Below are 52,602 nucleotides of genomic sequence, written 5' to 3'. Positions count from 1 at the left end.
TAGGTCGCCTGTGCTACTGGTTTTCTTAAATTAACAGTAAACTTGAAATTAACATTTTAAGGTCCCAAAAATAGTTTTTCAGCAACCTGCTAATGTTAAAACATCAGCCCGATTCTGTCGGAGCCTGACCCTGGATACATTTCCAGGGAAATCATTTCTTGTATTTACCAACAGCATGGTAAGATTTTAGAAAATGGAGGCAGTGATGCACATGAAACGTTTTTTATTTATTGGAATTCTGTTGGCGATTCTTGCGGTCACGGGTTGTGGAACCAGCGGCAAAGAGTTTAATGAAGTTCTTTACGACAGTATTGAGAATGGCCACACCACCAAGGAGGAAATGGAATCCATGTTTGGACAGCCTTTTAAAAAAGGCGTTCAAAATGGAAAAGAGATCTGGGTTTATGAGCACAATAAGTATCGTTTGATAGGTCAAGACACCTCCAAAGATCTGGTTGTCACCTTCGATAGATCCGGTGTGGTCGAAACCCATCAATTCATGAGCAGTCAAGCCACCTCGCAATGACCTTGCTCCGTTCCTGATAAACATTTTAATGCTTGGATTCAGTGATCAGCAGAAAAGCGCCCTGCATTTGACGTGGGTCGCTTTTTTTTTGACCTTCGTGGCCTGGTTCAACATGGCCCCGTTCAACACCACGATCATGAAGCAGGTGGGCCTGTCGTTGGATCAGATCGAAATCCTGATGATCTGCAATGTGGCTCTGACGATACCCGCAAGGATCATCATCGGCGTCCTGGTCGACCGTCACGGGCCGAGAAAGGTGTTCTGTGGTCTGCTGCTGTTTGCTGCCTCAGTTTGTTTTTATTTTGCCACGTCCACCCAGTTTTTTGAGTTTCTGATTGCCCGTCTGCTGATGGGCATCGTGGGCGCTGGCTTTGTGGTCGGAATCAAAATGATCGCCGAATGGTTTCCGCCGGAAAAAATGGGAATCGCCCAGGGGATTTATGCCGGATGGGGAAATTTTGGAGCCGCCGCCGCGGCATTTTCCCTGCCTGTCGTTGCGCTGTTGTTTCCCGAAGAAATGGGTTGGCGGGCGGCTACGGCATTTTCCGGCTTGTTGTGTCTGATCTGGGCCGGGGTCTACTGGAAATGGGCTGTAGAAATTCCCGACCGCGGGCGCGATTTCAAGGTCAGCCTGATTCACTCCATTGAGGTGACGTCCCGCAAGGATCTAATTTTACAGATCGTATTGATGCTTCCTGTTTACGGTTCCCTCCTGGCTCTGGTGTGGAAATTATCCGCGCTGTCGTCGCCGCTATTTTCACAGGACGTCACCCTGCTGCTTTATGCCGGTGTCAGCGGAATTTTCTTCTTGAATTTGGTAGAGTCCCTCCGCGTTAATTTGCCGAACCTTAAACGAGCCATCCCCAAAGAAGAACACTACGAATTCCGGCAGATATTTATTCTAAGTCTGGTTTACGCGCTGACTTTTGGAGCGGAGTTGGCCGTGGTTTCCATGTTTCCGCAATTTTTGGAAACCACCTTTGGTCTTTCAGTGGCCACTGCCGGTATTTTGGGTTCGAGCTTTGCGGTGATGAACCTGATCACCCGGCCCAGCGGCGGTTGGTTGTCCGACCTGCTTGGAAGAAGGCAGACCTTGGCGGTTTTAGTTCTTGGAGCCCTGGCAGGCTTTTGGGCTATGGGGGAAATAAACGCCAGCTGGCACCTGGGGTGGGTGATTCTGCTGGCGATTACCTGTTCGGTATTTCTGCAGGCGGGAAACGGAGCCTGCTTTGCCGCCGTGCCGCTCATCCGCAAAGACCTGACGGGAAAAATGGCGGGCATGGCCGGGGCTTATGGAAATGTCGGGGCGGTGTTCTTTTTAACCGCCTACAGTCTGGTGAGTGCCCAGGATTTTTTTAGAATCATCGGCGGCTACGCAATTGTGGTTTGTTTGTGCCTGTTGCTTTTGCAATCCTTCAAGAAATTGCACGTTTCCTACCAGTAATGGTCCAAATCCCAATTTAATTGACGGGATCTCGTCGTCCAGAAATTATTGCAATTACGTTAACTACGGACGAAGTTGCTTCGGCGCATAAAGCCGCATCACGGAATTGAGCGTCTCGTCGATGTTGAACATCATTGGCAAGTTGAAGTGATGCTTTCGCGTGCCTCCGCGTAGCTTCGTGACTTCCTCCTGAAAGTTCCTTCTCAATAAAGGCTTCCAGCATTCTTTTCGCATCGGTTTTACTTGGAACAGTTCCATCACTGGTGCTATGATTTTTAGGATCATATACTGCCTGTGCAAGAGAAATAAGAGTTTCCCTACAAAGGAGCCCCACAGATTGGAAATCTTCTTCAGTTGAAGATCGTTCCAACTGAATTCGGACTTTGTCCAAACATCGATCAACGCGAGCCCATCCAGTTGGTTCTCGAAGTGAGGTTTCATCAATCAAAGTTCCCTTGGAAAGCCTATCGAGAAGTGGGTTATAAAGCTCGTTAATATATAATCGACGAGATTGGTAGGTTGGTAAATCACCACTACTCCATTTACCATACCATTCCCAAAGGGTTCCATAGGGGTTAGGATCATCGATGTGCAGTTGAGAAAGGTTGGATTGAATCTGTCTTCGCCTATTATCATACTCATGATTAACTTCTTGTATCCTAGGACCCCCTGTAGATACAGCTATCATCAAATTTCGTTGAGCCTCAATCTCTTTAATTAATTGTTTCATAGCAGGTTCTGGTGCCGTAGGTGCTTCTTGGTTGACAACAAATTTCAGGTCACAAATTTCAATGTCATTTTCTCTTGGAGGATAGATTTCCAAGAAAGCTTTAATAATTAACTGTTGATCATTTGAGAGAAGAGCTCGCAGACGTTCACAATTTTGGATGGAAGAAAAAATTTCAACTGTGGTTAGCCGGGAAAATTTAGCCATCTTCCCATAAGAGTCTGAAATTTCGAAGTTGATCTCTGAATTATCAAGTATCCTTACTAGGTCCTCCCTTCCCCAGTATCTTAGAATGTCTAGAACTTTGCCGATAGATGGCATTTTCAATCTCTCTGGAATTTTTATCAGTATATTACTCCGACTATTTTCTTGGAAGGCTTTATTCCACCCGCACGGCTTCTTTCGGGTTGAGTTTGGCGGCGAGACGGGCAGGATACAGCCCGGCGGATGTGGAAACTACCCAAAAGAGGAGGGTGGTGAGAAGGATAAACAGATAAGGGAAATGCACCTGAATGGTCCAGCCGAAGGACTGCTTGTTGATGACAAAGATCAGGATGTAGGAAACGATCACCCCTGCGATCAAACCCATGCCCGACCCGATCAAACCTAATATCCCCGCCTCGATCAACACCACGCGCTTGACCTGATCTTTAAACGCGCCCAGAAAGCGCAAAATTCCAACCTCGCGCTTGCGCTCCAGAATGAGAGATATCAGGGTGTTGAAAAGACCCAATACCGCAACGCCAATGGCGATGATTTCCAGGGCGTAGGTGATGGCGAAGGTTCGGTCGAACACGTCAAGAACGTCTTTTTTCAGTTCCGCATTCGAGCGGATGACGAGTTGATAATCTTTGCCGATGGTGTTCAACACGTTTTTACGAACGTTTGTGAGCTGGTTTTTATCCGCAAGATAAATGATAAAGCTGTTGATGGCCGGGTCCTGGTAATATTTCAGAAACGTCGTCCGATCGAGGATGATGTAGCCGCGTTCGCGGGAGTAATCGAAATACACAGCGATAATCTCAACATCCAGCGGGCCGCCCGGTGTTGTCAGGTGTAAACGGTCTCCTGTCTTCACCTTGTGCTTGAGAGAAAACGCTTCGGAGACGATGGCCCGGTTGTGTCCGACCATCCAGCGGTCCAGTTCCTGCGCTGGGGGGCCGGTTTTGATCACCAGGTTTCCAAATTGCGAAAGCACCGAGAAATCCCCTGTCGCTAAAACCACGGGCTTGTCGTTGTATGAAATATCGATGGCCCGGAATTGGTCGATCGCGGCGACTCCCGCAATCTGTTTCAGTTGCTTCACGCGATCCGAGGGCAGGGTGTACTGGTAATCGATGTCACGGCCCCCGGCGATGCGGACAAACAGATCCGCCCGTAACGTCTGGCCGATCCAGACGATTACCGTTGTTCTGAAACTGTGAACCATGATCGACATGCTGATGACCATCATGAAGGCAATGGCCAGAGACGAAACCGCCAGCGAGTTGCGTCCGACATTTTGCGAGAGGTTCATGCTGGCGAGCAGACCTTCGCCGCCAAATAACTTTTTGCACGATCCATGCAGGAGGCGACGGGCCAGAAGAAGCGCCGAGGGCGACAGCAGGGACAACCCCAGAATGAGCAGGAAGACCGACAGAAACCCGAAATAGGGGAAATTATTGATGGCCGGCAATTGCGTACACCCGGCGGACAGAAGTATCGTCAGGAGCGCAGACAGATTCAGCTTGCGGTTGCCGCGAAACAGTTTGAGATCGTAACTGCCACGGCGCATCACCAGGGTGGGCGATGTTTTGGCCGCATCGTAAGCCGGAATGAGAGCCGAAACCAGAGAGAGCCCGATGCCTAAAACGACATAAGGCCACATTTTTTGCCAGTGGAAATCCACTTCTGTCACGTAGCTGGGCGCATACAGGTTGTTGATCGTGAGCGTGACCGCGTCCAGTGAAAACTGGGCGAAATAATACCCGAGCCCGATTCCCAGAAACGATCCCGCCGTACCGATGATCCCGGCTTCCAGAAAAAAGATGACGGCTATAAGCGTAGGTGTCGCTCCCAAGGCCCGAAGCGTGCCGATTTCCATGCGGCGGCGGACGACGGACAGGGCGATCATGTTGTAGATCAGATAAAGCGCGACGAGCAGGGCGACGAAGCTCAATGCCGTCAGGTTGTACTGGAACGCCCTGAGCATTTTTTCCACCTGTTTGTTTTTTCTGTCCGGGCGGTCGATGTTGAGAAAATCCGGCAGTACTGTGGCGATCTTTGCTTGCATGCGGTCAAAATCGGTGTCTTTAAGGAACTCCACGTCGATACGGTCGAGCTTGCCCAATTTGTTCAAAGCCAACTGAGCGGCGGCGATATCCATCATGGCGAAATTGCCGTTTAACGCTTTTGCGATGCCTTTATTTTCCAACACGGCTGTAACTTTCAAGTCTCGAGGTTGGCCGTTGACCAGGAACCGAATACTGTCGCCCGGCTGAAACCGGGTTACGGGGATGAATTTTTCCGGCAGGACGATGCCTTTGGGGTCCAGGATGATGGGGAGCAGGCCTTTCAAGTCCGGCTCTACCGTCTTGAGGGAAAAATCGCGAATGCCGCTGTCCTGCAATAGATCGGTTCCGAGGATCTCTACAACTTCGCCCGTGCTGGATTCCACGCCGTAACCTTCTATCACCGGGTAGACTTTGATCCATTCTCTTAGAGTGAGGAGTTTTTTGAAATGATTTTCGTCAAAACTCATGCCCTCGGCATGGATCACTGCGTTGGATTTTCCAAGAACGAGATCGACGCTTTCCTGAAACGAAAGCATGGTTTGCGCATTGGTGAGACGGATGCTTAAGAATACCGCGACGCCAATGGCCACGCCCAGAATAGTGACGCCGGTGCGAAACGGATCGCGCAGGAGAGGGCGCAGGATGAGGGCGGTGAACAGATCCTTGAAATAAAAAAGAAAGTTCATTCTTTTTGGGTCAATTCCCCATCGCGGATTTCAAAATGACAATTTCCGTAGGAAGCGATTTGCGGGTTGTGTGTGACCACTACAAGTGTGGTTTGAAATTCGACCGATACCTTTTTCATCAACTCCAGAATTTTGGTCCCGTTTTCCGAGTCGAGGTTGCCGGTGGGTTCGTCTGCCAGGATGATAGCCGGTTGATGCACCAGCGCCCTGGCGATGGCGACTCTCTGCATTTCTCCGCCGGACAATTCCGCCGGGAAGGATTGCGCCCGGTTCTGAAGCCCCACATATTCCAGCAACGTGTGAATCCTCTTGTCATCAGTTTTTGAGGAATGGCTTAACAGCAGGGGAAGCTCCACATTTTCCCAAAGGGTCAAAGTGGGCATGAGATTGAAAAACTGAAACACGAATCCGATTTCCTGGCGGCGTAACTGCGTCAATTCCCGGTCGCTCATTTTCGAGATCAAACGGTTGTTGAGGAATATTTCGCCTTCGTCTGGCGCGTCCAGCCCGCCGATGCAGTTGAGCAGGGTGGTCTTGCCGCCGCCGCTGGGTCCCATGACGGTGACAAAGTCTCCCGAGTGCAATTCCATATCGACGCTCTTGAGCGCGGTGACGCGAGTGCCGCCCGCCATATAATATTTGCTGACCTTATTAAATTTTATTACCGGATTGTCCGTCATCGGGTATGGGTATCGGGCTGAAAGAATAAAGAAAGAAGCATAATATCATTAAATCAAATTCACAAATCCGGGCGCTCATGCAACGGAAGGTGACAAGTTTGTGACTTTCCATTGACTCAGCCGCAATATCGGCTCAGTAAAATCTTTATTCTACCTAACGATGCTCTGGATATAAAAGTGAAACTAAAAGAAACGCAAAGACAATTAGCCGAAACCTTGTGGCTAGAGATTGAAAAAGCAATTTTGCAATCCCCCGGCGTGCGCCAATCTTTTAAAAAACTCCAGGCCTCTGATCCTAAAGGCGATCCTGCCAAATACAATCTGTCGCTGGATATTAAAAAACTCGGCGAGTTGATTCAAAACGATGAAAAAAGCCGATATGATTTTTCTGTGGAGACTTAATTTTTCAAATAACTTCATAAAATAAGCACTCCGCCCTTCCCGGGAATATTTACCCTCCTGCAAGCCAATGCCGCGCCCCTTCTAAAAATTTGAATTAATTTCCCGCTTCAGGTTCTCCCCATTGAACCCAATGCCGCTTTATGCTATTTAATGGTTTTTCCTATCTATTAAAAAGGCAGCGTATGGCGATCTCCCGAAAAATCATTGGATTCATGGAAAATTCTTCCTGGATTCGCAAAATGTTCGAAGAAGGCATTCGCCTCAAGCAGGAATTTGGAGCAGACAACGTCTTTGACCTGTCGCTCGGCAATCCTGTGGTTGAACCCCCTGAGGCATTGAAACAGGCTTTGGTCGCGGCGGCAAAGGATCCGACCCCCGGATTGCACCGTTACATGCCCAATGCCGGGCTTCCCGATGTTCGGGAAACTCTCGCACGGTCGCTGGCACCGGAGTGCAAGGTGGATCTTTCTCCCGATGATTTGGTCCTGGTCTGTGGGGCGGCGGGAGGATTGAACATCACTCTCAAGACCCTGCTGGACCCCGGTGATGAAGTCATCATCTTTTCGCCTTATTTCGTGGAATACTTGTTTTATGCCGACAATCATGGCGGCAAGGCGGTTCCGGTTGCTACGAACGAGGATTTCACCCTGAATCTGGAGGCGCTGGAAAAAGCGTTTACCGAGCGTACCCGGGCGGTCATGATCAACTCCCCTAATAACCCGACCGGCGTGGTCTATTCCCGGCAGTCGCTCACAGCCTTGGCGGCTTGTCTTGAAAGGCAATCGCGAAAGATGGGACGCGCGGTGTATCTGATTTCCGACGATCCCTACAAGAAAATCGCCTTCGACGGCGTAGAGACGCCCAATATCTGCGAATTTTACGATAACAGTATTTATATCACTTCGCATTCCAAGGATCTGGCGGTGCCGGGGGAGCGCATCGGCATGGTCGTCGTCCATCCGCGTGCGGAAAGCGCTAAAGAGCTGATGGCCGGGTTGATCTTCTGCAACCGGGTGCTGGGATTTGTCAACGCCCCGGCCTTGATCCAGCGGGCGGTGAAAAACGCCCAGGGAGCGATGGTGGATGTTAAGGAATACCAGCGCAAACGCGATTTTCTATACGGAGAACTGACCCGCATCGGCTATTCGGTAGTGAAACCTCAAGGCGCGTTTTATTTTTTCCCAAAATCACCGTTGGCCGATGAAGTCGAATTTGTGCGGATTCTGGCATCCAAACGGGTGCTTGTGGTTCCGGGCAGGGGATTCGGCCTGCCGGGTTATTTCCGTCTGTCCTACTGCCTGCCGGATTCGGTGCTCGAAGGCTCGATTCCAGGCTTTGAAGAAGCGTTTCGGGAGACGGCGGGGAAGGGATGAGCGGCATTAAATTTGTCCGCCGTGAACCTTTTTTGATAAAATGATATCTTAAATATAAGGCATAAAAATTAAATCCCCCCATCCCTCTTCGTAGAAGGGGGAGTAAGGTTCCCCCCTTTATAAAGGGGGCTGGGGGGATTTGAATGTCCCTTTTTCGTCAAAAAAGATAGACAGAAAACCGGGACCTATTAAATTACTGAAGGGTGCGATATGGCTTTATCTCAAGATCAGATCAACCGTTATAGCAGACACCTGCTGTTGCCGGAAGTGGGTGTCGAGGGGCAGGAGAAAATTTGTAATGCCAAGGTGCTGTGCATTGGAACCGGAGGGCTGGGAGCGCCTCTGGGCTTGTACCTGGCCGCCGCAGGCGTGGGCAAACTGGGGATGGTGGATTTTGATGTTGTGGATTTCAGCAATCTTCAGCGCCAGGTCATCCACGGCGAATCGACCCTTGGAAAACTGAAGGTGGATTCAGCCAAGGCGCGGATCAGCGACCTGAATTCCAGCATCGACGTGGTCACCTACAACACCCGGTTGACCTCTGAAAATGCTCTGGATATTTTTAAAGACTACGACATCATCGTCGATGGGACGGATAATTTCCCCACCCGATATCTCGCCAATGATGCGGCTGTTCTTTTGGGCAAACCCTATATTTACGGCTGTATTTTGCGTTTTGAGGGCCAGGCTTCCGTTTTCTATTCAAAAGAGGGTCCCTGCTACCGCTGTCTGTATCCCGAGCCACCGCCACCGGGTCTGGTGCCCAGTTGTGCGGAAGGCGGCGTACTGGGTATATTGCCCGGCATTATTGGTTTGATCCAGGCCAACGAAGTGATCAAACTGATTTTGGGAAAAGGCGAAACCCTGGTGGGGCGATTGCTTTTGTTTGACGCTCTGGCAATGAAATTCAAGGAATTGAAGCTTCGTAAAGACAAGAATTGCCCGATCTGTGGAGACAATCCAACCATCAAGGAACTCATCGATTATGAGCAGTTTTGCGGCATCGTCCCGCAGGAAGAATCTTCCGCTGTTGACCCCCTGGAGATTGACGTTTTGGAAGTCAAGAAAATGCTGGATAGCGGAAAAAACTTCAAGCTGATCGATGTTCGCGAACCTTCGGAATATCAGATTTGCAAAATCAACGGCACGACCTTGATCCCTCTGGGCGAATTTGAAGCGATGGATCCGGCCAGGCTCAACGGTCTGCGCCAACAGGATGAAATTGTTCTCCATTGCAAAGCCGGGGTCCGCAGTTTGAAAGCGGCAAACGCGCTGATTAAAATGGGCTACTCCAACGTCAAAAGCATGCGCGGCGGGATCACGGAATGGTCCGATAAAATCGATGCATCGGTTCCCAAGTATTGACAGCCATCCTTTAAAATGTACCCTAAAAAGTCATAAGAAATCTTCTCTTCATATGCAAGGGCTGGGAAAATTGAACGGACTTGACAATATACATTGGCAAGTTTATGTTAAAAACAGGTAGTAAAGTTTTATTGAGTAAGAAGGGAACATAAACAAAGGGGGTTTTGTGAGCGAAGCACATGATTCGGAAGGTTCTGAGCGTGATTTTGAAAGATTATCCAGAGCGATCACCGATGCGGTGATGAATTCTGAGAAGGTCAAAAATATCGTTGCCCAGATCCAAAAAAAGGAAAAAATCTGCCCTCAAAGTTTTATGGTGCTTGTATTGAAAATGCAGGTTTTGACGGAATCCCTTGAAATGGAGGTTGAGGAAGACTTTCTGGATACGCTCCCTGCAAAAAAGGCCAGCAAGAGAAAATCCAGTGAGCGGCCTCAATATATCGATGGTGATCGACTTTCTAAAAAAGAGATTGAGTTTCAGGAATTTAATAATAAGCAGTTTGACAGCCAAGCCTGGCTCAAAAAAAACGGGCTTATTCTCTAAGGGTTTTTTTCTCTCCCTGGCCGCCACTGCCTTACCCCTCCTGCTTTGGACCTGGCCCGAAGCCGTCGCCAGCGAAGACTTTAGCGAACAGCGAAAACGGATGGTTGAAATCGACATCCGGGGACAAGGGATCACAGATCCTGCCGTTCTAGACGCGATGTTGAGCGTTCCACGCCACGAATTTACGGACTTCAGTTACCGCGATCTTTCTTATAGTGACCGCGCCCTTCCTATCACGGAAAATCAGACCATTTCCCAGCCCTATATTGTTGCTCTGATGACCCAGAGCGCGCGCCTGAAACCGGGGGACCGGGTGCTGGAAGTTGGCACCGGTTCGGCTTATCAGGCGGCGGTGCTGGCGGAAATCGCCGCAGAAGTTTATACCATCGAGATTGTTGAAACTCTGGCAAAGTCAGCGGCCAAACGACTGACCCGGCTTGGCTACCGGAATGTAAATGTCCGGCATGGGGACGGTTATCAGGGTTGGCAGGAGGCCGGTCCTTTCGATGCCATACTCATCACTGCGGCGGCGCCGGAAATTCCTGAGCCGCTGGCGGACCAGTTGAAACTCGGAGGGCGCATGGTGATGCCGCTGGGAGATCACCGTTTGTCTCAGGATCTGGTGGTTTTGACCAAAAAGAAAGATGGACTGCACAAGGAGTTTATTACGGGGGTCGTATTTGTTCCCATGACCGGGGAGATCAGGCAATGACCGGCCTGGAGCGGAAGAGAGAGAAGGGGGGCGAAATGATGCATCGAGCTCCTGCGGTTGCCGGACAATTCTATCCGGCGGATTGTGATGGGTTGACTGAGGAAATTAACAAACATACCGTTGAAGGTTCCGAAAAAAGCCGCGTGATCGGTATTGTGTCTCCGCATGCCGGGTTCATGTATTCGGGCGATGCGGCGGGTGCGGTCTATTCCCGTATTGAAATTCCTGAGACAGTCGTCCTGATCGGTCCGAATCATACGGGAGAGGGCGCGACGATTGCGGTGATGACCGGGGGGACTTGGTCCATGCCTTTTGGCGATCTGGGCATCGACACCGAATTAGCGGCAGCGATTTGCGCAGCGTCTCCAAAAGTTCATACCGATTCCAGCGCCCATCGATACGAACATTCCCTGGAAACGCAACTGCCTTTTCTGTAATATTTTCGCAAGGAATTTAAAATCGTTCCTATCTGTCTGAAGCGTATTTCCTTCAAGGACTGTGAAGAGGTGAGCCGCGCCATTTTGGCGGGCATCAAGAAAGTGGACCGTCCCGTGCTGATTATTGCCAGCTCCGACATGACCCATTACGAGTCGCAGGCGAGCGCGTTACAAAAAGACAAACAAGCCATTGACCGGATTGTGGATCGGGATGCGGAGGGCTTATATAAAACCGTCGAAAAAAATCATATCAGCATGTGCGGGGTGAATCCCGTCACCGTGATGTTGCTGTGCGCCAATGCAATGGGAGCGAGCCATTCTGAGCTTATCAAGTACATGACGTCAGGCGATGTCACCGGAGATTTCGATCAGGTGGTGGGTTATGCGGGGATGATCGTTAGCTGAAGAAATGCAGGTTTCACTTCTTTTCTTGCGGATATTCCAGCAATTCAATTTCGTATTTATCGGGGTCTTCGGTAAAAATAAAACAGGTGCCATTGGAAGTTTTCACCGGGCCTTCGGTGATGGGAACACCGGCTTTTTTCAAACGGTTGATGCAACTCTCCATATCATCCACCTGAAAGGCCAGGTGCATCAGGTCTTCTGGAACGTCGATCTTGCCGCTTGCCGGGAAAACGCAAAGCTCGATTTCACTGTCGGTCCCGGGCGCCTGCAAAAAGGCCAGTTCGGAACCTCTGGGGGATGTTTTCCGTTCGATGAGTTTCAGCCCCAGGATTTTGGAGTAAAATCGAATGGATTGATCCATGTCCGATACCCTGAGGCGAGTGTGTAAATATTTTTTGATCACAGTTCCGGTCTGAATTGAACCACAGGCTCGTATTTTTTCAATTGTTCCTGAACCATCGCAATGATTTCATTGAGCCGGTCTTTTGTTTCAGCCTCAAATCTCAGGACCAGAACCGGCTGGGTATTGGAGGCGCGTATCAAGCCCCATCCGTCATCGAGGTTGATGCGGACCCCGTCGATGTCCACCACATCGTACTTTCCTCGAAAATACTCGGTGAGTTCCGCCACGATTTTAAATTTTTGATCATCGGGACAATCGATGCGGATTTCCGGTGTGTACGCAGTGACCGGAACGTCGGCGAGCATTTCGGACAATTTTTTGTCTGAGGACGCGATGATTTCGAGCAGACGGCAGGCGGCGAAAATAGCGTCGTCATAGCCGTAGTAATTATCTGAAAAGCAGATGTGACCGCTCATCTCACCGGCGAGCAGGGCGCCTGTTTCGCGCATTTTCTTTTTGATCAGGGAATGTCCGGCAGGGGCCATCACTGCCGTGCCGCCGTGCTTCTGAATGTCCTGGAACAGGTTTTGCGAGCATTTCACTTCACCGACGATGGTGGCGCCGGGATGTTTTTGCAAAAGATCGCGCGCCAGAAGAATCAATATCTGGTCTCCCCAGATGATATTGCCTTTCTCATCGACCAGGCCGATACGGTCGGCGTCTCCATCGAACCCGATGCCCAGTTCAGCTTTTTCCGATTTCACTTTAGCGATCAAATCGACCAGGTTCTCGGCCACGGTCGGGTCGGGATGGTGATTGGGAAAGTTCCCGTCCGGTTCGCAGTACAGTTCGACGATGTCCATTCCCAGCCGCTTCAGGAGTTCCGGTCCGGTGATGCCGAAACAGCCGTTGCCGCCGTCCACCACCACTTTGACCGGACGGGAAATTTTAATGATCTCGGAAACTTTTTCCATATACGTTTCCAGGACTTCCTCGTGTTGTTGTTTCCCTTGCCCGGTTTCAAAATCCGAACGTTCGATGAGATCCCGTAGATGCTGAATTTTTTCTCCGTAAAGACTGTGTAATCCCAGGCTGATTTTAAAGCCGTTAAAATTGGAAGGGTTGTGACTGCCGGTGATCATGACCCCGCCATCCGGTTTCAGGTGGTGGAGTGAAAAATAGGAAACCGGAGTCGGTACCATGCCGATGTCGATGACATCGCAACCGGTGGAAAGCAGTCCCCTTGTCAGGGCGTCTCTGAAATCGACCGAGCTTTGGCGCATATCGCGGCCAACGGTGAGGGTTTTGCCGCCGTTGCGTTTAATATAAGATCCGATCGCTTTACCGATCAGTTCTACGCTATCCGGAGTCAAGTCATCTCCGACCACACCGCGAATGTCATACTCTCGAAAAATATTTGGATTAATGGTATTTGGCATCGTCCACTGGATTTGAGGTTGTAAAATATTTTTATCAGATGCAAGGATAAGGCATCCATTTGAATATGGCAATCGGGGAATTTATGGCCAAGGGTTCGCAAACGGCAGGCTGTTGGCCGGAGCTGATTTTTCAAATGCTTTCACAATATTTTCCGGCAAAGGAAAAAATAATAAGGTCTTATAAGGAAAGGGAAATCGCTAGGGGCGACTTCTCTATTATGTTACGATTAGACGTTGTTTTTTGCCTAAGACAGGTGTTGATTTCCCCCAGATTCAGGTTTCCTGCATGAAAGTTTGTTTGATTGAGCCTTCCAAATTTGTATCCCTGACCAATTTTGTTTCGACGATCAGTATGCCTCCTCTTGGCTTGGCCTATATTGCCGCGTCCCTTAAGGAAGCGGGGCATGAAGTCAGTGTGGTGGATGGGCCGGGTTCCGCGCCGAGAAATTTTTTCCAATTCAACGATGTGCGCATCCGGGGATTGACGAATGAACAGATTGTGGAAAGAATTCCCCGCGACGTTCAAGTCATTGGTTTGGGGTGCATGTTCACATCCCACTGGGTGCTTGTCCGCGAATTGCTGAAGGACATTCGCCGCGTGTTTCCCGATGTCTTTCTGATTATGGGAGGGGAGCACGTGACCGGCTTTCCGGAGTTTTCCCTGGAAGGCGCTCCTCTCGATGCTGTGGTTATGGGAGAGGGCGAGGAAATCATCGTCGAATTGCTGGAACATGTGGAAAACGGCAAACCCCTGGACACAGTTGCTGGCGTGGCTTATCGCGCCGCAGATGATACGATTCGCGTGAATGAACGGCGACAAAGAATCCGCGATATCGACGCCATTCCCCGTCCGGCCTGGGAGTTGTTTGATATCCAGAAATATAACGAGGTCAATCAGCCGCACGGAGCGTCCCAGGGGAAATTCATGCCCATGCTGGCGACACGCGGATGCCCGTTCTCCTGCACCTTCTGCACCAGCCCTAAAATGTGGACCACGGAATGGACCCCCAGAAACTATAAGCTGGTGGTCGATGAAATGCAGGATTATTACAATCAATATGGCGTCACTGACTTTCAGTTCGAGGATCTGACCGCTATCGTCAAAAAGCAATGGATCAGCGATTTTTGCGATGAGATCATTGCCCGGAAAATGAACATCACCTTTCAACTGCCGTCGGGCACGCGAAGCGAAGGCATTGACTATGAAATCGCCTGTAAACTGAAAGCCGCAGGGTGTCATGAGTTTGCCTTTGCGCCGGAATCGGGAGACCCCAGGATTCTTCAGGCGATCAAGAAAAAGGTGCATCTGCCGACCATGTTCCAATCGGCTAAATCCGCCCTGCGCGCCGGAATCAATGTGGGCTGTTTTTTTATCATCGGCTTTCCGGAGGACGACTACAAAAGCGTATTGAGAACTTACGCCGCCATCGTCAAATGCGGGATGATCGGTTTGACCAACGTCAACCTGAACGCTTATTCTCCCCAGCCGAATACAGAGTCCTTCAATCAACTGCGGGAAGATGGCGTGATCACCGAGCTTTCCGATGACTACCTGATGAGTTTGTTCACGTTTCAGGATTTTGGCGCAAAAAAGACATCCTATAACAAACACTTCAGTGACTGGGAATTGTCTCTCATGGTGCTGTTTGGGGTGGGCTTGTTTTACTTCGTTTATTTTTTGCGCAAACCCACCCGCATCCTGCAATTGTTCACCGATCTCTTTTCCCAATCCTCCAGCAACAAAAGCACCAAGATGGCGAAATCCTTCCTCAAAGACGCCTTTACCCTGGTAAAAAATAAATTAATCCGGGTGTGACCCAGAGCCACCTTTCCCCAAGTTATCGTTGGTTCGGACTGTGATATACTCCGGCAAATTATTTTCGGTGCGATCAAATCTAATGGATGCCCTGCAAGGGTATTTGCTTGAATTTATAATATGACGATGGATACTATTTTACGAGAAATAGGCGCCCGGCGTGGCCGGGAGTTGGGAGCCAGCCTCAAAGATCAGGAGCAGTTTCGGGCTCACTATTGGAAAGAAAAAGATTATTTTCTTCCTCAGAGGCTGGAGTGGCGGGCACGCATGACCCGTCACCTGTTTCATCTGTTTCCGGATGAAAGCATTCTGGAAATAGGTTGTTCTGCGGGCCAATGGTCTCGGAAACTTTCTGCAGCCAATGGCGACACCAATAAAATCTGCGCCGCAACATTTGATAGCGCCAGTTATGAACAAATGTTGCGGGACCGGGTTCCGGAAAATATTGAACCGGTTTTACTGGACGCGTTTCCTGGTTCTCTGCAAGGTCGGCAATTTGACACCATTGTCGGCTGGAATCTGTTGACTGACGATAACTGCGGCCCGCTGTTGTTGGAGGTGAAAAAACTTCTCAAACCCGGTGGCAAGATTTTATTTTTCGATGCCAACCCCTGGAACCCGTATTATATTTCCCGGCGTTTTTTTTGCAGAGCGGTTTCATTTTTATTAAAAAGCAGGGAAGAGGGAAGTTCCCTTAACCGGATTGATCTGTTCACCATCCTGTCAGAGGTGGGTTATACCGGGATCAAAATCCTGCCCTATGATTTTGTGTATCCGCCGATACCTCGATTTCTTCTCTGGCCGGTGCAGAACTTGAGTTTAATATTGGAGAACTTTCCCTTTCTGAGAAACTGTGCGGGTTCACTTTATATCCTGGCGCAAAAACCACCTGTCGAGGGGGCGAAGAGAAAAACGTCCAATCTGGCGCGTCACCAAATGTTCAAGGGGAAAGTTTCCGTTGTGGTTCCCTGCCGCAATGAGGAGGACAACATCCCTTCGCTGGTTGAAAACCTGATCGCGTGTTACGGGGACTATCTGCATGAGGTGATTTTGGTGGATGACAACAGCCGCGATGAAACCGCCAGGGTGATTCTCGACTTGCAGGAAAAAGATTCGCGCATCCGGCTGATCCGCAGGGAAATGCCCAATGGGGTGGGCCGGGCGCTCCGAGATGGATTTGCCGCAGTCACAGGAGACTTCCTTTTAACGATGGATTGCGACTTTCAGCACATCATGCCGGAACTCACCGGGCTGTTCGATGCGGTTGACGCAGGCGCGGATGTGGCCATCGGCAGCCGGTTTTCGCGCAACAGCGTACTGCTGAACTATGCGTTCACAAAAATTCTCGCCAATAGGGGGTTTCACATTGTCGCCAATCTTCTGCTGGGCAAACACTTCCGCGACGCGACGAATAATCTCAAACTGATGAAACGAGAAGTGCTCGATCACATTCACCTGGAGTCCGACGATTTTGCCGCCAACGCGGAGACGGGACTGCAACCCATTTTGTTGGGGTATAATGTCCGGGAGGTGCCCATTTCCTGGATCAACCGGTCGGTGGATATGGGATTTTCCAGTTTCAATCTGTTCAAGACCGGCCCCAACTACATACGCGTTCTTTTCAGGTTGATAGGACGTAAATGGTCGGGCAAGGACATCGTGCTTTCTGCAAAATAAAACCCATTCAACAAAGAGAAATAACTTGGATACGGTAATTATTACAGGGTCGGCGGGGCTGATAGGGTCGGAGGCGGTCCGGTTTTTCGATCAAAAGGGCATGCAGGTCGTGGGCGTGGACAACGACATGCGCCGTGAATTTTTTGGAGAAGAAGCCTCCACCGCATGGAACCGCAAGGTTCTGGAAAATGAATGCGGGCATTATCGCCATCACTCTCTGGATATCCGTTCGGAGAAAGAGATGGGTGGGTTGTTTGCAGAATATGGCAAGGATGTCAAGCTCATCATCCATGCGGCGGCGCAGCCGTCTCACGATTGGGCGGCGAAGGACCCGATAAAAGATTTCACGGTGAACGCCAACGGCACGCTGGTGTTGCTGGAAATGACGCGGAAATATTGCCCCGAGGCGGTTTTTATTTATTTGTCCACCAACAAGGTTTATGGCGATACGCCTAATTCCCTGCCCCTGGTGGAATTGGAAACCCGCTGGGAGCTGGACGACTCGCATCCTTTTTACGAGCACGGGATTGACGAGTCGATGAGTATCGATCAAACCACCCACAGTCTGTTCGGGGCTTCAAAAGCCGCGGCGGATCTTCTGGTGCAGGAGTATGGCCGCTATTTCGGCATCCGAACCGCCTGTTTCCGGGGCGGCTGTCTGACGGGGTCGGGGCATTCCGGTGCGGAGCTGCACGGGTTTTTGTCTTATCTGATGCTATGCACGATACAGAAAAAGCCATATACGGTGTTTGGTTATCAGGGCAAACAGGTGCGCGATAATATCCACAGTTACGACCTGGTGAATGCGCTTTATCATTTTTATTGCAAGCCTGAGCAGGCGAAAGTTTATAATATGGGCGGTGGGCGGTTCAGCCATTGCTCCGTTCTGGAAGCGATCTCGCTTTGTGAGGAGATCACCGGAAATAAACTTCTCTGGACTTATGCGGAACAAAACCGAACGGGGGATCACATCTGGTGGGTGAGCGATGTCAGCCGTTTTCGCAAAGATTATCCCGAATGGGATTACACCTACGACATGAACCGCATCCTGCTGGATATCCACCAGGGGTTGTGCGCGCGTTTTTGAGGGCTCATTCCCCAGTTGTTAAAGGGCTGGCGGGTGCGTTCATTGCGCGTCGGACCAAGGTGCTGGTAATTTCTTTTTCCTCGCCGTTTCTCACAATCGTCAGATGGATCTTCTTTCCCGGCGCCAGTCCCAGCAGTTTTCTGCGGAATATGAGGAAACTTTCCATCGCTTGGCCGTTAAGTTTTACAATGACGTCATTGGCTTGCAGTCCGGATTTTTGCGCCGGACTGTCTTTTTCGACCTCCTCCACCCACATGGCGCTTCCCCCGCTGTAGTTCAACTCCACGGCTTGCTCCAGGCTGAGCGGGGAAGCCTTGGCCCCAAACCAGCCGCGTTCGGTTTGACCCAAAACCAGCAAGGGCATGACTTCTTTCACGGTGTTCACGGGAACGGCAAAGCCGATCAATTGGGCCTCTGAAACGATGGCGGTGTTGATGCCGACCACTTCGCCGTGAAGATTGATGAGAGGGCCGCCACTGCTTCCGGGATTGATTGCAGAGTCGGTCTGAATGAAAAACGCATATTTGTCATCGGGTTGTGAAGAAACTCTTTCTTTGGCGCTGATAAGGCAGGAAGTCACGGTGTGCCGCAGTCCCATGGGATTGCCGACTGCCAGAGCCATTTCGCCCATTCGCAAGCGGTCTGAGTCGCCGAGCGGCAGAGCTGTCAACGGCTGGTCTGCTTCAATTTTCAGGAGGGCGGTGTCTGTGAGACGGTCCATGCCGATGATTTTTGCAGGATAGCCTTTCGTCCCTTCGGATAACAACACCTGAATGTCCAGGGCGTTCTGCACGACGTGGGCGTTGGTGAGGATGTAACCCTGCTCGTTGATGATAAATCCAGACCCCAGACTCAACCCCTGGGTGTTGAAAGAAATGGGAACCTGGAACGGAATGATTTCGAATATTGTGGAAACCAGCGGGATTCTGAAAGGTAGAATATCATTCGGAGATATTCCGAAGTTGGCGTTTCGCTCTTCGATTCGCAGGGTATAAATATTAACCACCCCGTTTTTGACTTTGTCGGTCAGGTCCGCGAACGTGTTGTTGGTGATAGGGATCGATTCCATTTTCTTCTGATCTTCCCGTTCCACCCAGAAATTATCCAGATTGAGATCTTTGAAAGACACTTCCTGGAAGCGCTTGTCGAAGATAGGCGAATCGGCGCTGATAAGCGACTCGGTGGATTCCTTGGGCTTGGGTGAGACAGAACACCCGTTGAGGACCAGTGCAAAAAAAACTGACAGGCAGGAAGCGATAAAAATTATGCCCCTATGGGCAGTAGTAGGATTGCTGTGGTTTTTCATATTTTATTCCGGGTAGGGTTGGAAATGATTTCGTGCATAGGAAGAGTCTGCATGATCTTCAGTAGGGATCCAGGTTGATGCCTCCGTCGACGGTAAAATTGGAGCCGGTGATCCAGCTTGAGCGGTCGGATGCCAGGAACAAGATAATCCCGGTGACATCTTCCGGCATGCCCATGCGTTTTAGAAGGACGCTCTGGGCGGTTTGGGTTTTGATGTCGTCGATCACCTCGTGCAAATTTTTCCCTGATTTTTTACTGGCAAGCTGGGCTTCTTTTTCCCAGGAGCGGGTCCATACGGGGCCCGGAGATACGGAGTTGACCAGAATTTTTTCCGGCGCCAACGTTTGCGCCAGGGACACGGTAAAGTTTGAAAGCGCGGCCTTGATGGCGCTGTAATGCGGAAATATTTCTCCAGGTAGGGAGCCGGCGATGGAAGAAATGTTGATGATCCTTGGGGCGCCGGAATGCTTGAGGGTGGGAATGAAAAGCCGGGAAAGCCGGACCGCAGGCATCAAGTTAATGTTAAAAGAATCCTGCCAGTCAGCATCAGATACGTCAAAAAAACCACCCATTTTGATGATCGACCCGGCGTTGTTGATCAGAACATCCAACCCGCCAAATTCTTCCATCACTTGGTCATGAAAGGTCTGAATGTCCTCGGGACGGGTCAAATCGGCGGCATGGAAAAAATGGCCCGTTCCCTCTATTTCCCTGGAAAGGCTGGTCAGTCGGTCCTCACTCCGGGCGCAACCGGCCACACGAGCGCCCATTTCGGCGAAATCAAGGGCCAGGGTGCGGCCAATGCCGTCTCCCGCTCCGGTGATGAGAACTTTCCTGCCTTTAAGACTTAAATCCATGATAAAATCCCGTTTTCTTTCCTGATAATAGCCATCATAAACTCCAGACTGTGGACTCCCTCATTCTATCTAAAATCACTTCCTCTCCCGCTTTGCCCTGGGTCTTCGCGGCGATCGGGTTTCACATCCTCAATATTTTTCTTGGCGCTTACATGGCTTTTCTTAAGCGCACAAAGCCGCTGATAAAAGCTCACCTCTTGGGGTATCTCGCGGTCCTGATCTGTTTTATGGGTTTTCTGATCTGTCAGCGTATTAATTACAGGCTGACTATTTGGGAAATCCTGATCTTTCTTTACTTTATCACAGTCATTCCGCTCAGCAAACGATGGGATGTCCTACTGCATGCTTTTTTATCCATAGTTGGTTTGACCCTGCTTCCGGTGCTGGTGCTGTTGCAACTCTAAAATTAGCACGCTTCGACGGGATGCGGTTGCCAGGTTATTTCAAGTTGCGTGACGATAAGGCTGATGAGGGGAGGAAGAATAAAGGAAAAAATTACCACAGAGATGAGTTTAGAAAAAAACCGATGGCAGGTTTCAGGAAGTTTCCATTCCTTAGGGCGGGTCGAGCTAGAGGTCTTTGATGGCGGCTTTGATGGTGATGTCGCCGTAAACTTTGGCTCGGCAACCCAGCTTCTGGTTGGGGCCGACTTTATGAAGTCTTTCCATGAACGTTTGCGGGTCGACATTTTCCATGGGCTCCACTTCGATCAGACAGGTGCCGCACACCCCCATTCCCCGGCAATTCAGCATTTTCGCCATTCCCTTGTAGATTTCAACATCCTTATACGCGGCGGCTTTACGCAAATTAGCTCCATAACCTGCTTTGAAGGTTTTGGTCTCATCGGTCTCGGTGTTGATTACGGTGATCTTGGGCATGACAAATCAGTCCTGTGTCAATCTATGGTTAAAATTCCAGCGAATATTGAGCCGCTCATTTTCCATCAGAACGAGGAAAAGTCAATCCTTAAATGGAGTAATTGTGGCCGGTCAGGATTTTCTGGTCTTTCAGATAATGGTAAATTTTATTGGCCGCTTCAACCTCGTTTTCGGCTTCCTGCAAAGACAGAGTCACATCGACCGTGCCTGCTGTGACCGGCGCATCAGTAACCGAGATATCAATCACCGGGTGCGGTTCCGACAGCAGGCGAATGTCTGAGTCCTGGTCCTGATTGAATGCGTTGGAGGTGGAAATGACCACGTGACCGGCGTCGAGGAATAATTTCGTGACTTCTCCGAACCGTCGCACGGTTTCTCCGTCCAAGTAGTCCTGATCACCTGCTGTGATATCGGCGGAAACTCCCAGCCTCACATTGCGACGGTCCAGAAGATAGCTCTGGAAATTCAATTTGAACAGTTTTTCTTCGAGATGCCGGGCCAGTTTGGCCTTGCCAACGCCGCTGTCGCCGGAAATGAGAATGAGCGCCGCCCGGTGACCATTGCGGTAAGCCCGTTCCTCGGCCTTGATACCGCTCTGCACCCAGTTGAAATTCCGGAAGCGGACTTCATCGCGTAATTTATCTTCTTTATTTGACGGAGTGTAGGTGGTGATGATGCCGCCTCCGCACACGTCATATTCATCCACCATCACAAAGCGTCCGGTAGTCGCGCTGGTTCCAAAAAGGTCGAATGCCACCGGTCTCTTGGTTTTTAAGGTCAATTCGGCTACATCATTCTTGGCAAGAAAATCCTGATCGGCCAGAGTTTCCAGGGTGGAAGCGTCGATCACTTTTTTGAATTCCACCACTTCGCAGGCCACTTCCTGGGTGGTGAGTTTCAAGGTATAGGTGCGGCCCTTTTCCAAATGCCGTTTTCCCATCCAGAACAGATTGACGTCAAAGGTTGAAGAAACGATGGGCAATTCATCCACCAGGGTGGCGACATCTCCGCGTTCGACAAAAATCTGTTCTTCAAGGGTGAATCCGATGGACTGGGATGCGGAGGCTTCTGTCGGTTGCTTGGGCACACTCCAGGCTTCAATTGATTTGACCACGCTCTTTTTGTTGGAAGGTGAAAACGTGAGGTGGTCTCCAACCTTGAGCCGCCCGGATTCGACCCGCCCGGCGATGATCCGGCGTTCGTCGAATTTGTAGACATCCTGAACCGGAAAGCGGAACGGTAGATGATCGGGATGAACTTTTTCCTCGAACCGATCCAGCATTTCCAGAACCGTGGGACCTTTATACCAGGGCATTTCATCTTCACGTTTGGCGATGTTAGTCCCCAGTTTTGCGGAAACCGGAATAAAGTCAGCGGCTTGAACTCCAATGGATGCCAGAAAAGCGGTGTATTCGGATTTAATCTTGAAAAAAACTTCCGGGTCGTAGTTCACCAGATCCATTTTGTTGACCACCACCGCTACCTGATCCAGCCCCAAGAGCTTTAAGATATAGCCATGTCGGCGGGATTGTTCCTGCACGCCTTCGTAAGCGTCTATCAGGAGGAGCGCCGATTCGGCATTGGCGGCTCCGGTCACCATGTTTTTCAAAAATTCCTTATGGCCGGGAGCGTCGATGATGACGTAGTGTCGTTTTTTAGTTTTAAAAAATATTTGCGAGGTATCGATGGTGATGCCCTGGTCCTGTTCCTCTTCCAACGCATCGAGAAGGAACGCGAACTCGAAGACTTTTCCCTGCCGCTCGCAGATGTTCTTGATGAAGTCTATTTTACCTTCCGGCAGACTGCCCGTGTCGGAAAGCAGTCGTCCCACCAAAGTGGACTTTCCGTGATCCACATGCCCCACGATCACCAGCTTCATTTGCCGGCTGGAGAGAGTTGGGACGTTTCCGTTATCGTTCATTTACATGTATCCTTTGGCGCGAAGTTTCTGCATGGCATAGGTGTCTTCCTGATCCTGGGCTCTGCCAGAACGTTCCGCAGTGGTGGTGTTATTTTTTAACTCGTCCACGATCTCTTCAACCGTCTTTGCATTCGACTCTATGGAGCCGGTGCAGGGGGCGCAACCGAGGGATCGGTAGCGCCTGCCTTCTTTGTTGGCAAAATAGAGGTCGATGATGGGGATTTTCTCCCGTTGGATGTACTCCCAGACGTTGAGTTCCGTCCAATGCAATATAGGGTGGATGCGGATGTGGGTTCCCTCTTTAAACGTCGTTTTGAACTGGTCCCAGAGCTCAGGCGGCTGATCTTTGAAATCCCACTCAAAATTTTTATCCCGCGGCGAAAAATAGCGCTCCTTGGCGCGGGTTCCTTCTTCATCCCGGCGGATCCCCAGAATCAGACCGGTGTATCCCTTGGCCTCCATAACCTGCTGCAAACCCTGGGTTTTTAAGGCTTCACAGCAAACCATGCGGCCCATAGTATGGTTCATCCCCTCAGCGAGAGCCTTTTTGTTCTGGCCGACAACCAGGTTCAGCCCCCATTCCTTTGCCATTTTGTCGCGGTATTCGATCATGGCCGGGATTTTAAAACTGGTGTCGATGTGCACGAAAGGCATGGGACAGTAGCCAAAAAAGGCTTTACGCGCCAGCCAGGCCATGACCGTGGAGTCCTTACCGATGGACCACAACATGGCCAGGTTTTTGAAGTTCTTGTACGCCTCGCGGAGGATGAATATGCTTTGACTTTCCAGATCGTCCAAATGATCCATGATATTTCGGTTATCCTGATAAAAGATTAAAAACCAATGGGGTTACTGACACTTTATCGTGTTGAGGCGCTGGAATCAAGCCCTAAGGTCCTTTTTAGAACCCAGGGAGACGGCTCGCAACGGATTTTTCTGTTCAGGAGTCCCGGGGCAGAAAAACGGGCTTGAATAGCTGGCTTGAAACTACCCTCCAGGGAGGCTTCGGTGTCGATTTTTAAACAGATTTTGAAAAATATCTGTTGATGACATCGGGGAATTGACACTTCAGACAATTATTTTCATTCTGCGTGCAAAAGTCCTGATAGATCTGCATCAATCCCTGCGTTTGTTTGTCGTTGGCCAGCACCGCAATCATGTCCTTTTTGTCCCCAAAGATGTAATGCCGCATGAAGCGCAGTAACTTGTTGTCGCCGGACTTTGTCCCGGACTGAAAAATGACATTGAAGGCGGTTTCCAGTGAAACCGATTTGCTGGCGCGTGCATAAATCAGCCCGATGGGGATCACAATATTGATGGTTATTTCTTTGGACCGTGTGGAGCCAATTAGAAGCTGCCCCTTGGCCAATCGTTTGCCGCCGGGGGAATAGTGGTTGGCCCAGTAATCATCGGCCTCGACACAGAAAAAATCGTAAAAGCTTTTCGGAATGCTGATGTGATAGCCCTTGTTTTCGTCATGGGCAATACATGACTGGAGCGTCTCTATGTAATCGGCGAACATGCCGTTGGCCTCATGCCGGACGATCAAATGTGACAGCGCCGCGATTCTGCGGTACGGAAAATTCGCCGGTCGAATGCCACCGAATTTCCAGGAACTCTGGGTCAATCGGCTGGCCGGAACCTGGGAGCGGTGGGTTTCCCATAAGTGCTGTAATGTTTCAAAATATTGCCGGTCGTCCGGGAACAGTGACGCGGTGTCCAGAGACTTGAACTCGATGAGCCCTGCAACTCCGAATAATAGCGCCTGAACGTGAAGAATTTTTTCCGGCTGGTTGAGGTTTACGGGCAATAATGCATTCAGAGTGTTTAAAGAGAGCGTCCCGGCCAGTTTCTGAAAAGGCTCCTTGTTATTGGGATAACCCAGAGCTTCAGCGACGCCCTCGTAAAAGGTTTGCTCGTAGCCGTTGATAAGGGTCCGGTCGTGAAATCGTTCCATTTTGACCAGTATCCGGGCGTCGCCTGCGGCGTTCAAAAGATGCGTCAGTTTTTCCTTTGAGAGCAGAGACAGCGGCTGGTGGCACCGCCCGTAGTTGTGTTGATACAGGACGGGATAGCTGTCAAAATCCAATTCATCGTTGAGGTCGAGAATTCCCTTGGTCAGGACACTTTTTAACTCCAGTTCGCGAACGGAAGTTTTTTCATCGGAAAAGGTTTCGTCCTGGCTCTTCCATAAAAAAACGTGGAGAATCACGTTGTCATATTCGGGGTTGCCGGTCAGGTCATTTGCCTGCCAGTCTGAGGAATAGACGTGGATTTGCACATCCCCTTCCAGAATTTTACCGTTCACCTTCATGGCGGCGTTTTTGAAGTCGGGCCCCGGTCCAAAATTCCAGTGTCCCGGAAAAATGATTTCCAGTTCTTCGCCGCTTGTGGTTTGCAATTGTTTGGTTTTGAACAGTTGTTCGTTCCAGATACAGCGGATGGTTTTTTCGGGGACGCGGATCTTGCGCTCTTTCTCATCCACCTGAATCTGGGTGAAGTCGTGGGTGTATTTACTGAAAGAGTTTGTGAATAGTTCGGGGGCCGGGTTCATTTTATTTTCCACTCTGTGCCGCCAGGAGTGTCTTCGATGGCCACTCCCATGGCGGTCAGGTCATTCCTGCATTGATCGGCCTTGCCCCAGTCCTTGGCTTTTCTGGCGGCATTTCTGGCGGCAATGAGGGCTTCGATTTTATCGGTATCCAGGTTCAACGCGCTGTTCTTCAATTGGAAAATTTCCGCCTGGAATTGTTCGGGTGTCTGGTAGAACAGGCCCAACACCCCTCCCACGGCTTTCAGGGAAGCGAGGCTGATTTGCAGTTCACTCGACGCACCGGAATTGGTTTGCGGTTCGCTCACCAGACGGTTGAGGTTTCTCAACTCTTCGTTCATGTGGGCCAGGGCGACAGAAGTGTTGAAGTCATCGTTCATGGCTTCTTCAAACTTTTGCATCAACGGGCTGGATTTCACCTTGTCGTCGGAAGAGGGGATTTCCGCGTTATTTTTGTCCTTGAGAATGGCTTCCGCCGCTTCGATGCCTTCGTAAAGTCGGATCAGGACCTTCTCCGCATCTTCGATGTTTTTTTCGGAAAAGTCTATCGGATTGCGGTAATGACTGCTGATCAAAAACAGCCGCAAAACCTCAGGGTGATGGCGTTGATAAATGTCGCGAATGGTCGAAAAATTGCCCAGCGATTTGGACATTTTTTCTTTATCGATATTGACAAATCCATTATGCAGCCAATATTTGACCGGGGCTTTTCCCGAGGCCCCGCAGGACTGGGCGATTTCGTTTTCGTGGTGCGGAAAGATCAGGTCCTTGCCGCCGCCATGAATGTCGAAGGTTTCTCCCAGGTAGCGTGTTCCCATAGCGGAGCATTCAATATGCCATCCTGGGCGACCTTGGCCCCAGGGGCTGTCCCATGCCGGTTCTCCCGGCTTGCTTTTTTTCCACAGTGCGAAATCGAGGGGATTGCGTTTGCTTTCGTTGACATCGACGCGGGCTCCGGAAAGAAGATCGTCGGTGTTTTTTCCGGAAAGTTGGCCGTAGTCGGGAAATGACAGGACGGAATAGAAAACATCGCCATCTGAGTTATAAGCTTTGCCCTGTTCAATGAGAGATGCGATCATGGCGATCATCTCGGGGATATGGTCGGTGGCTTTGGGTTCTACGGTGGGGAGTTCAATGTTGAGTTGGCCCATGTCATCATAGAAAGCCTGGATGTATTTCTCCGTCACTTCCTGCCAGGGAATGCCTTCTTCATTGGCGCGGTTGATGATTTTGTCGTCGATATCGGTGAAATTCCGCGCGTAGTTCACTTGATAGCCGAGATGCTTCAAGTACCTGAAAATGGTGTCGAATGCCACGGCGGCCCGTGCATGCCCAATATGACAGTAATCGTAAACGGTCACACCGCACACATACATCCCAACACGATTCTTATCGAGTGGGACAAAATCCTCTTTTTTCCGGGTCAATGAGTTGTATAAACGAAGGCTCATAACGGTCAAATTATCATTCAGCAAACGAAAAAGTCAAAAAAAGCTTTTTGAAACTTCCTTGAGAAACTTTACTTCCACTCAGGCATAAGGGGAGGGGACCCCAGGCAGGACAGGTTCTTATTCTTTAGAATTTTCTTTTTTGTTAAAATCCGGATTCAAACGGGCCTCAAGTTCCTGCACGTTATTGCGCAGTTGCGTGATGACAAATTTTGCCTTGCTGGTGAGCGATTCCTCAGTGACATCCCCCTTGGAAACTCCAATTCCCGAGATTTCTTTACGGATTTCATCCAATTTCTTTTCCAAACCCATGCTTCTCTTCTGACTGAAGCTCTTGGCGAGAGCGCCTTTGAGTCCTTCACCGTCGTAATGTTTGGTGATGGCCATCAACATGCGTTTTCTGGGGATGGTTTTTTTTCCCGCTTTCCAGTCCGCAATGGCTTGAAGAACTTCTTTTTCGATATTGTCGACAATGGTGTTGTAATCCGTGGGGTCCACCAGATCATGGATTTCCCCCGGTTGTGACGCTGATTTAATATCGAAATTGACGGATTGATCCACGCCTTTTAAATCCACTTGCTTCATGTGGGTTTCGACTTCATCCGGGATCAGCTGTGGGTGCCAGTATTCGAGGAGGTAGCCCTGGCTTTTAACGTCGGTGAAGGAGTATTCCCCTTTTGCATCGGTGTGCGTGTAGTAGCCGTTGGGCACGACGAAAATGGTGCCGATCATATCTTTATGCATATTACAGCGCAAAACGATGGGGCCCGGCTGATCGAGAGTGATGGTCTTGGCGGCGCCGGCGGCCATAGCCCCCAGATTGAACTGATTGTTCCTGGATTTTGAATAAATATTGTGGACTTCCCGGTCTTCATTGGCAAAGGTGACAGTAGACCCGACAGAAACGATATTATGTTTAGGGAAAAACTGAAGACTGCTTTGCTTGACGGTCATGGCCTGTTTCTTCTGTTCGGGGGCTCTTAATTTGGATTTGGTTTCCAGAAACACCACGCCCAGAGGGGAAAGCGGCGCTCCGTTGACCAGCACCCTGCCTTTAACAGTTGTGGTGTCCTTGACATTCTTGGACCCTTCTTCCATCTTGTGATCGGATCCAGACCCTTCAGATTTCTGCTCCAACGTTTTTTTTACTTCTGCGCCAATATCCACTTTGGCTTCCTGCACAGGCTCGGGTTTGGCGTCTCCCGTTTTTGCCGGTTTGGATTTGTCTGTTTTATAGCGACCCAAAGCCGTGAGCATTTGTACAACAAACGGTTTTTCAAAGCTTTTGTCAATTTCTATGGCTTTTTCAAAATGCGGGGCGGCTTTTTCAAACTTCTTTTGAATGCTGAGCACCACACCGAGGTTGAAATGCGGCGGGGCAAATTGGGGGTTCATGGAGATGGCTTTTTCGTAGCTGGCAATTTCGTCGTCATAGAATTTTTTCTGTCCGTAGGCTTTGCCGAGGTAATTGTAGGCCAGGTAGTTGCTGGGCTCCATTTCAACTGATTTTGTAAACAGGCGAATGGCTTCGTCGGAATCGCGTTGTTCCAGCGTCGACATCGCCCAGTTGAAAATGATTTCCGAGTCTGCAGGGGCCAATGTATGAGCCTTTGCAAATTTCCTGTTGGCGCCCTTGTATTTTTTCTGCATCTTCAGGGCCGCGCCCCAAATAGAATACACTTCATGCGAGTCGGGGCTGATTTTAGCGGCTTCACCAAACTCGGCATCGGCCTGGTTGTATTTCCCTTGCTCCGTCAAATCCATTCCGTTAGCAATGTGCTCCAGGGTTGCACGCGGCAGCTGGCTTCTTGGCTCCGGGGTGTTGGACGCTTGCTTCACCAAATCCGAAATATTTCTTTCCATTTCGGTGGACACTTTTTCCGGCTTTTTTTCGTTAGACGGTTCTTCCGAGGTGTCATTTTTTACCTGCTTGACCGAATCATAAGGAACCAGGTTGCTGGATGGAGTGGAAAGTTCCATTAAAGCCCAAAGGCCAACGGCAAGGACCGCCACCGACAAAACGGGAACACCGAATCGCTTTACAGGGTGGATGACTGTGGGTGATCCAACGTTTTTATGGGCAGATGTGTTTTTAAATTTATTTTTTTTAGCGCTCATTTTCAGGAGATACTTCCTTTAATTACGTTTATTTAGGGTGTGTCTGGGGTTAGATCCTCTGGACTGCAAAATATTCCCAGGTTTGGAATTATAGTTCTGATCTCAGCCGGGGAATGGGCAATTTGAACACGTCTTTGTTTGGGTAATCCTTTTCTGTCACGGGGGTTCTATTGACAGATTTTGTCACTTTCTGGGTTTTGGAGGCAAAGGTGGAAAATTTATAATTCACCTCGGATGACCCGCACTCCGAGCAGGTGGTTTCGTCTTTATTGACGCTGGCAGACTGCAAAAGAGTGAACTCTTTTTGGCAATCTTCACAGAAATACTCGTACAAAGGCATAAGTTTCTCGCACCTCGTTCAATTATCCAGTTGAAAAATGATGGATATTAGGATTAAATCATAGCCGTAAACGGCCTGTCAATTGAATTTACAGTCCTTGGGCTTTCTCCGCTCAATCAACCACACACCCTGTCGCTACAAAGATATTTTTATCCCTGGATCAAATTATGCAGCCTGTGACAACAAATTCTCCGGCCAGTATGGACCTTCTCGAGGTTTTGAAGGGCAAACGCGGCTATCTGCCTTTCCAGATGATCGAAATGGCTTGCCAGGAAGGTTACATTCATTCGGAAGTTCCGATAAACCCTTCCCAGTTCCAGCCGGTGAGCGTGGATTTACGGTTGGGACCCAAGGCGTACCGCATCCAGTGCAGTTTTTTGCCTGAAAACGATACGGTGGAAGAGAAGCTCAAGGATGTCACACTGTATGAGTTCGATATATCAGGGGATGGAGGCATTCTCGAAAAGGGAGCGATTTACTTGATTCCGCTCATGGAGGAGGTGAATTTCCCCCCCTCCATGTTTGGGCTGGCCAATCCGAAAAGTTCCACCGGGCGGCTGGATATGTTCACCCGGGTGATCATTGACCGGGGGCACCGCTTCGATGAAATCCGCAAGGAATATAACGGCAAGTTGTATCTGGAGATCATTCCCCGGTCGTTTCCCGTCAAGGTCAAAGCCGGTCTGTCTCTCAATCAGTTGAGGATTGGAGTTGTCTCTTCAGCCACATTGGGAAACCAGGGGCTGGAGCCTGAATACAGAAAATCTCCCATTTTGTTCGATGGCAATGGCTTTGCCATTCCTTATAATTTAATCAAGGTTAAGGAAGGGATTTACATCAGCGTCGAATTATCCGGAAAACACAAAGAAGACATCATCGCCTACAAAGCCAAGACCAATTCCAGCGTGATTGATTTATCAAAAATAAATCATTACCGCGCGGGAGATTTTTGGGAACCCATTTATCGGACCCGAAACGACCGTTTGATCCTGGAGCCGGAATGTTTCTACATCATGATGTCGAAAGAAAAAATCTGCATTGCTCCCAACCTGCTTGCGGAAATGGTCGCCTATGAGCCCAACAGCGGAGAATTGCGCACGCATTACGCTGGTTTTTTCGACCCCGGCTTTGGTTGGGCGGCAGAGGAGACGCGCCTCAATCTTGGCACCCATGCGGTGATGGAAGTGCGTCCGCACGATGTTCCCTTCCTGGTGGAAGATGGGCAAACGTTTTGCCGTTTGAAATTTGAAAAAGTGATTGAAACGCCAACCAAAATTTATGGAAAAACCATCCACTCCAATTATCATTCCCAGGAGTTGGCGCTCAGCAAGTATTTTAAAAATGATTGTTAAAGGGTAAAGGATGGAATACTGCGATTCCTGAATGTTTTTTTGCCGTGTGACCTTTCTGTAATAGAATAAAACTGTAACCATCGGGGAAGAGCACTTGGAACAAGAAAATCTAAAAGCCATCGTCGAGAATATTCTCCTGGCTTCCGATCAGCCTGTCACAGTGGATGATCTGCAAAAGACCATCATGAACGGCACGGAAAAGGCGGCTCTCCGATCCATTCTGGAGGAATTGCAGGAGGAATATCGGTCCCGGAATCTTCAGATTGATGAAGTGGCGGAAGGTTACCAGTTATGCACCCGTCATGAATATTCCGACTGGATTCGGAAATTTCTCAAGCTTGATAAAACCACCAAGCTGTCCCAGCCGAGTCTTGATACTCTGTCTATCATTGCTTACAAGCAACCTCTCACCAAGCAGGAAGTGGAAGAGGTGCGCGGCGTCGACTGCGGTGGCGTGATCAAAACGCTTTTGGACAAAAAAATCATCGGACCTGGGGGCAGGAAAAAAGTTCCCGGTCGGCCGATCATGTATCGAACGACCCGAAAATTTCTCGAATATTTCGGGTTGAAGGATTTGAGCGATCTGCCTACGTTGGAGGACTTACAGGTAGAGCTCGGCGGTGAGTCGGATTCCAGCGCTCAAGCTGAAATGGACTTTGACAATTCTCTTGCGAAGCAAACCGTATCGGACGTTGCCACTACCCATTCCGATCAGGCGGTGAGCGAAGACTCAACTGAAATAATATTCTCTGAAGAGGAAACCCGAGAGCCTGATGGAGACGATGCGGCTTCCTCAACGGATGATTTGGAACCAGAAATTTGAAGATGTTGTACTACCAAAGGAATAGTTGTTAAATGAAAATACGCATACAAAAAATTATTGCCGAAGCCGGGTTGGCCTCACGCCGGGAAGCGGAACGCTGGGTGGACGAAGGCAAGGTCAAGGTGAACGACCAGGTCGTTACGAAATTGGGGTCCCTGGCCGATCCTGCCGTGGATAAAATTGTGGTTAAGGGAAAGTTACTCCCGAAGCCGCAGGAAAAGTCCTTTCTTATTCTCAACAAGCCCCCGAGTTGCTTGACCACCATGAAAGATGATGCGCGTGACCGGCGAACCGTCATGGAATTCGTGAAAAAGGTGCCGGGGCGGGTGTTTCCTGTCGGGCGATTGGATTTCAACACCCAGGGGATTTTGTTATTCACCAATGACGGCAGTCTCGCCAAAAAATTACTCGATCCCAGGTACCAGGTGGAGCGCACCTATCAGGTCAAAGTCCGGGGCGTTCCCGATGAAAAGAAGCTGAGCCGGATGAGAAAAGGAATTCGTCTGGATGATATTAAAACGTCTCCGGTTAACGTTAAAGTATTCAGGACCAGCGGGAAAAACTGCATTTTGACAATGACACTGGTCGAGGGAAAAAACCGTCATATCAAACGGATTTGTGAAGTGATCGGCCATCCTGTCGTAAAGCTGAAGAGGACCCATTTCAGTAAATTAAACCTGACGGGTCTGCCCCTGGGCAGTTTCCGTTTTCTTTCGCCTCTGGAGATCAAATCTCTTTATAGTTCTGTCACCAAGAGCGCCTGAACAGTCAAAGTTTCCGAGCCGTTGTTTTGGCAGGTTGCTGAAAAACTATTTTTTCTACTCGCAATTGTCGAATATCACAAGCTCAGTGTGACAGCAGTGGAAACCCTCGTGGATGGGACTTTTTCAGCAACCTGTTAGCTTTGCCCACTTCAACCCCAAAAATGTTTCCTTGAAGATTGCATATAAAGAAAATTTTTTGCGTTCGCTCCTAACCCTCATGCTGGCTGTGGGGGCGTTGTTTTTTCCTGCGACCACGATTCACGCCCAGGTGCAGGTGAAACTGACCCATCAGGTCACTGCTAAAGTTTCTGTGCAGGGCAATAATTATGTGAAGGCAAGGGAAAAAGCCGTGTCCCTGGCATTTCAGTCGGCCCTGGAAAAAGCCCTGCGAAATTTCATGGGGGACCAGAAATTCAGAGACAACCAAAAAGATTTTGCCGAGGTTTTGGCGCAAGCCGATCTTTATGTTCAAAGTTACCGGTTTATTGAAGCTGTGGATGACCCCGTTGGAAAAACGAGTGAAGTGATAATGGAAGTGACCCTGTTTCCAAATGCTCTGGGGAATTCTTTAGGTCATACCGGGTTGGTCACCGTACCGGGTAGCATGAAACATGTGGTTCTACTAATTTCTGAAACCAGCATTACCTCCGGCGAAGAGGGAGGTTTCTGGGATGTGATGCCCATTTCCGAGGCGGCCCTGGTGCAGAATCTCACCGAAGCGGGAGTGAATGTGGTGCTTCGTGACCCGATCCGGGATAATGTGTCTGAAGAAATGGTGTTGAATGCCGTTAAAGGTAATGTCAACGATGCCATTCAAATCGGTTTAAAAGTCGGGGCGGATATCGTGATTTTGGGCAATGCCATGTCTAAAAAGCTTGAAAGCCAAAGCGTATCAGGAGAATACACCATTCAGACCAATATCAGTGTGCGGGTGATTTCGGCGTTGAAATCGGAAGTTATCGCCGCGAAAAGCGATTTTGCCACGGCTCGCAACGAGGACCTGCTGGCCGGCGAACTGGAGGCGTTTGGAGTGGTGAGCGGAAAACTATCTGATTTTTTGCTGAGTTCGCTGAATCGGCATTGGGAGGCCCCTTCAGCTTCCCAAAATGTTCCACGCGTGTCGCCGCCATCGGTGGCGTCTCCTTTACCCTTGGAAGATCTCTAGTGCATGGACCAGAAAACAAATTATCAGACGTTCATTCTTACCCTGATGATATCGGCCCTGCTCACGGTTTTTCTTTATTATTCCCGGCGGGTGATCATGCCGTTTTTCGTGGCATTTGCCCTGGCCTATTTGCTGGATCCCTTGGTGGATCGGTTGGAAAACTGGAAGCTGTCCCGAACCTTATCCGTTGTTTCCCTGATGCTGGTTTTCTTTGCATTGATACTGGGCGCGTGCCTCCTGATATTTCCGCTTCTCAGATTGCAGGCCGAAAATCTCACTAAGAGTTTACCAACCTATATCGACGTGGTGCAAAACTGGCTGCGCCCGTTTTTGGAAAAAGTCGCCGGTTTGGATCAGCAGAAAATTCAGGAAATTCTGAACGAAGGCATGGCCCGGTTTGGCGAGCTTCCCTTAAAAATCCTCAGTTTCGTCAGCACGTTTCTCTGGGATTCCCTGTCCAGCCTGTTTAGCGTCCTCCTTATGATTGCCAATCTGGTCATCATTCCCGTTGTGATGTTTTATCTTTTGCGGGATTTTGACACGATCAACGAAAAGGTTCTGGCCCTGATTCCGCCTCGGTTCAAGGAAAAAACCGTGGAGACCGTTCGAGAGGTTGACCGGGTTCTTGCCAGTTTTGTTCGTGGCCAGTTGATGGTGGGGCTTTTGATGGGGTTGCTGTATTCCACAGGCCTTTATGTGATCGGAACTCCCATGAGTCTTTTCATAGGGCTGGTTGCAGGACTGGCAAATCTGGTGCCCTATCTTGGGGTCATCGTTGGGTTTTTTCCCGCCGCCCTGTTGACTTATCTGCAAGTTCAGGAATGGCTGCCGGTTTTGTGGGTGGTGGGTGTGTTTGGCGTGGTGCAGATGCTGGAAGGCATGGTCATCACACCTCGAGTATTGGGCGAAAATATTGGATTGCATCCGGTTGCCGTCATATTTGCGGTCCTCTTAGGCGGCGAGTTATTCGGGCTGGTGGGAATCATTCTGGGCGTGCCGCTGGTGGCGGTGCTCAATGTGTTGATCCGCCGGGGAATTCTGCACTATAAAAAATCCGCATTTTTCAGCCCTTGAGCCACATGCGTAGCTATTTTAATTCAAATAGATAACATCCAATTAAAGGCATAATTTCCCTTGACCGGAAGGCCTAATTTGCATATATTTAGCATGAAGTTAATATGATAAAACGGTGTTTTTATATCACACCGGATTCTTCTACAAAATTTAAAATGCCTGAAACCGATTGAGGTTTCCCCCAGGCGTTTAAACATAACCGAAGAGGGTTTCTCCTTCCCGCCCTCCTCCTATCAAGGAGATAGTTTATGAACAAACTGGTTTCCCATCCCCTGTCCACCACCAATGTTTTACTCGGTGTTCGCTCGAAATTAGAATCGGGGGAATACAGCGCTCAAACAATTAAGGCCTATATTGGCCAGTTGAAGATTTTTTTCCGCCACGTTCATCCGCAGGAACCGTACGTGGTGACAGCGGTGGAGATCCGGGATTACCTCAATCAACTGGTTGCAAGCGATTTGTCCCGTTCCACGATCGACCAGGCGGTGAACGCCCTGGATTTTTTCTGTAAATCGACGCTGGGATTTTGGCTGGATTTGAGCGGATTCAAAAGGCCGCCCAAGAAAAAGGCCGCGCCGGCTCTGTTGACCCTGGACGAAGTGAAAAAAATAGCTATCTCAGCGGAGAATCCCAAACACAGGCTCATGATCGAGCTCACTTATACAGCCGGGTTGCGCGTTTCGGAAGTGGTCAACGTGAAAGTCAAACATCTGGATCTGGCAAAGCTCAAATTATTTGTTCCCGATTCCGACAATGAGGGTGAGGGACGGACGACAATTTTTTCTGGCAGTATCCGCGATGCTTTGGCGAGGCAGGTTGGCAACAAAAAACCGGAAGGTCTGCTTTTTCCCAGTGAACGGGGGGGGGCCTTGACGACACGGGCGGTAGCCAAATTTTTCAAGTCGGCCTTGGAAATTTCAGGAGTGAACAAACCTGTGACTCCGCATTCCCTGCGTCATTCGTTTGGGGCGTTCATGCTGAAAAACGGAAACCACCCGAAAGTGGTGAAAAACCTGTTGGGGCTACGCCGGACGATGCCGGTTGCCGGGGCCGTATAGATTCTTCCGCAGAGGGCGAGTTTGCTCACACCCGCTACGCGGGAGGAAAACTTTAATATTTAGTCCAGGGTTCCCCTGGACAGCGTCACGCGGGTCAGACGAACTCGTAGCGCATGTTGCGTTTCTGCGGGGTGAAGCCGCCATCGGTGATGAGTCGGCGAATATCGCTTTCGTCGAGGCAATGCACCGTACCTGCGGCGCGGACGACGTTTTCTTCCAGCATGGTGCTTCCCATGTCATTGGCGCCGTAATAAAGCGCCACCTGCCCCACCTTAGGCCCCTGCGTCACCCACGAAGACTGGATGTTATCGAAATTGTCCAGCACGATGCGGCTGATTGCCAGGGTTTTTAAATAATCCAGACCGCTGACGGAAGTTGTTATTCCCATATCAATGCTGAGTTCGGTGTTTCCCGGCTGAAAGGGCCAGGGGATGAAGGCCGTGAACCCTCCCGTTTTGTCCTGCTGTTCCCGAAGGCGCAGAAGATGTTCCACCCGGTCTTCCAAAGTCTCAACGTGGCCGAACATCATGGTGGCGGTGGTCGGTATTCCCAACCCGTGGGCTTTGTCCATTACTTCGAGCCACTGGTCCGTGGAGCATTTTAAAGGGCTGATTTTACCGCGCACCCGGTCCACCAGAATCTCTGCGCCGCCGCCGGGAATCGAGTCCAGCCCTGCCGCGTGCAAACGCTTCAAAGTTTCGCCAATAGTTAACTTGGAAATTTTACTGGTATGTACGATTTCCGGTGGGGACAGGGCGTGCAGGTGGATGTCGTATTTTTCCTTGATCTGGCGGAACAGTTGCTCGAAATAGTCGATGCGCAGGTGGATATTGTGCCCGCCCTGCAAAAGAATCTGCCTTCCCCCCAGTGCCATCGTCTCTTCAATTTTTTCGGCGATGGTTGCAAAGGGATGGACGTAGGCGTCGGCGTCATTTTCCTTGCGATAGAAAGCACAGAACGCGCAGTCGGTGACGCAGATATTCGTGTAGTTGATATTGCGATCGACGATGTAAGTGATGACCCGGTTTTTGCTTTTCTTGCGGGCCAGGCGTGACGCTACGTTGCCCAAAAGCAGGGCATCGTTCATGGAAAACAACTGCACTGCTTCTCTGCCCTCGATTCGTTCTCCATCGAGGGCCTTTTTTAAGATCGCTTCTACCATGTCAATTATCGTAATGAATTTCGAGGTGATTGTAATCCGGGTCGTTGAAATAAATCGATTCCCCGTCGCCGCGTTTCACCGGGCCGCCATCGATTGCGACGTTGTGTTTTTTCAGTTCGTCCAGAATGGCGGGAAATCGGTCTCGTTGAATTTTGAAGGCCAGGTGCATGTAGCCTTTATCGCTCAATTGGTCAAGAGCCTCTTTTACCTCCAGCTCAGGCGCTTCAAACAGGGCGATGGCGGCGTTTCCCGTATCCAGCATCAAGTGCCGCAAGCCCTTTGAGAACCGATGGGTGACCTGAAAGCCCAGAACTTCCGTATAAAACCATTCAGCGCGGTCCAGATCCCTGACATTGAGGGCGATATGATGAATCCCGTCTAGCTGCATGGCTTAAGGTCGTTCTCTCTTTATAAAGTGCCGTCGCCAGCGCCCAAAGAAGGAGCGGTGAGTCCGTCGATTCCCGTGTCCCCCATTTCTTCTTCAAAGGTGATGACGAAAATATGGTGGCCGAACTTGGTTTGGACCAGACCCTGAAGTTCCTTGACCGGCGCTTTCATGGCGGCTTGATACAGTTCGGGTGCTGCGGTGTGCACTTCCAGAAACCCCAGGTCGCCCCCCTGATTGCGGGACCCGCAGGCGCTGTATTTCTTGGCCGATTTGGCAAACACCTTCATCATATGTTCATAGTTGTCATAGGTTTTCAGGTGTTCGAGGAGAACCTCCGCAACGTCTTTGCTGGTCAGTACAATATGGCTGATTTGGAGTGATCGCATAAGAATATTTTAAAAAGGTTGGTTATTACGCCACTGTAGCAGTGGCAGAAAACCATGGTTTTCAAGGTTGTTTGACCTTAAATTGTAGCGATTTTGCAGAAATATACAAGAATTAATGCCGGGGTTGCCGGGAAGGGCTTTAAAGCAGGAAACTGGCACCGCTCATGATCCGGGGGATCAACTTGGGGCGGGCGAGTCTGGGGTCGTATTCGCTCAGTCGGCGTTTGTTTTCCCTGAGGCACAGTTGTATGAATGCTTTGGGTGACAGGGAGGAGTTTTCGTACTCCCGTGCCTGGATGGTGAAGGAGGAACCGCCGAGATTTTTTAAATCCATGAGTCGCGACCAGCCCGCGTCCCAGAAGGACCAAAGGGTTTGTAGCGCATGCAGGGGCTGGAGCAAAGCGGGTCTTTGGAAACGCTGGTAAAGAATCCAGTTGGCGATGAACAGAATGTGCCGCGCTTCTTCCTGAACGATGGGTTCCATCACTTCGATCAGCTCGATGGGGTAATCTTCCGTTGATTTGGAAATTTCCAGGAAACCGAAGGCAAAAAAAGAGTCGATGCATTCCCCGGCTCCGGTCCTCAAAAAACACATCTCAAGATTGTCCGGCAGGGGGTTGTCGGGTTTTTCTTCCAGAGGAATGTTGTAGTGTTTGAGGAAATATTTGAGCAGGTCGGCGTGCCTGCCTTCCTCATAGCCCTGCAGAGACATGGCTTTCTTGAGCAGCGGGTCGGTTATTTCCTCGGAATAGGCTCTCAGCTTGTTGAACACCTGCCGCTCGGTATGCACGGCATAATCCCAAATAGGAAAATTGGCAAGTTTTTGGACGGTTTCCTCACGCAAATCCGGCCACGGCAGTTCTTCAGGCGTGAACGGTTTGTGCGTGTCGATAAAAAACCGGCAAAACAGTTCTTTATGCTCTTCTGATCCGTATTCCATAACACAAATAGAGGTCTGCAAATGGTCTAAGGCCGAATAGAATTTATTTTTATCACAGATGAATTTAGCTGTCCAAAAATTTTAGCGGGTGGTCAAGCGGTTCTATAAACAACCAAGGTTACCCGGTTTTATCGGCATAGTGATCTTCAATCGCGGCGACCAGGGCCTCTACGGTGTATTGTTTTGGGACAATCTCTACGTTCAGTCCTCTCGCTCTGGCAGTGTCGGCAGTGATCGGGCCGATGCAGGCGAAGGCGACGCGCTGCAAATGAGGGTGCAATTCGGGGTCGAGCAAATCAAGGAAATTGGTCACCGTGGAAGAGGAGGTGAAGGTGATAACCGAAATGGCGCCGTCTTGCAAGCGGCGGGCAAAGTCCGGGTTTTTTCTTTTTGGCAGAATGGTTTGGTATGCGGGAACTACATCGACCTCGGCTCCCATTTGCCGCAGTTGATCGGGCAGAATTTCTCTCGCCACCGCTGCGCGGGGAATCAGGAAGCGTTTTCCTTTCACATTTTCCTGGCCCAGACTTTCGATCAAGGATTCAGCAACGAAATCTTCTGGTACTACATCTACCTGAATACCGAAAGCGTTGATTGCGTTCTCGGTTTTTGGGCCGATGGTGAATATTCTGACTCCTTTAAGATCGCGGATGTCTTGCTGTTTTTCCTTTAACCGTTGCATGAAAAATTTCACCCCGTTGGCGCTGGTGAATATCAGACCATGGTATTCGGATATGCGCGCTAGAGCTTGATCGAGAGGAGTCCAATTTTCAGGGGGAACCGTTTGGATGACCGGGAAGGAAAACGGATCCGCTCCTTTTTCCTGTAACAGCTGAACCATGGAGTCGGATTGGTTCTCCGCTCGGGTGATGACGATTGTTTTTCCGAACAGCGGCAAGCGTTCATACCACTCGATCATGGGTTTCATGTTCACCACTTCGCCGATGATGGTCAAGGCGGGCGGGGCGATTTTTTCCTGCATCGCGGTCGCAACGATGGTTTTTAAGGTGCCTTTCCAGGTTTTTTGCCGGGCGGTGGTTCCCCATTGGATCACCGCTATCGGGGTTTCGGGATCCTTTCCGAATTTCATCAGCTTCTCGCAGATGAGCGGAAGCTTGCGGGCTCCCATGAGAAAGACCAGCGTTCCCGACCGGCTGGCGATTTTTTCCCAGTCGATGTGGGCGTCTTTCTGGTTTTTTTCGTTGCTTCCAGTGACAATGGTCACGGTGGAGGAGATGTCCCTATGCGTTAAAGGGATGCCGGCGTAGGCCGCAACCCCGAATGGCGAGGTGACGCCGGGGACGATGGTAAACTCGATTCCCGCTTCTTTTAGTGCCAGTGCTTCTTCGCCGCCACGACCAAACAGGAAGGGGTCTCCGCCTTTCAGGCGGATCACGGTTTTTCCTTGTCTTGCGTGGCTGATGAGAAGCGAATTGATCTCTTCCTGGGAAAGGGTGGCATAGCCTTCCTTTTTCCCGGCATAAATGGTTTCGGTATTTTCACTGGCGAAACGCATCATGTTGCCATTGACCAGATGGTCATAAACGATGACATCGGCCTTCTCCAGCCATTCCTTGCCTCTTAAGGTCAGCAGACCTTCATCGCCGGGGCCGGCTCCGACCAGAACGACGCGGCCTTTTGGAGGGGTCGTATCAGTCATGAAGTGTGTGGAGGTAATTTGACAGAGTGGCAAATTCCTGCATGGAAAGTGTTTCTCCCCTGCGGGAAAGATCGATTCCCGCCAGGCGAATTTTATTGTTGTCTTGCAGGAATTGATCTTCCCAGACTTTCAAATTGTTTTTCAACATTTTTCGCTTATGAAAAAACGCGGCATGCACGACTTTGAAAAAAGTATCCTGATCCTCGACTTGTACTTCGGGGGCAAGCCGGGGCGTCAATTTAACCAATGATGAATCTATTTTGGGCGGCGGAAAAAAAGCGGTATTTGGAATTTCCAGCAGACGCTCGACCTGGCAGTGAAATTGAATGAACACGCTGAGCGAGCCATATTCCTTTTGACCGGGGCTGGCGACAAACCGGTCCACGACCTCTTTTTGCAGCATCACCGTCATGTCAGTGATTCGCGACCGATAGTCGATCAGCCGCTTGACGATGTGGGTTGCCGCGTAATAGGGCAGGTTGGATATCACCTTGAACCGGGGCCCGGCGCTGCTGTAATCAAATTTGGTGGCATCGGCTTCGATCAGTTGAAAGTTGGTTTTTCCGGCAAATTTTTGTGCAAGTTCCTGGCACAGTTTTTTGTCGATCTCCAATGCGGTCAATGGGTTTGCGCTATCCAACAGGTATCGGGTGAGCACACCTTTGCCGGGTCCAATTTCCAGGACTGCATCGGCAGGAGATATTCCGGCCAACTGAACGATTTCCTGGGCGATGGACAGGTCGGTTAAAAAGTTTTGACCGAGGGGCCGCTTCTTCATCAGTGAGTTACTGTTGTCGGCCTGGAAAGTTTAATCGCGGCTTTGACGGCGATTTTCAGACTTTCAGGGCAGGCGGTTCCCGTACCTGCAATATCGTAGGCGGTGCCGTGGTCCACCGATGTCCGAAGAATCGGCAGGCCCAGGGTGATATTTACTGCGGTTCCCTTGGAATCCATTTTGATGGGAATCATTCCCTGGTCGTGATACATGGCGATCACGGCGTCATAAGTTTTATACTGATTGCGAGCGAACAACGAGTCGGCGGGGAAGGGTCCGTCCACCTGCAAGCCCTCTTCCTGAGCAGTTGCCAACGCCGGGAGGATGGCTGTTGTTTCTTCATCCCCAAAAATTCCGCCATCGCCGCAATGCGGGTTCAATCCGGTGACCGCGATTTTTGGTTTCTCTGTCACATGTTGTTTGAGCCACTGGTGCGTCAAGCGAATCGTGGTCAGGACCCGTTCCTCCGTGACCTGTGATGCGACTTCACTTAGCGGCAAGTGAGTGGTCGTAAGGACGACGCGCAGGTTGTCTCCGGCCAGCATCAGGGCGACATTGAGGCTTTTGGTTTCATGGGCCAGCAGTTCCGTGTGGCCGGGAAAGTGGAACCCTGCTTTATGGATGCTTTCCTTGTTGATGGGGGCGGTGGTGATGGCATCGACCTGATGGTCCATCGCCAGTTTGACGGCGCGGCGAATGAACTCAACAGAGGCTTTTCCTCCTGCCGCCGTGGCCTTTCCGCATTGCAGATCTTCCGGAACGTTTTTTAGATCGAGAACATCGAGTGTGCCGGGCTCAAACCGGGCCTGTTCAAGAGAAGAAATCGAGTGGACGGCGATTTGAAATCCCATCTGCCGGGCGATGGCTTCCAGAAAGCGTGCATCGCCGACGACCATTCCCTGGCACAGGGAGAACAGGTCTCCATCCTGAAAGGCTTTGATGATGATTTCGGGACCGACACCAGCGGGGTCTCCCATCGTAATGGCGATTCGCGATGGATGCTTCAAGATTTGGAATCCCTCTGGAGTGAATAGAAATTAATTTCAGGCAACCACGGGAACCAGGTTGCCTGAAATTTTTAAGGAAGAATAGTGATTATTTTTTCAACTTGTGAATCTTTACCGGGCTCTTACCAACCGTCGCCGCAGGACTGGGGCTGGCTGCAAGAATTTCCTTGGTGACGGTTTTTTCATATTTCTTAAAGTTTTCAACAAACTGCTTGGCCAGTTCCTTGGCTTTTTCATCGTAATCTTGCGGCCGTTTCCAGGTATTTCTGGGGTTGAGCACTTCAGACGGAACATCGGCGACCTGGTCGGGAATTTGCAGTCCAAAAACGGGGTCTTTAGTGGTGGACACTTTATCGAGTTGTCCTTCAAGAATCGCCTTGATCATGGCACGGGTATGGGCGATTTCCATCCGGGTTCCCACTCCGTAGGGGCCTCCGGTCCAGCCGGTGTTGACCAGCCAGCAAGATACATTATGTTTCGCAATTTTTTCTCCCAGCATATTCGCATACACGGAAGGATGGAGAGTCATGAACGGCGCCCCAAAGCAGGTGCTGAAAATCGCGGTGGGTTCCCGGCTCAGTCCCTTTTCGGTTCCAGCGATTTTGGCTGTGTACCCTGAGATGAAATGGTACATAGCCTGCTCAGGCGTTAATTTTGAGACAGGAGGCATGATGCCGTAAGCGTCGCAGGTCAGCATGATCACATGATTGGGGTGGCCGCCCTGTCCTGTTGGTGTGGCATTGGGGATGTGTGAAATCGGATAGCTGGCCCGGGTGTTTTCCGTCAGGCTGGAATCATCCAGGTCCAGACGGCGCGTGGTCACGTCTACCGGCACATTCTCCAGGATGGTGCCGAATTGCCGGGTGCACTGGTAAATATCCGGTTCTGCTTCCTGGGACAGGCGGATGACCTTGGCGTAACATCCGCCTTCAAAATTGAATACGCCATCGTCGCTCCATCCGTGCTCGTCATCTCCGATCAGAACCCGGTCTTTATCCGCAGAAAGCGTGGTCTTTCCGGTTCCCGACAAACCAAAGAAAATCGCACTGTTCCCGTCTTTGCCAATATTTGCGGAACAATGCATGGACAGCACGTTATTTTTCTGCGGCAGAATATAATTGAGAACCGAGAATATGGACTTTTTGATTTCCCCTGCGTAGCTGGTTCCGCCGATCAATACCAGCTGTTTGCTGTAGTCGACGATCACGAACACATCCGAATTGGTTCCGTCTATGGCAGGAACCGCTTTGAAACCGGGAACGTGAATGACTGTAAATCCGGGGTCATGAGATTCTAATTTGGTCAGATCCTTGATCTGGATAAACATGTTGCGGGCAAACAGACTGTGCCAGGCGTTTTCTGTCATGACGCGGATATGCAGTTGATGTTCTGATGCGGCTCCGGCATAACAATCCTGAACATAAATCTCTCTTCCCTGCAGATAGGCCAGGACGCGTGCATGCAGGGCGTCAAACTGTTCCACCGTGAAGGACTTGTTGTTTTCCCACCAGATATTTTCATGGCTGGAAGATTCGTGAACAATGAATTTGTCGTTGGGGGCACGGCCGGTATGTTCGCCGGTGGCAACACAAATGGGTCCCAGATGGGAAAGAACGCCTTCAGATCTGCGGATGATATGTTCGTAAAGGTCGGGTGTCGAAAGATTCCAGTGAACTTCCTTGACATTCCTGATCCCGTGGTGCTCTAAACCGATCTTGTGCTTGAGGCCTTTGAGAGGCATGAATTTATCTCCTTATCCGGTACTGTCTCTGAAAGAAATATATTAAAGTATTGAAAAAAAGGGATTTCTCCCTTTAAAAAACAGGAGAGTTTAAATATAATAAACGATTGATAACATTAATATTAACACATAATTCCGAGAGGGGAAGATAAATTTCCTCTCCAGGGCGGGTTTTCATGACAATTTCTGTAAAACTTGAGAATAAATGGCATCCCTGGTCTTCGGAGCAGAACCCTGCCATCCCATTAAACCGGCTCAGCGAGTGCAGATCATGAAACTTTTCAAGGATCCACCCCCTTCCTCCAAGTTCGAAATACTTTCCAGGACTCGCAGTCGGTTCAACGAAATTTATGTGATTAAAAATGGCGATCAGATAGAAATGTGGTTCAAGGAAGGTGGACAATTTTTTCTTCAAAGTCGTCTGAACCTGGAAAGCCGGGAATCGCCGGTATTGATCTATTCTAAAATGATGCTGGCCTCCCTGTTGTTCCAGAGTTTCCCGGGAAGGATTTTGATGATGGGCTTAGGGGGAGGGTCTATTTCAAATGCACTGCATCATGCGTTCCCTGAAACTCACATTGATGTGGTCGAAGTGGACCCCAACGTTATCGACATCTGCAAGCGGTTTTTTTATTTACGCGAAACAGAAAATTATAGAATCCACCCGATGGATGCCCGCATCTTCATTCAAAGCCAGATCGGAAAGAATACTTATGACCTGATTTTACTGGATGCTTTTAAAAGCGGCTCGGTTCCATTTCATTTGAAAACCGAAGAATTTTATCAGGAAATTCTGGAAGTGCTATCTCCGAATGGGGTGGTCGCGTCCAACCTCTATGGAAAAAGTAACTTGCAAAAACCAAATGACCGCACCACATTCGATACCATGTTTAGCAATTTGTATTTTTTTGAAGATCCGGAACAAGTTGCGACCGTGCTGATTGCGACCAATCAGGAGCGATTCTGGTCCGAGGGTGATGTTCGCCGCGCCGCCGATGCTTTTAAAGTCAGCGTCCCGTTTTCCATGCCCGAGCTTGCATCGATGTACCGTCCGGACCTGCTGGGTCCTGCCAAGGGGGAAAAATTCCTAGATGATTTTGAAACCAGGGATTTTCGCAGGGCGGTCGAGGAAAATAACACCCATCGCGGGAAAAAAATTCAATACCCGATCAAGAGCTATTCTTAAATGTGGGGAACCTTGAGAGCCTGGACACGGAAGTTTTCGAAGTCGGCCACCATCAATTGATCTTTTGAGATGACGAGTCCACCGACCTTGCCCAGTTGCCCCGCGCGTATGCCGGGGTTTTTTGCTATCGAAATCACTTCCAATTTAAAATTTAGATGAAGGATCTGGTTGTTCCAATAATCCGTGGCGAAAATGCCGTGATCGGGATGGCTGTCCAGGAAATAAATTTCGCTAAACGCCAGCCCTTCTTTTTTTAACCCGTGCCGCATTTCCCCGTCGGCGTCAAAATGTTTGAGCAGGTAAATGGATTTGTCCCCGATCAGGATTTCTCCGTTTGCCATGCAACAGACACTGACGGGCTCTTGAAGATCTTCTGGTGACTCTCCCTCATTTTGCAGGCAGCGGATCAGTTTTCCGTTCGATGAATAAATCTGAATCCTGTTATGGGAAGGGTCCGCCACCCAAACCTGATTCTCGGTGTCGATAGAGAGGGAAAACACAGGACCCAGTCGTTGATCCTCATTCTCCTGATCGCCAAACGACAACAGGAATTTCCCTTGGGAATTGAATTTTTGAATCCGGGTATTTTTTTCATCGACAACATAAAGGCATCCCTGACGGTCCGCCTGAACATTGACCGGGTATTTGAAAAAACCGGGAGAATTTCCCCAATCGGCAAAAATGGAATTTTGCTTGAGTGAAAAGATGGCTGTGGAGCGCCGGTGTATCGGGTTTTTTTGGGGAAATTACTTTTAAATCAAGATTTTCCAGGTTTTTGAATTTTCATGAATAGCAGTTTTAATTTGAGAGGTATGGAGTCTTCCTCTTCCAGAGGCGTCCTGCCGGTCGTGATCTTCCAGAGCGAACGTAGAATTCCAAATGCAAAGGTCAGGTTGTAGAGGGATCGTAATAGAATATTCCAGGGGACCGAGTAGTATTTGGAGAAAAAATACAGGTTGCTCTTGTAAGTTTCGAGAATCACTTTTTCCCTGATTTCGGGCTGATGCGTGCTTTGGCCTAGCAGATGCTGCAGGTGGGCTTCGGGAAAATAGCAGATCTTTTTCCCCAGACGGCGGGCGCGGCGACAGAAGTCATCTTCCTCGTTGTATAAAAAATAATTTTCGTCCAGTAAACCCATCGTTGCAAAAATCTCTCTCTTGATGACAAAACAGGAACCGCCGACCACCTCCACCTCTTTGGTTTCCCGCACGCCCATTTTATTGAATTCGGAAGCGACGTCGAAGCGACCGAGAATTTTTAAGGCCGCATCATAGGCGGTGTCCTCCCATAAACGCATGGAGCAGGGCTGATTATTGGCATCGAGAATCTCCGGCCCCAGAATGGAGAACTCCGGGTGGGCATCGAGGTAGCAGACGATGGCGGCAAAACAGTTTTCCACTAACAGGGTGTCGCTGTTGAGCAAAACGGCGTATCTTCCCTTTGAAATGCGCAGGCCCTGGTTATTGGCGGCGGAAAACCCCCGGTTGTCCTCATTTTCAATCAGCACCACCTGCGGGAAATTCTCCCTGATGGCTTGAGCACTGCCATCGCTGGAATGATTGTCCAGCACCAGAATTTCAAAAGAAATATCCTGGGTGTGGGTATGGATGGATCGCAAACAGTCGAGGGTGATGTCGCGCGTGTTGAAATTGACGATGACGATGGAAAGGTCTAAGGTGGGACTCTCAGAAAACTGGAAGGGGAGCGGGGTCAAAAAGGTATCCTTTGCCACGAATTTGAGCTATTTTAAGGCGTTTATCCTATTAATTTCCCGAGGGGTATCGGGGAGACTAGATTGACAAGGATTATAAAATTAAACAAGGAGTTTTTTAATGCAGGAAGACGTAAAAAAGGACAGCGAAGAATTACGACGGAAGATAGATCTTCTACGGGGGTATCTTTGACGTCGATAACTATATTGTAGAAATTGAAAGTCTGGATCAGGAAGTGGCGCAGCCGGGGTTTTGGAATGACAATGAAAAGGCCCAGAAAGTTCAGCAAAAGCGGGCGCAATTACAGCGAACGGTGAAAGCCTGGAATGATCTCAACGGGGAATGCGAGGATCTGGATGCGCTGATCGAGCTTGCGGAAGAGGATGATTCTCTGGTTGCGGAAATCAAAGTCGCTGTAACAGCTCTCTGGGAAAAGGTGGCACGAGCGGAATTAAAGGCGATGTTGTCTGAGGACAACGACTTTAATAACGCCATCATGACCATCAATTCGGGAGCAGGCGGGACCGAATCGCAGGACTGGGCGCATATGTTGTTGCGCATGTACCTCCGCTGGGCCGATCGCAACGGCTACAAATCTGAAATTCTGGACACCCAGTACGGGGAGGAGGCGGGGATCAAAAGCGCCACCATCAATTTTACCGGGGATTATGCCTTTGGCTACCTGAAAGCGGAAATAGGAGTCCATCGGCTGGTGCGTATTTCTCCGTTCGACGCTAACAAGCGGCGTCACACTTCATTTGCTTCCGTTTTTGTTTATCCGGAAGTGGATGACGAAATCGATATTGAAATTAAGGATGAAGATCTCAAGACCGATGTTTACCGCGCCTCGGGGCCGGGCGGGCAGGGCGTTAACACTACTGATTCCGCGGTTCGGTTGACGCACATCCCTTCAGGCATCGTCGTTCAGTGTCAGAACGAGAGATCCCAGTTTAAAAATAAAGCCTCGGCCATGAAAGTGCTTAAATCGCGGCTTTATGAGTTTGAAATGGAAAAGCAGGAAGAAGAAAAACGGTCGATGGAAAAATCGAAGAAAAAAATCGAGTGGGGGAGCCAGATTCGTTCTTACGTCCTGCACCCTTACCGCTTGGCGAAGGACTTGAGGACCAACGTGGAAATGGGCAATGTGGATGCTGTTTTGGATGGCGATCTCAGGGCGTTCATCGAAGCGTATTTGATGCAAAGCAAGAATCCGGTGTCGAGGTAACGCAATGAAGCCAATTTTTCATCCCCGATTGGTCAACGATGTCTTTGGCGACCCCGGTCTGCTTGTGGAGTTTTTTGATGAACGACGCGCTCTCCTGTTTGACCTTGGGGATATCTCCGCGATTCCCAATGGCACGTTGCTCAAGGTCAGCGACGTTTTTGTCAGTCACACGCACATCGACCATTTTGTCGGCTTCGATCACCTGCTGAGAATTGTTTTTGGCCGAGGCAAAACGCTCAGGCTTTACGGTCCCCGCAATTTCATCGCCAACGTGGAAGGCAAATTGGCGGGCTTCACCTGGAACCTGGTGGACCGCTACAGTAACTCCATCACCCTGGACGTGACAGAGGTTCACGAGGATCATCTGCGCCGGGCGCGCTTTCGGGCCGTTGACCAGTTTAAACGGAGCGACGAGCGCGTGGAACCGTTTGTTAACGGTCTTTTATTGGAAGAGCCTTCGTTTTCCGTGCATACGGCGGTGCTTGAGCACCGCGTTCCCTGTTTAGGATTTGCTCTCAAAGAAATGTTTCATGTCAATATCAGCAAGGAACGTCTGGATGCGGCACATCTTCCCGCCGGTGCCTGGCTGAATGAATTGAAACAGGCGATCCTTGAAAGCAAGCCGGATGATTTTTTAGTCCGGGTTCCCTGTCCGGAGAAAGGTCGATCGGAATTCAAGGAACTTCCTTTAGGGCCGCTGAAAGAGGATCTCACTCTTCAATCGCCGGGGCAGAAGATCGCTTACGTGGTCGATACGGTCTATAATGCGGACAACAAATCCAGAATTGTGGATTTGGTTCACGAGGCGGACCTGTTTTTCTGCGAGTCTCCTTTTATTGCCGAAGAAGAGAAAAGAGGTTTGGATCGGTTTCACCTCACCTCCCGTCAGGCCGGTCTGCTTGCGGGTGAAGCGGGAGTGCGGGAATTACGGACTTTTCATTTTTCACCCAAGCACATGGGGCGCAAGGTGCAATTGCGCGAGGAAGCACAGGCGGCATTTCAGGAAAGCCGGGGCGAAAGTAAAAAGCCCGTCCCTGTGGATTAAAAAAATTGGCTGACTATCATGACCTGAGAATTTTGCCAGAATTGGCATATCCATGAAAAATAAACCTTCCCTGCCAGCTCTTTTAACGATCAAACTGAAACAAATCCTGTTTCCGGGGTCGAAGGATTTCTGGGAAACCCGGTATTCTTTGGGAGGCAACTCGGGCTCGGGTTCCTACGGGAAGTTCGCGGAATTCAAGGCGGATGTTCTGAATGACTTTGTTAAGGAAAAGGAAATCCGCTCGGTCATAGAATTTGGCTGTGGCGATGGGAATCAGCTGTCCCTTTCCGAATATCCGCAATACATCGGGTTGGATGTTTCTGCAACCGCCCTTTCCCTTTGCCGGGCGAAATTTATTGAAGATAAAAATAAAAGTTTTTTTCTGTACAGTCCCTCTTGTTTTGTGGATCATCAAAACGTTTTCCATGCGGATCTGGGTCTTTCCCTGGATGTCATTTATCATCTCGTGGAAGATGATGTCTATAACGCCTATATGGACCATTTATTTAATGCGTCCAGAAAATTTATAATCATTTATTCCAGCGATGTGAATAAGGAAGGCGGGACGCATGCCCGGCACGTCCGACACAGAAATTTCTCTCAAAGGGTGCAAGAGCGTTTCCCGGATTGGAAATTGCTGGAGAAAATCAAGAATCCGTATCCAGGAAAGGGAGATTTCGGTCAAGGATCGTTTGCCGATTTTTCCGTATTTGAAAAACACACCCCGTAAAATCGCAATCACTTGCTTGAGTAAAGGTCGAGATGTTGCTCATTGACTTTGGAGCTCTTTGGGCTCTGACGTATCTTCTTGTGGGAAGGTTGAACCTGATTGCCGCGATCGGTGAAAAGGCCGCCCTGGCCTTTGCACTGGCACTCGGGTTGAAGAGCCTGATGCTATTTGGTTGGATGGCAAGTGTCGGAGAGTTTCCTGAGCCCCTGATGCAGACCGGGCTGAGTTTCGGCGCTCTTGTTCTTGTTTTAATTCTTCGCCGCAGACTGCGAGTTCATTCGATTTTACCGTCACGCGCTCCTGAAAAAAAATCCCTGCCTGTTATAGCGCTGGTCATTATACTTGGAATTCTATTTTTATTGAGTCTGGCGAGCGCATCCTTTTTCCCGATCACCGAAGCGGACGGGATTTGGTATCACATCAAAGGGATGGTTTTTTTGCATGAGGGGGCGTTTGATTCCGAGACGATTGTTTCTCAGTTCCGGCAATACCCGCCATTTCTATCGTTGCTGTTCGCGTACTTGGGGTCATTTGATTTTGGCAATGTAAAAGTAGTTTTTCCATTTTTTTATTTATTTTTGCTGGTGATTTTTTATTTCCGTGTCCATTCCTTTGCTAAAAGCAAAAATATTGCCTCCGCCTTCACCCTGATCCTGGGGACCACGCCCTACTTCTGGTGGCACAGCACTTTGCCTTTTCTAGATTTGACGACCGGGTTTTATTATTCCATTGGTGTTATGTTCTGGTTTTCCCTGATTCAGAGTGTTTGCAAACGGGGAACTCCTGAAGCACGGGAGTCAAACCCCTTGGCATTGGCTTTTCTCAGTGGGACGCTATTGGGGCTTGCGGCCTGGAACCGTTTGGAATTTCTTTTGTATGATGCGATTCCATTGCTGATTTTGATTTATGCCCTGGACGGGAATACGACGCTCGAGAAAAAAGAGAAAAATATAATATTGCTTTGTCTTGTCGTTCCCCTGCTGTTCTTCTCTACCCTATGGTGTTTGACGCTTACAAATTTTGACTCGCCGCTGGAAAGGCGGGTCCTGGCCGTAGGCCTGGTAGGCATGGGGATGTGGGCGCTGGTATTTCTAAATTTAAAATTGAGTTTTAATTTTAACAGAAAACAGTTGATTGGGATGGGAGCCTTGGCGGCTGTCTTGTATTTAGCGTTGATGGTGGTGGGAGGGCCGCAACGGGTGTCTCTTGGAAAAGCGCTCATGATCACTTCAATCCGCTCAATCAGCGTGCATGTATTTTATATGGGTACATCCTTTCTGGCCTTGTTTTTATTCAGAGAGAAGCTGAGATCGCTTTCTCAACCTGTAAAACTACTGGGATGGTTGCTTATTTTTTATCCGCTGGTGCATTTCTTGATCTTCTCTTACTCCGAACCTAAGTGGACTGAAATATCCACTTACCTGAAAGTCCTGTGGGTGCATCCGGGGCATTCGATCAATCTTTCCGATACGCGGGGGATGCTGGCATTTTATCCGATCCTCCTGTTTTTTATCGCCGGCTTGCCTGTCATTAAAAGGGGTTTTGAAAATGAGTGACGGGCGCTGGGTGAAGAAAATCATCGTTGTTATCGTGACCGGCAATCTTGTCATCCTTGCGACTTTTTTTCTTTTCCCCAGAATACAGTTTCTACTGGCCCACAGGGATCTCACCCCGAGTCAATTGACAGTAACAGCAGGGTCGCGCGATATGCCCAACCAGCTTACGCAAACTTATGCAGTGGTCAACCGGATTCGCGAGTTAACTCCTACAGATGCGACGATTTTTATGCCGCCGGGAGACAGGATGCAAGGGTCGTTTCGTTCGGCGACGATCCAGATTCTGTATCCGCGAAAAATATTTTTCGGCGAGGATGAAAATTATACAGTGGAATTGAAGCGTGCTGACCCGTCTAAAGAATCCTATTTTGTTTACTCGTCGGAATGGGAACCGGAGTTTTGCAAGCAATCCTCCCGTATTGCATTGACCGATTTTGGGTTCGGAATGTGCCGTTTGAACCAATAAACAGCGGTCGGTTCAAGCCTTCTCTATGGGAGGCTGGGAAGGGGCCAGGAGGTTTTTAAAGAAAATCGTGAAGAGCAGGGTCAGAAGAAACACGAAGATCCGGTCGATGAGCGTGGCCAGCAATCCTTCATTGAAGCCGGTTCCCGCCAGCTCCGATAAAAGACCGACGGCCATTTCTCGAGAGCCGATATCGCTTTGGAACAAGGGAACGGCGGATACGAAGATCATCACGGTGGTGAACAAAAAACAATAAACCAGCGGAACTTGCAGTTGCAGAACTTTGCAGACGACGAAAAATCGAAGGGAAGTCAGAACGATCAAGGCGATATTGTGTGCGCATAGCGTCGAAAATAACTTTCGATTTTTCAGGATGCGGTGCAAGGCATGAATCGCCCGCACCAGAGCGTCTAAAATTTTATGATTTTGCTTTTGGAGACGGGGAGCAAATTTGGCGGCTAGAAAAAGAGTCAGGACGATAAAAAGATAAGCGAAAGCGATGGGTTGAAACCCCTCGACTGTTGTCCCGGTCATCAAATAAAAAGAAATTGCGCCTCCCGCTGTGCCGCACATGAAAAATAAGATCAATTGATCGGCCCCCAAAGACCCTAGGAACGACATGTACGGAAAGTCATGTTTTCGTTTTAAATAGTTTGATGTCGCCAGCGAACCGGCCTTGAAAAAGATAGAGTTTAATGTGGTCGTGATCGACGATAAGCCGAACCATTCCCTGGTGGTAAGGTTCAAGGAGAAAAATCGAGTCAATTGATTTAGCTTTGAGCCGTTCAAAGTGACCGAACAGAGAACCAGTACAAATAACAGGCTGAATTGGCCGAAGGAAATATCACGCACCGTATAAAGTTGTTCCTTATAGCGGAGCAGAAAAAAAACGAAAATCCCCAGCAGGATCGCTGTCATTAAATATTTTATAAATTTTATCAGTGCAGGGGACATTTAGCAGGTTGCCGAAAAAGAGAAAAATCCGTCAGCGAGTTAAGTTTTGCAGGTTTTTGCTTTTAAGTGGCACAGCCTTTCC

The 52,602-nt window shown here is 49.6% G+C and carries 48 protein-coding genes and 1 pseudogene; 24 read left to right on the top strand and 25 right to left on the bottom strand.

Features of this window, described 5'->3' with window-relative positions; translation table 11 throughout:
* The first annotated feature begins 211 nt into the window (after positions 1-211).
* Both bamE and O3C58_09815 read left to right on the top strand, forming a co-directional pair.
* On the top strand, positions 212-526 hold the full coding sequence (gene bamE, locus O3C58_09820; protein MDA0692154.1) for an outer membrane protein assembly factor BamE: 315 nt from the start codon (positions 212-214) through the stop codon (positions 524-526).
* Between the two features lie 28 nt (positions 527-554).
* On the top strand, positions 555-1,970 hold the full coding sequence (locus O3C58_09815) for an MFS transporter (protein MDA0692153.1): 1,416 nt from the start codon (positions 555-557) through the stop codon (positions 1,968-1,970).
* A gap of 16 nt (positions 1,971-1,986) precedes the next feature.
* Here the strand turns inward: O3C58_09815 and O3C58_09810 are convergent, their stop codons facing one another.
* From O3C58_09810 to O3C58_09800, 3 genes are read right to left on the bottom strand one after another with little or no spacing between them, the layout of a single operon-like run.
* Positions 1,987-3,018, bottom strand: a complete 1,032-nt coding sequence (locus O3C58_09810) for a hypothetical protein (protein MDA0692152.1) — start codon at positions 3,016-3,018, stop codon at positions 1,987-1,989.
* A gap of 58 nt (positions 3,019-3,076) precedes the next feature.
* Positions 3,077-5,656: an FtsX-like permease family protein gene (locus tag O3C58_09805; protein ID MDA0692151.1), complete on the bottom strand. Its 2,580-nt coding sequence runs from the start codon at positions 5,654-5,656 to the stop codon at positions 3,077-3,079.
* Positions 5,653-6,288, bottom strand: a complete 636-nt coding sequence (locus O3C58_09800) for an ABC transporter ATP-binding protein (GenBank protein MDA0692150.1) — start codon at positions 6,286-6,288, stop codon at positions 5,653-5,655. The genes O3C58_09805 and O3C58_09800 overlap by 4 nt, the downstream gene beginning before the upstream one ends.
* Before the next feature lie 225 nt (positions 6,289-6,513).
* Here O3C58_09800 and O3C58_09795 point away from each other — a divergent pair, with 225 nt between their 5' ends.
* From O3C58_09795 to amrB, 6 genes and pseudogenes are all read left to right on the top strand, one after another.
* Positions 6,514-6,738 (top strand): hypothetical protein, encoded by a 225-nt coding sequence (locus O3C58_09795; protein ID MDA0692149.1) that lies wholly within the window; start codon positions 6,514-6,516, stop codon positions 6,736-6,738.
* Between the two features lie 182 nt (positions 6,739-6,920).
* Positions 6,921-8,111 carry a pyridoxal phosphate-dependent aminotransferase gene (locus tag O3C58_09790; GenBank protein MDA0692148.1) on the top strand — a complete coding sequence of 397 codons (1,191 nt, stop codon included), beginning with the start codon at positions 6,921-6,923 and terminating at the stop codon, positions 8,109-8,111.
* A gap of 210 nt (positions 8,112-8,321) precedes the next feature.
* A complete protein-coding gene (moeB, locus tag O3C58_09785; protein MDA0692147.1) occupies positions 8,322-9,476 on the top strand; it encodes a molybdopterin-synthase adenylyltransferase MoeB in 1,155 nt (384 codons plus the stop codon).
* A gap of 166 nt (positions 9,477-9,642) precedes the next feature.
* Positions 9,643-10,020 (top strand): hypothetical protein, encoded by a 378-nt coding sequence (locus O3C58_09780; protein ID MDA0692146.1) that lies wholly within the window; start codon positions 9,643-9,645, stop codon positions 10,018-10,020.
* Entirely contained in the window at positions 9,977-10,732 is a 756-nt protein-coding gene (locus O3C58_09775; GenBank protein MDA0692145.1) for a protein-L-isoaspartate(D-aspartate) O-methyltransferase, read from the top strand. Before O3C58_09780 ends, O3C58_09775 begins: the two co-directional genes overlap by 44 nt.
* Before the next feature lie 38 nt (positions 10,733-10,770).
* Positions 10,771-11,574: pseudogene (gene amrB, locus O3C58_09770) on the top strand (AmmeMemoRadiSam system protein B).
* Positions 11,575-11,587: 13 nt separating this feature from the next.
* Here amrB and O3C58_09765 read toward each other — a convergent pair.
* Both O3C58_09765 and O3C58_09760 read right to left on the bottom strand, forming a co-directional pair.
* Positions 11,588-11,977, bottom strand: coding sequence for a VOC family protein (locus O3C58_09765; GenBank protein MDA0692144.1), 390 nt, complete (start codon positions 11,975-11,977; stop codon positions 11,588-11,590).
* A complete protein-coding gene (locus O3C58_09760) occupies positions 11,974-13,356 on the bottom strand; it encodes a phosphomannomutase/phosphoglucomutase (GenBank protein ID MDA0692143.1) in 1,383 nt (460 codons plus the stop codon). The genes O3C58_09765 and O3C58_09760 overlap by 4 nt, the downstream gene beginning before the upstream one ends.
* A gap of 286 nt (positions 13,357-13,642) precedes the next feature.
* Here O3C58_09760 and O3C58_09755 point away from each other — a divergent pair, with 286 nt between their 5' ends.
* The 3 genes from O3C58_09755 to O3C58_09745 all read left to right on the top strand — a co-directional run bounded on the left by O3C58_09755 (position 13,643) and on the right by O3C58_09745 (position 17,936).
* Entirely contained in the window at positions 13,643-15,172 is a 1,530-nt protein-coding gene (locus tag O3C58_09755; GenBank protein ID MDA0692142.1) for a radical SAM protein, read from the top strand.
* A gap of 126 nt (positions 15,173-15,298) precedes the next feature.
* Positions 15,299-16,849: a glycosyltransferase family 2 protein gene (locus O3C58_09750; protein ID MDA0692141.1), complete on the top strand. Its 1,551-nt coding sequence runs from the start codon at positions 15,299-15,301 to the stop codon at positions 16,847-16,849.
* Positions 16,850-16,874: 25 nt separating this feature from the next.
* Positions 16,875-17,936: an NAD-dependent epimerase/dehydratase family protein gene (locus O3C58_09745; GenBank protein ID MDA0692140.1), complete on the top strand. Its 1,062-nt coding sequence runs from the start codon at positions 16,875-16,877 to the stop codon at positions 17,934-17,936.
* A 4-nt stretch (positions 17,937-17,940) separates the two neighbouring features.
* Here O3C58_09745 and O3C58_09740 read toward each other — a convergent pair whose 3' ends face one another.
* Positions 17,941-19,242, bottom strand: a complete 1,302-nt coding sequence (locus O3C58_09740; protein MDA0692139.1) for a trypsin-like peptidase domain-containing protein — start codon at positions 19,240-19,242, stop codon at positions 17,941-17,943.
* A gap of 58 nt (positions 19,243-19,300) precedes the next feature.
* Entirely contained in the window at positions 19,301-20,098 is a 798-nt protein-coding gene (locus O3C58_09735) for an SDR family NAD(P)-dependent oxidoreductase (protein MDA0692138.1), read from the bottom strand.
* A gap of 50 nt (positions 20,099-20,148) precedes the next feature.
* Here O3C58_09735 and O3C58_09730 point away from each other — a divergent pair, with 50 nt between their 5' ends.
* Positions 20,149-20,502 carry a hypothetical protein gene (locus O3C58_09730; protein ID MDA0692137.1) on the top strand — a complete coding sequence of 118 codons (354 nt, stop codon included), beginning with the start codon at positions 20,149-20,151 and terminating at the stop codon, positions 20,500-20,502.
* Between the two features lie 165 nt (positions 20,503-20,667).
* Here O3C58_09730 and O3C58_09725 read toward each other — a convergent pair whose 3' ends face one another.
* The 7 genes from O3C58_09725 to O3C58_09695 form a co-directional block, all read right to left on the bottom strand.
* Positions 20,668-20,976 carry a 2Fe-2S iron-sulfur cluster-binding protein gene (locus tag O3C58_09725; GenBank protein MDA0692136.1) on the bottom strand — a complete coding sequence of 103 codons (309 nt, stop codon included), beginning with the start codon at positions 20,974-20,976 and terminating at the stop codon, positions 20,668-20,670.
* An 88-nt stretch (positions 20,977-21,064) separates the two neighbouring features.
* On the bottom strand, positions 21,065-22,897 hold the full coding sequence (locus O3C58_09720) for a GTP-binding protein (GenBank protein MDA0692135.1): 1,833 nt from the start codon (positions 22,895-22,897) through the stop codon (positions 21,065-21,067).
* Positions 22,898-23,704 carry a sulfate adenylyltransferase subunit 2 gene (locus O3C58_09715; GenBank protein MDA0692134.1) on the bottom strand — a complete coding sequence of 269 codons (807 nt, stop codon included), beginning with the start codon at positions 23,702-23,704 and terminating at the stop codon, positions 22,898-22,900.
* A gap of 211 nt (positions 23,705-23,915) precedes the next feature.
* Positions 23,916-25,451, bottom strand: a complete 1,536-nt coding sequence (locus O3C58_09710; protein MDA0692133.1) for a DUF2851 family protein — start codon at positions 25,449-25,451, stop codon at positions 23,916-23,918.
* Positions 25,448-26,899: a cysteine--tRNA ligase gene (gene cysS / locus O3C58_09705; GenBank protein ID MDA0692132.1), complete on the bottom strand. Its 1,452-nt coding sequence runs from the start codon at positions 26,897-26,899 to the stop codon at positions 25,448-25,450. Before cysS ends, O3C58_09710 begins: the two co-directional genes overlap by 4 nt.
* Positions 26,900-27,016: 117 nt before the next feature.
* A complete protein-coding gene (locus tag O3C58_09700; GenBank protein ID MDA0692131.1) occupies positions 27,017-29,014 on the bottom strand; it encodes a tetratricopeptide repeat protein in 1,998 nt (665 codons plus the stop codon).
* 88 nt (positions 29,015-29,102) lie between these two features.
* The gene (locus O3C58_09695; GenBank protein MDA0692130.1) at positions 29,103-29,354 is read right to left on the bottom strand and encodes a zinc ribbon domain-containing protein; all 252 of its coding nucleotides are present in this window, start codon (positions 29,352-29,354) and stop codon (positions 29,103-29,105) included.
* A gap of 167 nt (positions 29,355-29,521) precedes the next feature.
* On the opposite strand from O3C58_09695, the gene O3C58_09690 reads away from it, so the two are divergent.
* The 6 genes from O3C58_09690 to O3C58_09665 all read left to right on the top strand — a co-directional run bounded on the left by O3C58_09690 (position 29,522) and on the right by O3C58_09665 (position 35,590).
* Complete coding sequence (locus tag O3C58_09690) at positions 29,522-30,706, top strand: 2'-deoxycytidine 5'-triphosphate deaminase (GenBank protein ID MDA0692129.1); 1,185 nt, start codon at positions 29,522-29,524, stop codon at positions 30,704-30,706.
* Positions 30,707-30,800: 94 nt separating this feature from the next.
* Positions 30,801-31,529: an SMC-Scp complex subunit ScpB gene (gene scpB / locus O3C58_09685; GenBank protein MDA0692128.1), complete on the top strand. Its 729-nt coding sequence runs from the start codon at positions 30,801-30,803 to the stop codon at positions 31,527-31,529.
* A 32-nt stretch (positions 31,530-31,561) separates the two neighbouring features.
* Positions 31,562-32,293, top strand: a complete 732-nt coding sequence (locus tag O3C58_09680) for a pseudouridine synthase (protein MDA0692127.1) — start codon at positions 31,562-31,564, stop codon at positions 32,291-32,293.
* 112 nt (positions 32,294-32,405) lie between these two features.
* Entirely contained in the window at positions 32,406-33,458 is a 1,053-nt protein-coding gene (locus O3C58_09675) for a hypothetical protein (protein MDA0692126.1), read from the top strand.
* Positions 33,459-33,461: 3 nt separating this feature from the next.
* Positions 33,462-34,532, top strand: a complete 1,071-nt coding sequence (locus tag O3C58_09670) for an AI-2E family transporter (GenBank protein MDA0692125.1) — start codon at positions 33,462-33,464, stop codon at positions 34,530-34,532.
* A gap of 248 nt (positions 34,533-34,780) precedes the next feature.
* Positions 34,781-35,590, top strand: coding sequence for a tyrosine-type recombinase/integrase (locus O3C58_09665; GenBank protein MDA0692124.1), 810 nt, complete (start codon positions 34,781-34,783; stop codon positions 35,588-35,590).
* 94 nt (positions 35,591-35,684) lie between these two features.
* Here the strand turns inward: O3C58_09665 and mqnC are convergent, their stop codons facing one another.
* The 8 genes from mqnC to O3C58_09625 all read right to left on the bottom strand — a co-directional run bounded on the left by mqnC (position 35,685) and on the right by O3C58_09625 (position 43,649).
* A complete protein-coding gene (gene mqnC, locus O3C58_09660; GenBank protein MDA0692123.1) occupies positions 35,685-36,752 on the bottom strand; it encodes a dehypoxanthine futalosine cyclase in 1,068 nt (355 codons plus the stop codon).
* A gap of 1 nt (position 36,753) precedes the next feature.
* Positions 36,754-37,140 carry a VOC family protein gene (locus tag O3C58_09655; GenBank protein MDA0692122.1) on the bottom strand — a complete coding sequence of 129 codons (387 nt, stop codon included), beginning with the start codon at positions 37,138-37,140 and terminating at the stop codon, positions 36,754-36,756.
* A 20-nt stretch (positions 37,141-37,160) separates the two neighbouring features.
* Positions 37,161-37,526, bottom strand: a complete 366-nt coding sequence (locus O3C58_09650; protein ID MDA0692121.1) for a peptidylprolyl isomerase — start codon at positions 37,524-37,526, stop codon at positions 37,161-37,163.
* Positions 37,527-37,665: 139 nt separating this feature from the next.
* Positions 37,666-38,466, bottom strand: coding sequence for a ferritin-like domain-containing protein (locus tag O3C58_09645; protein ID MDA0692120.1), 801 nt, complete (start codon positions 38,464-38,466; stop codon positions 37,666-37,668).
* Between the two features lie 118 nt (positions 38,467-38,584).
* Entirely contained in the window at positions 38,585-40,126 is a 1,542-nt protein-coding gene (gene cobA / locus O3C58_09640; protein MDA0692119.1) for a uroporphyrinogen-III C-methyltransferase, read from the bottom strand.
* Entirely contained in the window at positions 40,119-40,904 is a 786-nt protein-coding gene (gene rsmA / locus O3C58_09635; protein MDA0692118.1) for a 16S rRNA (adenine(1518)-N(6)/adenine(1519)-N(6))-dimethyltransferase RsmA, read from the bottom strand. Before rsmA ends, cobA begins: the two co-directional genes overlap by 8 nt.
* Positions 40,904-41,908, bottom strand: a complete 1,005-nt coding sequence (gene pdxA, locus O3C58_09630) for a 4-hydroxythreonine-4-phosphate dehydrogenase PdxA (protein MDA0692117.1) — start codon at positions 41,906-41,908, stop codon at positions 40,904-40,906. Before pdxA ends, rsmA begins: the two co-directional genes overlap by 1 nt.
* A gap of 88 nt (positions 41,909-41,996) precedes the next feature.
* Positions 41,997-43,649, bottom strand: a complete 1,653-nt coding sequence (locus O3C58_09625) for a phosphoenolpyruvate carboxykinase (protein MDA0692116.1) — start codon at positions 43,647-43,649, stop codon at positions 41,997-41,999.
* 205 nt (positions 43,650-43,854) lie between these two features.
* Here O3C58_09625 and O3C58_09620 point away from each other — a divergent pair, with 205 nt between their 5' ends.
* Entirely contained in the window at positions 43,855-44,835 is a 981-nt protein-coding gene (locus O3C58_09620; GenBank protein MDA0692115.1) for a fused MFS/spermidine synthase, read from the top strand.
* On the opposite strand, the gene O3C58_09615 is transcribed toward O3C58_09620, so the two are convergent.
* Both O3C58_09615 and O3C58_09610 read right to left on the bottom strand, forming a co-directional pair.
* Positions 44,832-45,380, bottom strand: coding sequence for a hypothetical protein (locus tag O3C58_09615; GenBank protein ID MDA0692114.1), 549 nt, complete (start codon positions 45,378-45,380; stop codon positions 44,832-44,834). The genes O3C58_09620 and O3C58_09615 overlap by 4 nt on opposite strands.
* Positions 45,381-45,592: 212 nt before the next feature.
* Positions 45,593-46,549 carry a glycosyltransferase family 2 protein gene (locus tag O3C58_09610; protein MDA0692113.1) on the bottom strand — a complete coding sequence of 319 codons (957 nt, stop codon included), beginning with the start codon at positions 46,547-46,549 and terminating at the stop codon, positions 45,593-45,595.
* Positions 46,550-46,667: 118 nt separating this feature from the next.
* Between O3C58_09610 and prfB the strand changes: the two genes are divergently transcribed.
* The 5 genes from prfB (at position 46,668) to O3C58_09585 (ending at position 51,569) form a co-directional block, all read left to right on the top strand.
* A protein-coding gene (prfB, locus tag O3C58_09605; GenBank protein MDA0692112.1) for a peptide chain release factor 2 occupies positions 46,668-47,772 on the top strand; the annotation gives its coding sequence in 2 pieces (ribosomal slippage) (positions 46,668-46,736 and positions 46,738-47,772; 1,104 coding nt in all).
* 4 nt (positions 47,773-47,776) lie between these two features.
* On the top strand, positions 47,777-48,817 hold the full coding sequence (locus tag O3C58_09600; GenBank protein MDA0692111.1) for a ribonuclease Z: 1,041 nt from the start codon (positions 47,777-47,779) through the stop codon (positions 48,815-48,817).
* A gap of 52 nt (positions 48,818-48,869) precedes the next feature.
* Positions 48,870-49,547 (top strand): class I SAM-dependent methyltransferase, encoded by a 678-nt coding sequence (locus O3C58_09595; GenBank protein MDA0692110.1) that lies wholly within the window; start codon positions 48,870-48,872, stop codon positions 49,545-49,547.
* A gap of 32 nt (positions 49,548-49,579) precedes the next feature.
* Positions 49,580-51,103 (top strand): hypothetical protein, encoded by a 1,524-nt coding sequence (locus O3C58_09590; GenBank protein MDA0692109.1) that lies wholly within the window; start codon positions 49,580-49,582, stop codon positions 51,101-51,103.
* Positions 51,096-51,569 carry a hypothetical protein gene (locus tag O3C58_09585; protein ID MDA0692108.1) on the top strand — a complete coding sequence of 158 codons (474 nt, stop codon included), beginning with the start codon at positions 51,096-51,098 and terminating at the stop codon, positions 51,567-51,569. Before O3C58_09590 ends, O3C58_09585 begins: the two co-directional genes overlap by 8 nt.
* Before the next feature lie 12 nt (positions 51,570-51,581).
* On the opposite strand, the gene O3C58_09580 is transcribed toward O3C58_09585, so the two are convergent.
* On the bottom strand, positions 51,582-52,484 hold the full coding sequence (locus O3C58_09580) for a lysylphosphatidylglycerol synthase domain-containing protein (GenBank protein ID MDA0692107.1): 903 nt from the start codon (positions 52,482-52,484) through the stop codon (positions 51,582-51,584).
* Positions 52,485-52,602: the final 118 nt, after the last annotated feature.

The sequence above is a fragment of the Nitrospinota bacterium genome (genome assembly GCA_027619975.1).
Taxonomy (GTDB): domain Bacteria; phylum Nitrospinota; class Nitrospinia; order Nitrospinales; family VA-1; genus JADFGI01.
The sequence above is the reverse complement of the archived record's forward strand: the minus strand, read 5'-3'. Positions and strand labels throughout refer to the sequence as shown.

Coding starts and splice junctions, on each gene's coding strand:
- O3C58_09580 (MDA0692107.1), bottom strand. CDS start 52,484: ATGACAGCGATCCTGCTGGGGATTTTCGTTTTTTTTCTGCTCCGCTAT.
- O3C58_09720 (MDA0692135.1), bottom strand. CDS start 22,897: ATGAACGATAACGGAAACGTCCCAACTCTCTCCAGCCGGCAAATGAAG.
- O3C58_09590 (MDA0692109.1), top strand. CDS start 49,580: ATGTTGCTCATTGACTTTGGAGCTCTTTGGGCTCTGACGTATCTTCTT.
- O3C58_09810 (MDA0692152.1), bottom strand. CDS start 3,018: ATGCCATCTATCGGCAAAGTTCTAGACATTCTAAGATACTGGGGAAGG.
- cobA (MDA0692119.1), bottom strand. CDS start 40,126: ATGACTGATACGACCCCTCCAAAAGGCCGCGTCGTTCTGGTCGGAGCC.
- bamE (MDA0692154.1), top strand. CDS start 212: ATGAAACGTTTTTTATTTATTGGAATTCTGTTGGCGATTCTTGCGGTC.
- O3C58_09620 (MDA0692115.1), top strand. CDS start 43,855: ATGGCATCCCTGGTCTTCGGAGCAGAACCCTGCCATCCCATTAAACCG.
- O3C58_09800 (MDA0692150.1), bottom strand. CDS start 6,288: ATGGCGGGCGGCACTCGCGTCACCGCGCTCAAGAGCGTCGATATGGAA.
- O3C58_09715 (MDA0692134.1), bottom strand. CDS start 23,704: ATGGATCATTTGGACGATCTGGAAAGTCAAAGCATATTCATCCTCCGC.
- rsmA (MDA0692118.1), bottom strand. CDS start 40,904: ATGAAGAAGCGGCCCCTCGGTCAAAACTTTTTAACCGACCTGTCCATC.
- O3C58_09595 (MDA0692110.1), top strand. CDS start 48,870: ATGAAAAATAAACCTTCCCTGCCAGCTCTTTTAACGATCAAACTGAAA.
- mqnC (MDA0692123.1), bottom strand. CDS start 36,752: ATGGTAGAAGCGATCTTAAAAAAGGCCCTCGATGGAGAACGAATCGAG.
- O3C58_09755 (MDA0692142.1), top strand. CDS start 13,643: ATGAAAGTTTGTTTGATTGAGCCTTCCAAATTTGTATCCCTGACCAAT.
- O3C58_09655 (MDA0692122.1), bottom strand. CDS start 37,140: ATGCAGCTAGACGGGATTCATCATATCGCCCTCAATGTCAGGGATCTG.
- O3C58_09625 (MDA0692116.1), bottom strand. CDS start 43,649: ATGCCTCTCAAAGGCCTCAAGCACAAGATCGGTTTAGAGCACCACGGG.
- O3C58_09695 (MDA0692130.1), bottom strand. CDS start 29,354: ATGCCTTTGTACGAGTATTTCTGTGAAGATTGCCAAAAAGAGTTCACT.
- O3C58_09665 (MDA0692124.1), top strand. CDS start 34,781: ATGAACAAACTGGTTTCCCATCCCCTGTCCACCACCAATGTTTTACTC.
- O3C58_09790 (MDA0692148.1), top strand. CDS start 6,921: ATGGCGATCTCCCGAAAAATCATTGGATTCATGGAAAATTCTTCCTGG.
- moeB (MDA0692147.1), top strand. CDS start 8,322: ATGGCTTTATCTCAAGATCAGATCAACCGTTATAGCAGACACCTGCTG.
- O3C58_09805 (MDA0692151.1), bottom strand. CDS start 5,656: ATGAACTTTCTTTTTTATTTCAAGGATCTGTTCACCGCCCTCATCCTG.
- O3C58_09700 (MDA0692131.1), bottom strand. CDS start 29,014: ATGAGCGCTAAAAAAAATAAATTTAAAAACACATCTGCCCATAAAAAC.
- O3C58_09650 (MDA0692121.1), bottom strand. CDS start 37,526: ATGCGATCACTCCAAATCAGCCATATTGTACTGACCAGCAAAGACGTT.
- O3C58_09670 (MDA0692125.1), top strand. CDS start 33,462: ATGGACCAGAAAACAAATTATCAGACGTTCATTCTTACCCTGATGATA.
- O3C58_09680 (MDA0692127.1), top strand. CDS start 31,562: ATGAAAATACGCATACAAAAAATTATTGCCGAAGCCGGGTTGGCCTCA.
- O3C58_09690 (MDA0692129.1), top strand. CDS start 29,522: ATGCAGCCTGTGACAACAAATTCTCCGGCCAGTATGGACCTTCTCGAG.
- O3C58_09750 (MDA0692141.1), top strand. CDS start 15,299: ATGGATACTATTTTACGAGAAATAGGCGCCCGGCGTGGCCGGGAGTTG.
- cysS (MDA0692132.1), bottom strand. CDS start 26,899: ATGAGCCTTCGTTTATACAACTCATTGACCCGGAAAAAAGAGGATTTT.
- O3C58_09675 (MDA0692126.1), top strand. CDS start 32,406: ATGGGACTTTTTCAGCAACCTGTTAGCTTTGCCCACTTCAACCCCAAA.
- O3C58_09740 (MDA0692139.1), bottom strand. CDS start 19,242: ATGAAAAACCACAGCAATCCTACTACTGCCCATAGGGGCATAATTTTT.
- O3C58_09760 (MDA0692143.1), bottom strand. CDS start 13,356: ATGCCAAATACCATTAATCCAAATATTTTTCGAGAGTATGACATTCGC.
- O3C58_09585 (MDA0692108.1), top strand. CDS start 51,096: ATGAGTGACGGGCGCTGGGTGAAGAAAATCATCGTTGTTATCGTGACC.
- O3C58_09735 (MDA0692138.1), bottom strand. CDS start 20,098: ATGGATTTAAGTCTTAAAGGCAGGAAAGTTCTCATCACCGGAGCGGGA.
- O3C58_09645 (MDA0692120.1), bottom strand. CDS start 38,466: ATGGAATACGGATCAGAAGAGCATAAAGAACTGTTTTGCCGGTTTTTT.
- O3C58_09815 (MDA0692153.1), top strand. CDS start 555: ATGCTTGGATTCAGTGATCAGCAGAAAAGCGCCCTGCATTTGACGTGG.
- O3C58_09725 (MDA0692136.1), bottom strand. CDS start 20,976: ATGCCCAAGATCACCGTAATCAACACCGAGACCGATGAGACCAAAACC.
- O3C58_09710 (MDA0692133.1), bottom strand. CDS start 25,451: ATGAACCCGGCCCCCGAACTATTCACAAACTCTTTCAGTAAATACACC.
- O3C58_09600 (MDA0692111.1), top strand. CDS start 47,777: ATGAAGCCAATTTTTCATCCCCGATTGGTCAACGATGTCTTTGGCGAC.